Genomic DNA, 57,671 nt, shown 5'->3' on the forward strand with positions numbered 1-57,671 from the left:
CGTCGCAACACGCTATGATAAAACCGACACCTGCTTCCTCGCATTCGTCTATCTCGCCGCAGCGCTCACTAATGCAAAGTAATTGTCAACACGGCCTAAGTCCCCCCTCTGGGGGACAGGGGGAGCCGCTCCCACAAGAGAAAATTTCGAAAGCAGGAAGAAGCCTCCCCGCAACTGGCGCCCCTCCGGAAAGCTCTGGTTCCGGCATCAATAACCCACCAATTTAATACTCTGTTAAGAGCGCGTTCGGAGCCCCATTTGAAGCACGTTTTAACCGGTTTTCACCCCCCGATTTCGTACCTTTGAAACCTTATGCAATTCTCCTCGGCCTTACTGGAAAATGCGGTCAATGAGTTCGCCAAGCTGCCCGGCATCGGGCGAAAAACGGCGCTCCGCCTCGTGCTGCACCTGCTCAAGCAGGAGCCAGAGGAAGTAGAGCACTTCAGCGAGATCATGAGCCGCATGCGCAGCGAGATCAAGTTCTGCCAGCGCTGCCACAACGTGGCCGACGGCGACATCTGCTCCATCTGCGCCAACTCAATGCGCAAGCAGGACGTCATCTGCGTGGTGGAGAACCTCCGCGACGTCATCGCCCTCGAAAGCACCCAGCAGTTCAGCGGCACCTACCATGTGCTCGGCGGCGTCATCTCCCCGCTCGACGGCATCGGCCCCGCGCAACTGAACATCGACACGCTTGTGCACCGCATCCATAAGGAAGGCACGGCGGAGCTCATCTTCGCCCTCTCTCCCACCATCCAGGGTGATACCACCATCTACTATATCCAGAAGAAGCTGCCCGAAGGCACGCGCGTCACCACCATCGCCCGCGGCATTGCCTTCGGCGGCGAGCTCGAGTACGCCGACGAGATGACCCTCGCCCGCTCGCTCCAGAACCGCCTTCCGATCGAGAGCTACGTGTCGCAGGCGAAATAAGCCCCCTGTCCCCCGGAGGGGGAAATTAGGTGGATCATGCTCTACTTGGAATGAACTTTTCTCAAAGCAGTTTTATACGAAAGCCCCGACGGAGTCGGGGCTTTCTACTTTAGGAGGGTGGAACAGAATACTTGAGCATTAGAATACATGAGCAAATGAACAATCGAGGGGCAGCGCAACTCCCGTTCTACTTCATGTATTCCTATTCTGTCTTGCAATAGAAAGAAGGGTCAACAGTTTAAGAGGATTTCCAGCCTAAGTTCCCCCTTCGGGACCAACCGAGCGAAGGCGAAGGTTGCGCGCGCAGCGCCGGGGGCCGGGCCGGTGGACTTTATCCTCCGGTCTTCTGCGGCCGTTGCCCGCCCGGCGGAGGCGTGGATGGTGTCTGTGCCGGCCGGTTGCCTCCGGGCGCAGGATTGGCGGGTGCCGGGGCGCTGTTGGGGGCAGGGGAAGCGCTGCCCGCGGCGGGCGTGTCGGGGCCGGGAATGTCGATCTCCACTTCCGTGTCGATATCGGGCTTGACGTTGAGGCGGCGCTCCACCGGGCGCACGAGCTCGGGCTGGCGGCGGCCTTCGAAGAAGCGGCCGGGGTCCCAGGTGCCGTTGCCGTTGCGGTCGAAGAGCACGCGCAGCTCATAGTCGCCGGGCTCGAAAAAGTCGCGGTTGAGCGTGCCTGAAGAGATAGGCGCCGAGAACTGGACGGTGCCGTTGAGCACGAACTGCAGCACCGGGTTCAGCTTCGGGTCTATACCGCGGAAGCGGAGCACGAGGCGGCCGTAGTCGCTGGTGGATTTTGCCGCGAAGCGCACCGTATCGGTACGCAGCTGGCTGCGGCCCGTGCTGTCGGTGGCAAAGTCCTTGTCGAGCAGCAGCTGGTATTGGGCGCCGCTACGCCAGGCAGATCTCACCGAGAGCACACGGGCCGTGGAGTCGAGGCTGAGGCGGAAGGGTACCGGCGTGTAGGTCGTATCCACCGTCAGGCGTACCTTGGTGGAGTCGAGGCGGGTCACCTTGTTGGCGAAGTTGATCTGGAAGTCGCGCTGCAGGTCCTGGTCGCCCGAGATCACCGGCGTGTATTTGAGGCGGCGGTCGGTGGCAGGCTGCGGCGGCCCCTTGCTGCCGGGTGCGCCCGGGGCGCCGGACGTCGTGCCGGCGGTAGTGGCGGCCTTGGTTTCCTGGTAGGCGTGCAGCAGCACGTCGGGCGTGCCGGGGCGTACCACGATGGGCGAATCCGTAAAGGCGAAGAGCTGGCTTTTGTTCTGGTAGCGGCGCGCGTTCTGCGGGTCGCCGAGGGCGTAGAGGGCAAAGGTGCCCGAGGGCAGGTTGCGGAAGGTGAAGCGGCCTTCGCTGTTGAGGCGGGTGATGTAGCGGGGACGCTCCTTCACGACGGCGCTGTCGTCGAGGTTGCGGTAGAGCAGCATCGTGAGGGTGGTATCGATGGTGCCGGTCTCGGCGAGGTCCACGCTGCCGCTAAGGGTGAGCGAGTCGAGGTAAGGGCCGGTGGAGAAGGTATAGGTATAGCCGCGGAGGACATTGCCCTCGTTGAAGTCCTTGATGGCTTCCCCGAAGTTTAAATTGTAGGTGGTGTTGGGCTCAAGGGAATCGCGGAGCTTGATGGTGAGGGTGCGCAGCCGTGCGGTGATTTCGGCTGGCTTTTCGAAAAGCGGCGTGAACAGGACCGAGCCCGGGGTGTAATCGACATACTCATCGAATTGAACCACGATCTCGTTGCCGCGGAAGTTGAGGGATGAGTCTCCCGGCGTCACTTTCACCACGCGTGGGGGCAGCGAGTCGCGCGGGCCGCCGAGCGGCGGTACGATGTTGGCGCAGCCGGCACCGCCGAAGAGGGCAAACGCCAGCAGGAGCGCCGCCGGGAACAGGAACAGGACCTTTTTCATGGAGAAAGCAAACATAGCACGTTTCGGGGCAACGCTCGGGCGCCGCTTCTTAAGGAAGGGCTAAAAACGTGAATCGTGAATCGGCAATCGTGAATGAGGCAGCGGTACCGGAGGAGCTATGTTCTCCCGGATTGGTGTTCGTTGCCGTTGTGGATCCGTTTTACCGCTAAGGCGCAAAGTTCTTTTGCCCAAGTCGTTTGCGGCACAAGCCTCCTATAGGGTATTGACCTTTCCTTCGACTTCAACCGTTTTTCAAGAGCGCAAAGAGAAAGCCCGCAAGCGGGCTTCTATGATTCTGGACACCCTACCGGTCTAGGGGTTCCTTAGGACAATTGGGAAACCAAGCTCCCCTTCCCCTCGGGAAGGGGCTGGGGGATGGGTCACACCACCCGCAACAAAGTGCGCTTGCTCTCGGCCTCCTCCACCTTCAGCTCGTGCAGGGCGATCGCCATCTTGTTGGTCTTGACGAACCTGCACCAGTGGCAATCGGCATCGCCGCAGCCGGTATAGAACTCCTTGTTCTGGATCTTCTCGTAGGTTTCCCTGATCTGCGTCTTTACGTCCTGCAGGTCCATCTCGTTGATGACGACGTGCTCGCGGATGTATTCCTTCTTTTTATTGGGCTCCACGAAGTCGAAGGTCACGGCCTGCACGTTCCACTCGGGCTTGTAGGCGGCGAGCATGATCTTGTAAAACACGGCCTGGCGCCAGTAGTCGCCGCCGTTCGGGATCTTGGGGTTGGGCCGTGCGAACTTCTCCTTGCTCTTCTCCGGGTCGCCGGTCTTGTAGTCGACGATGGTGACGTCGCGGCCGCTGAACTCGAGCTTGTCGAGCTTACCGCGGAGGAGCTGCCCGTCCACGTTCACGCTGCGCACGTTGTGCTCGATGAGCACGAATTTGTTGAAGGAGGCGATGTGGCGCGTATAGTACTGCTTCAGGATCTCGAGGCCGTACTCCATGCGGCGCTCGAACTGCTCCTTCGTAAAGCACTCGCGGTTGCGCTTCATATACCAGCTGAAGTCGTTGAGGAAGTCGTCGAGCGTGGGGAAGTTCTCCTGGGCATCAGCCTTCATGCGTACGAAGAGCTGCTCGAGGGCATGGTGCACCGCGGAGCCGAACTCGGCCGCCTCGTTCTTGGGCGAGGGGATGCGCACGATGTTCTTGAAATAGAATTCGAGCGGGCAGCGGAGGTAGTTGTTGAGTGCCGACACGTTCATCTGGAAGCCGGCGAGCACGCGCGAGAGCACTTCCTCGTCGAGGTGGGCCACCTCGGGCGCGAAGATGCCGGTGAGCTGCAGCACGGCGAACTCGGCCACGAGGTCGTCGGAGAGCGCCTGCCGCTGTGCGGGGATCGGCGCCGGCTCGTAGATCTCGGCGAGGAACATGGAGGGCTCCAGCAGCTTGCCCTCGTCGGTGGCCTTGCTGTAGGAGATGTAGATATGCTGCTTCGCGCGGGTGAGCGCCACGTAGAAGAGGCGCCGTAGTTCCTCGGTGTCGTTGCCGCTCGCGTTGGAGGCGAACAGCGTGTCGGGGAAAGAGAAGCCGGAGTGGGGCTTTTTCTTCTTTTCCCAGCAACCCGAAGTGGCACCGGCGAGGAATACGTACTCGAACTCGAGGCCCTTGGATCCGTGGCAGGTAAGTAAGTTGACGCCTTTTTCATGGCCCGCCACCTGCACCAGCGGCAGCACGAGGCCTTCCTTGCGCATCAGGTTGATGCGCTCGAGGAACAGCTCGAGCGTGATATAGGGGTTGCGGCGCGTCTCGTCCTTCACGTGGCTGTAGAAGCCGGTCACCACCTGCAGCAGCCAGTTGCGCTCGGGCGCGTTCATGATCTGGCCAAGGAAGCCGCCCTCGCGGAGGGTGCGCTCGAGCAGGTTCTGGAGGGTTTCGTTGCGCACGGCGCCGATGAGGCGCTCCAGTATTTGTACGGCCTCGCAGAGGTGCGGGTGCAGGCCCTTGTCGAAGAGGTCCTTCGGGTTCTTGCGCTCGCACACGTAGCGGCGGAGCGACATCTTCTTGTTCTTGTTCTGGTAGTTCTCGTCGGCTACCTGCATGGCGGCCTTCGCAATCTCGAGCGGCGGGATGCCGAACCACTCGAAGTGGAGGATCTCGAAGAGGGTGCCGTCGCCGCCGTAAGGGGTGTCGTGCTCCGCTACGAGGTACTCGAGCACCAGCAGCAGTTGCTGGATGAGGGGCTGCTCGAGGATGTTGAGGTGGCGGCGGGTATAGAAGGGAATTTCCTTGAGGCGCAGGTACTGGGCGAGCTCCTCGCCGTACTTGTTCTCGCGATAGATGATGCCGATGCAGTTGGGCGCCACGCCTTCCTTAATGAGCTGCTCGATCCGGTGGGTAATGCCGATGAGCTCGCGGCCCTGTGTGTCGTACTCGTGCACCTGCGGATCCTTGGCGAGGGCGGCGATGGCCTCGTTGCGGGCCTGCAGGTCTTTGGAGAGGCCTTCGAGCTGCTTCACGAGGCGCTCGTTGTTGCGGTCGATGAGGGCCTTGGAGGCATCGAGGATGGATTGGCCGGAGCGGTAGTTGTCGGTGAGCACTACGGTGAGCAGGTCTTCGCCGAAGGAGGAGCCGAAGGCGAGCATGTTCTCCACGTTGGCGCCCTGGAAGCGGTAGATACTCTGGTCGTCGTCGCCCACCACGAATACGTTGGGCTTTTCCCAGTAGGCCATCAGTAATTCTACGATCCGGTTCTGCGCGCCGGAGGTGTCCTGGTACTCGTCTACGAGGATGTACTGGTACTGCTCCTGGTACTTGCGCAGCAGGTCCTCGTTCTCCTGGAAGGCCTGGATCACCCAGTTGATCATGTCGTCGAAGTCGTAGCGGTTGCGTTTCCGCATCAGCTCCTGGAACTTCGTGAACTCGCCGCAGGCGGCCACGAGCTTGTCCATCTTCTCTTTCTGTTCGGCGAGGGCGGCGAGCTTGAGGTCGCCCTTCTTGAAGCCCTTGCCGGCTTTCTTGTATACGTAGTCCTCGCGGTTGGGGAGGTCGTCGAGGTACTCTTTCACCTTGCCGCAGATGAAGTCGGGCGTCCAGCCTTCGCGTTTCATAAGGGAGAAGAGCGACTGGAGGCCGTGCATCTCGAAGTAGACGTCGCCGCGGTAGCGCTTGAGGGGGTGGTCCTTGCCGAAGGCGTCGATGAGCTCTTTCATCAGCTCGATGCGCTCCAGCTCGGAGAGCGGGTCGAGGGCGGTGCGCTCGAAGAGGCCGAGGTTGTCCTGGATCACCTCGTTGCAGAAGGCGTGGAAGGTATGCAGGGCCACGCGGTAGGCGTCGGGACCGATGAAGCCGGAGAGGCGGCGGCGCATGGCTACGACGCCCGCGTCGGTATAGGTGAGGCAAAGGATGTTCTCGGGCTCGATCTGCGCGTCGGAGAGGAGGATCTTGCCGATGCGGGCCGACAGGATCTGCGTCTTGCCCGTGCCCGGGCCGGCGATCACCATCACGGGGCCTTCGATCTGGTCCACGGCTTTGCGCTGCTGGGTGTTCAGTTTCTGGTATTCCTCGTTGAATTTATCGAGCAGCTGGGTGCGGTGCGACATGCAGGGTTGGTTTTCTTAATATGAAGGTACGGAGGTTTGCTAGGATTTTTAGTAGTGCTTATCCCCATTCGCCCCATACATATGCGCCCCGCCTTGCTATTCTCCGAGCCAAGGGCATCACTGAGCCAGATGACCCACCCTGGAGCCAGCTTAAAAAAGGCTTGTGTTGGGCGCACTCACTCCGGCTCCTCCACAACAACCTATCCTCATACTCCACCCCAAACTGATCCGGCAACCTCACGAACTCCTTCCGGAACATCTTCCGGCGATGATGTTCTACCTGCCGCGCGATGTAACGGCACACCACCGGCACCAGCTCCTTGGTATACGAAAACACCCCAACCCCTTCCTGCCAGCGGAAGGTGACGGCGCAGAAGCGGCGCTCGTTGATCCAGTGCGAGGAGTTGCCCTGTACGTCATGCCGCCCATCCCCAGCCCTTCCCGAAGGGGCGGGAGTTTGAGGTCCCGCTCGTTCAGGCCTATCGTGAAGATGATGGGCCTTTTCACCTGTCGCTTTTGCAGCAGTTGCGAAAGAAGTGGCCGGACCGTAGTCGGGATTACCGCCAATGGAACAGTCATCCAGGTCGCACAACAAAAAAACGCTACCTGGAAATGTACTGCTGCAGGAAAAATGGCTACCGGAAGAAATATCCGGCCAAAGTGCCCCCTTGGGGGGACAGGGAGCCTAACTTAGCTGCCATGCCCCGTCTCCTCACTGCACTCTTGCTCCTCTTCGCTACCGCCGCCGCCGCGCAGCGCGTAGAGACCGTGCAGCTGGAGGCCGACCTCATGCTGACGCCCGGCACCTTTCTCCTGCGCGACACGCCCGCCATCCAGGTATATATGGGCCTGAACGAGATCGGCGACACCCGCTCCTGGAACCGGCAGCTCTATCCCTCGCACGACAGCATCCTGCGCGCCTACCGCTCCTGGGGCCACGAGCCACTGCGCATCAGCGCCCTCTCGAAGGCGCCCGCGTCGAAGCTGCTACGCGGGCTCCGCCACGAAGAGCTCGAGGTGCCCGGCACCGGCTACAGCGCCTACCTCGCCGACAACGAGCACGCGCTGATCTCGGTATGGGGCGGGAGCGATAACGGCCGCGCCCGCAGCCACGCGTTCATGGTCCCCATCACGGTACTCTCGATCAACGGCGGGCACAAGCTGATCTCGATCCCGGGCTTCGGCTACCTCCTGCACACGGGCCGCTACCGCCTCTTCCACAACGGCCGCGAAACCGCCTTCGAGCGGCGTTGGCCCGACGATATCGCTACCCTGCGCCGGCACCTGCGGCAACAGTACCCCGACGGCGTTCCGTTCAGCACGCAGGGTCGAAGCGGCCTCCGCACGCAAGGCGGCCGCATCCTCGTGCCGGCCGGCTACGACAGCATCCGCTATGCCGGCGCCTTCATCGCCGCCCACAGCGGCGGTACCATCGACCTGTACTTCCGCAACGGCGAGCGCCTGCCGCACCGCGACGTCCGCGCGGTGCGGATCGACCGCGAAACCGGCGGTTTCAGCATCGCGCAGGGCACCGCCAGCACCCATTGGCTCGATGCCGACGGCAACCCTACTTCCCGTCCCATGAACGGCTATTGCGGCACCGGGGCCTATCACCGCGTGCAGCAGATCCTCCGGCGACGCGACTCGTTCTGGCTGCACGGCGGCACGGTGTCCGAAACCGATACGCTGCTCCGCCTCCACAACCTCCTGGCCGCCGATACGGCCATCGCCGACATCAGTTTTCTCAACGGCACCCACCTGCACGAAGACCGCGGCGTAGCCGCCGGCTTCAGGTGGCCCGCCCGTCCCCTGTTCGTTCGCTACCGCAACGGCCACACGGGCATCGCCGAGCCTTCGGACGGCGGCCTCCGCTTTCTCGTACCCGCCGGCCCCTACCGCTTCCAGGACCTCAGCACCCTGATGCGCTTCGACGGCCCCGCGGGCGTCGGCGTATACCCCTTGCACCCTGCCCCGCGCTTCCGCACGCTCGGCGCTTTCGACAAGGGCTTTGCCCGCTACACCCTCCCCGACGGAAGCACCGGCTGGGTGGACGACGAAGGCCGGGAATACCCCGATCAGTGATCGCAGATCTGGGATCGCGGATCTGGGATCTGCCTCTGTGTAGCGTTTGCTCAAGTAGCCGACCGCACTTTATTCCAACAGTTGCCCCACCCCCTGAACCTTTCTGAACCCTATTCTCCCACTCTCCCATTACCCCATTACCCCATTACCCCATTAGCACATTACCCCATTAGCACATTCGTTTTCTGGCAACCTTTTTGGCTTTAGTTAGGTGTTAACCTATAAACACCTAAAAGCTGATCTATGAAACTTCAACTCCTGTCCCTGGCGGCCGGCCTGATGCTGATGGCCTCCTGCGGCACCACACGCACCACCACGGTGTCGAGCTCCTCGGCCAACGCGGCCTACGGCACGGCTCCCGGCACTGTTACGACCATCTTTTACGATCAATACCCCGGCGCCTCCAACATTACCTGGCAGGCTTTCGACCCCACTACAGCCGCTGTGGACTGGGAGCTCGTGGGCTGGCCCACGCTGACGGCTTCCGATTATGCCGTGACCTTCGACCATGAGGGCAACCGCAGCACCGCCTGGTACGACGCCAACGGCAACTGGATCGGCACTACCTACGAGATCGCCAACATGGGCAACGTGCCCGGCCGCATCGGCAACACGCTCCGCACGCAATACAGCAACTACACCGTAGAATCCGTACAGCGCGATACCTGGAAGGGCAATTCGGCCTACGAGGTGAAGCTGCGCAACGGCGACCGCAAGGTGAAGCTGCTCATCGACGAGAACGGCAACATCATGAAGTCGAAAGAGAAGATCGACTAGGATCGTGAATCGGCAATCGTGAATGGCTTTCGAAAGCGGCACGCGCCTGAAGTCGATCATCATTCACCTGATTATAAATTGGCCGGGCATGACCCGGAAATGAGCAGGTTCCGGCAATGCGCCGGGACCTTCTTGTAGATATACGGTGGGCGTCAAAGCCGCGTGAGGGAGTCGATGCGGATGCTGCGCAGGAGCCGCTCGCCGGGACCGCGGTGGATCCGCAGCAGGCGGGGGCGCATCCCCTGCGGCGTTCCGATCCATTCGCCGGGGCGCAATACGAGGCGCTGCGCGGTGTCGGCGTCTTCGAAGTGAAGAGCCACCGGCAGCCCGCGCTTCCGGTCGATCTCGATCACAACGGGCGGCCAGGAACGCTGTACCACGCGGATCGATTCGGTGGAGAAGCTGATGTTGCGCTGCCGGTGCACCTGTGTTCCGGGTAGCTGCAAAGCCGGCCCGCAAAGGCTTAGCCAGTAGAGATAATAGATACGGCGCTCCAGCGCAAACGATGCGCTGTCGATGGGCCTACCGCTGCGGGGGCGCACGCCACCCGCCGGCGTCAGCTCCAGGCTCGGAAGCAGCGGCAGGTAAGCTTCAGTGTGGCGACTGCGTACCCGCACCGTATCGGGCAGGTGGAGGTACCACTGCTGCTCCCACCGCGACGTGGCCTTTCCAGCAGTGTCGTAAAATGTCAGCTCCCCCATCCAATGTTGCCGGAGCGTGGGGCCTGAGTTGCGCATCCCCAGTTTCGCTGCAGCCTGCTCCAGCAAGCGGCGCCCTTCGCGCGCAGCCTTTGCCGTCACCGTGTCTTGTACCAAGAGCCATGCGATACGGTCCTTTAAGGCACTGTCGCTCTTGAACAAATGATCAGTTGCGTACCACGATGTTCTTGCCGGCCCAATGGCCCGGATGTATTCTTCACTGTGCCGGCGCACGATGTATTGGTCGTTGGCAGCGGCCTGGTAATAAATGCGTGCGTTGGCAAGGCGCACCAGGTGCTCGGGCTCCATGAGGGAAAGACGGTACACGGCAGTGTCATAAATGCCCCGCTTTTTCTCCTTCGTGGTTTTCCAGGCCCCCAGCGGGTCTTCTTCCATGGAGCGCGAGAGCGATGGCAGCCCGGCCATGAATACGGCGGCGCGGATGCGTGGCTCGGCAGGCAGGAGCAGTCCGCCCAGGGTGGCGCCGTAGCTGTGTCCGATGTAGTAGATGCGGTCGGGGTCGATGAGGGCGCGCTGGCTGCGGGTCCAGTTGAGGAAGCGGGTTATGGCGCGCACGCTGCGCTGGATGTTGTCGGGGTATGCGCGGAGGGGGTCGGCGGTGCTGTCGGCCGAGGGCCAGTGCCAGGGTGCGTCGAGCGACAGGCACAGGAACCCGCGGGCGGCGAAGGCTTCCATCTCGGCGTCGAAGTAATGCCGGTTGCCGCCGCCCCAGTGCTGGAAGAGGATCAGCGGCTTACGGAGGGGCGCGCCGGCAGCCTGGACGAGCGTGGCGGAGGCGGTGTCGCCCGGACCTACTACGAAATGCACGTCGCGGAACGGGATCCGGTTCCGCACGGTGTCGGCCACCACGGTCAGGCGCACGGGCGCGTCGGGCACCTGCAGGCGCCGCAGGATCGAATCGCCGTAGGAACGTTGCGCGGCAGCGGTGAGGGTAAGTACCAGGAAAAAGCAGAGGGACAGGGCACGCATCGGCAGGGGCTTGTTGCCTAAAGATAACCCGCTGCTGCGGCTCCGGACATGCGTTGGGCGACTGCCTCCCGCTTTTTGATGGGGGGCTTAGGGTTAATCATACTCTTGAATCGTACCATGCGATCGCCATTGTGTGCTACCGGTGTCTATCGCGCATCCGCGCAGTTCGTATTTATCATACCTCCCGAAGCCTCGGGACTGCGTTCCTTCGCTACGCGACAAAGGAGGACCGGGGTCCTCCTTTGATGGTTTAGTGTGTGTTTGGGCGGTAACGGGACGCATCATGATGCGTTGGTACGATCTGCCATCAGGGGCATCTCGATGTTACACGGCGGGCTCGTTCTCTTTGAGAAGCTCCATGAGGGCGCCGAAGAGCTGGGCCTTGGTGAAGGGCTTTTCGAGGTAGATGTCGGCGCCGGCGGCGAGGGCAGCGTCTTTGGCGGCGCCGTCGTAGCCGGAGATCATGATGATCTTGACCGAGGGGTAGTTCTTTTTCAGGAAGGGCAGGAAGTCGAGGCCGAAGCCGTCGGTGAGCTTGTTGTCGAGGAGCACGAGGGCCGGGGTTTCTTTTTGTAGAAATTCCTCAGCAGCAGCGAGGCCTTTCACGTGTTCGAGTTCCATGCTGCGGCCGGCGAGCATGATGTTGAGAAGCAGGCACATATCGCCTTCGTCTTCGACAATGAGGACTTTCTTGGTAGGCAGGGAGGGCTGTGACATAAGTGGTTGTTTAGAACGGTTGGTCGTTTAGTGATTCGTTTTTTAAGCAGTAAAGCAGGTGTGGCTGTTTTACCTCAGGAGTATCTCTTTCCAAAATCGTTCCAAACCCCACCCCCGGCCCCTCCCCGGGAGGGAGGGGTGACTCCGTTGAACTGAACTACAATCGCCCGCATGCTCCTATTCGGCGATCTCTACAGAAGAAGACTTGCGCATATACCAGGACGTGACTGCCGACACTGTAAGTGAATGTATACGAATATGGCGGTTTGCATAGAAACAATTACTTGTGAGCGTATATGCTTCCACTCCCCTGCGCTGTGACAAATTCCTATCGGATAACGACGTAGGCTCCTTAATGAAGACAAAACCCACGTCCCCCGACAAGCTCGGGATGGCAGACGTGGGCTGGTTGTGTGCTGGTATAAATTCTATGCGCTTGCCTTGCGGGCAAGTTGTGCACGGTAAATGAGCCAGGCGCCGGCGGCGAGGAGGAGAAAGGGCCAGAGGTGCGCAAGGCCGATGAGGAGCACGAGAAAGCCATTCCAGCCGTCTGCAAGGCCGGAGCGAAGGCGCGCGCCAAAAGAGGGTCCATAGGCATCCATATCCGTGTTGGCGCGTACTTCGCGGCGCAGCACGGGGTCTTGCCAGAGCGAGAGGCGCACGGTGCTCCAGCGTACGTCGGTATTGATCTGGCGTTGCCGGATGGCCTGCGTAATGGCCTCATCGGCGACGGCCACCCGGCGCCCATCGCCACCGCCCTTCACGGTTGCCGGCGTCGCCTCCAGGTAGGCCTGGCGGTTCTGCTGCCGCAGGTAGGCCTCGAGGTAGGCCAGGCTGCGGTCGTCGATGTCGAGCACGCTTGAGTGCAGGAAGCGCGCGCGGTCCGACACGGCAAACACAAACTCCTCGAGCCGCTCGGAAGGCACGCGCACCACGAGCTCCGCGCCGGGATGGTACACCGTGACGGCCTGCACCGAGTCGGCACCGAGCGCCCACTCCTTGCCTGCACCTTCATTGGTGCGGATCTCCTGGTGACTCACCGTGCCGCTCAATCCGCGCACGAGCGCCGCGATGTCCTTGGTGCCGGCATATACGTCCGTCACCTTCATCCTGAGCCCGGCGGTCTTCACGATTTTGACCGGGTCCCCGGCGGTTGCAGCGGCCGTATCCACCGGGATGCCGAAGCCGGTGCCGGTACTGTCGGACATGATCTTTTCGGGAGCATAACCTTCGTTTGTGTTGCATGCGGAAAGGGTGGCGACGAGGGCGCCGGCGAGCAGGAGGATGCGCATAGAGGTATTTTCCCTTGATGCCGCGGACCGCGAAAAAGTCACCCACCAACAATACGCCTTAACAAATCCTGAACAGACCGGGCTAACGGCACGGCATAGCCGCAATGCCTTAGTTGCGCAGCGTCTCCAGCTTTGCCTGCAACAGGTGCCGCTCGGCGGGTGAGGGTGTCAGCGCGCAGGCCTGCTCCAGCAGGGCGCGGGCCTTCACCGTTTCGCTGAGGCGCTTGTAGAGATCGCCGAGGATGGCAGGGAAGAGGTATTGGGTACGCAGCAGGGTTTCGATGCCTTCGGTTGCCAGCACATAGCCGATGGCACCCGCAATGTCGCCGGTCTCGGCAAGCACCACGGCCCTGGCGAGGCGCACGGCCGGCGTCGGACACATCGCGGCCAGGTGATCATAAAGCACGAGGAGGCGCGGCCAGCAGGTATCATTGAAACGGGGCGCGGCGCAGTGCTCGGCGGCGATGGCCGCTTCGAGGTGATAACGCGAAAGCTCGGTACCGCGGCTGGCTTCGTTGAGGTACTGGCGGCCTACCGCGATGAGCTCCTGGTCCCACAAAGTACGGTCCTGGCCCGCCAGCAGGATGAGCTCGTTGTCACTGGTCAGGCGTGCATCGAAGCGGGCGGCATGAAAGCACATGAGGGCGAGCAGCGCAAAGGCCGCGGGCTGGCGAACGGCAGGGTGCTCCACGAGCAGTTTGCAGCAGCGCATCGCCTCACCGCACAGGTCGCGGCGAATAGGCTCGTCGGCCTTCGTGGAGTGATAACCTTCGTTGAAAAGCAGGTAGAGTACCGTATAAACACGGTCGAGGCGGGTGCGCAACGCAGGGCCCGCAGGGATCTCCAGGCGGATGCCTTCTTCGCGGAGGAAGCTGCGGGCACGGGCGAGCCGCTTCTGGAGGGCGGCCTCGGAGCTCATGAGGGCGCGGGCGATCTCGGCGGCCGAAAAGCCGGAAACCGTTTTCAGCGTGAGCGCGATGCCGTCTTCCGGCTTCAGCGCGGGGTGGCAGCAGGCGAAGATCATCTGCAGCTGCGCGTCGGCGAGCTCCTGCCCGTGGTAATGGGCCGGCGGCGCTTCGGTGTCGCTATCGGAAAGACCGGCCTGTATCCGTTGCCAGCGTCCTTCGCGGCGCAAGAGGTCGATGGCGCGGTTGGCGGCGGTGCGCATGAGCCAGGCGGCGGGATCGGCGGGCAGCTGCCCGAAGCGCCAGGTGGCGCCGGCCTGCACGAAGGCGTCCTGCACGGCATCTTCCGCCAGCTGCAGGTGTGCGAGGCCGAAGCGGGCGGCCAGCACGGCCACCATCTTCCCCGCCTCGTGGCGGAAAAGATGGTCGACCAGCTGGATGTGTCCTTCGCTGCTCATCCGAACACGACTACGTCCCGTACTTCCACGGTACCGCCAAGGGGCAGGTCGGGACAATCTTTGGCGATCTCGGTGGCGGCTTCGAGGGACTCGGCTTTTACGAGGAAGTAGCCGCCTACGAGCTCCTTGCTTTCGGCATAGGGGCCGTCGGTCACAAGGTGGTCTTTGTGCACGGTCTTACCCGTCGGCATCAGGGCCTCGCCGCCGGCATAGATGCCTTTGGCCTGCAGGGCGCCGACCCAGTCGAACCATTTCTGCATCTGCTGTTGCTGGTCTTCGGGAGAAAGGGTAACGGCATCGGATCCGCCGCGGAAAAGAAGCATGAAATTCTTCATGTGGATGGGTTTTGGTGGTTTAAAAAATTCGGGTCTCGTACTAACGACGAACGAGCGGCTGGCGGGTGGACAAAAAAATAAAAAAAAGTGCGCAACCGCGCTGCCGCCCGTCATTTGTCGTTGAAAAAGTCCCGGCGGCGCTCCTTCTGGCACAATCTTTCGGCCGGTAGCAGCGAACCTTAAAGCAATGACTATGAGCAACAGGAACGAGAATAAGGACGTGCGTCGCGCTGATGGCGCCAACCCGCTGCACAAGGGCGAAAGCCAGCCGGCACAGCATCAAGGCGGGCCGAGTGTCTCCAAAAAGAACAAGGAGCCTCATCGCAAGGACGAGTCGGAGGGCTCCGATCGCAACACGACCAAGAAGCAGTCGAACAGTATTTGAGGAAAACCGCCTGAGGGCGGTTTTTGGTTTATTGGTCTATTGGTTATTGGTAAGGGTGGTTTACAGGGGAGATATTCCTGAAGGTCAGGAAGGGTGGATGCTTGCGCGCGATCATGTTGGCGACGGCCGAGGCGAAACCCCGGATCGCAGCACACCGGATCCTGCCCGAGGCTGTCCACAGGTGCGGCGCGATCGCCAATCCGAAGGCCGATCGGGCTGTTCTTGAAAAGTTAACGGGCGCACTTGCTGCCGGGCGGTTATTTTGCTCCAAAATCGAAGTATGGCCCAGATCTTCACCCTTGACTTTTCCTACCAGGGCATCAATCATTCGGCGGTGGTTTCGGTACGGTCGGTCGGCCCCGACCAGAGCGTACACGTGCAGCTTGGCGACGACGCGTTGGGGCACCTGGTGCCGGAGGGAGAGCTTTCCTTCCGCCTGTCGAACGCCACGCGCCGGCCGATGGCCGCGCCGCGGCCCGGCTACAACGAGCTGGAGCACCTGCTGCGCACAGCCGTGTTACAGCGCCTCCGGCAGTGAGCCTGAACCGGCGTTGCAGAAGCATCAGATAGCGCTCCCGCCGCGATCCCGGATTGCCGATTCCCGATTCCCGATTCCCGATTGCCGATTGCCGATTGCCGATTGCCGCCTTCATGCCGCCTTCCGGGCGGGCAGCAAGGACACTTCCTTCGCAGGAACGCAGCCCTTCACGGTATGGTACAGCAGGTATCCGAGCCCGGAGGCGATCATCACGAAAAAGAGAAGCAGGAAGTAGTCGCCCAGCCACACGCTGAGCCCGATGCCGCACAGGAAATACGCAAACAACACGGCTTCCACGCTGTTGATCCACGTCCAGCGCGCGGCGGCTACGCGCACCAGGCCGCTCCCCTTCTTCGGCGTACGCACAAACGCAGAGCGATGCCCGGACAATCCCTGCAGCACCGCGATCGCATTTTGCACCGACAGTGCCATATAAACGACCAGGAACAGCGGGTAGTCGCGCCAGAAGCGGGGCTTCTCCGTAGTAACGCGGCTGTGCAAGCCCGCATGGTACACGATCGTCAGCGCCACGAGGTTGAGGCCGGTGAAGAGGGAATATTCGGTGAGCGATACGAACTCCGGGAACCAGTTGCGCAACAGCAGCAGCGGCACCGTAAGCACCGCATTGAGCAGCACGCATACGAAAAGAAAAGAGCCGAGCAGGTGCAGCGCCCCGTGCCACTTCTGTGCCCGCGGGAGCGCTGCGCGCCACAGGGGCCCGATGAGCTTCCGGAAGGCCTGTGCCATACCTTTCGTCCACCGGAACTGCTGCACGCGGAAGGCGTCGAGCTCGGCGGGCAGCTCGGCCGGCACCTCTACCTCGGGTGCGTACACGAGGCGCCACCCCTTCAGCTGGGCCCGGTATGAGAGGTCGAGGTCCTCGCTCAGCACGCCGCCGTCCCAGCCGCCCGCCTCCTCGATGCAGCGCCGCCGCCAGATGCCGGCCGTGCCGCAGAAGTTGATGAAGTAGCCCGCCTCCGAGCGGCCCGCCTGCTCCACCGAGAAGTGCGTGTCGAGCAGGAAGGTCTGGATGCGGGTGAGGTAGTTCTCGTCGCGGTTGAGGTGGCCCCAGCGCGCCTGCACGAGCCCTACTGCGGGATCGGCGAACTGCGGTACGAGGCGCCTCAGAAAATCGGCCGGCGGCAGAAAGTCGGCATCGAATAGGGCGATGAGTGTGCCGCGGGCCTCCCCTAGCCCCTCCTGCAGGGCGCCGGCCTTGAAGTGCGTGCGCACGGAGCGCCGCCGTACCTGGACGTGCAGGCCCTGCCGCCGGAGCGCCGCGGCGGCTTCATCGATGAGTGCCGAAGTGGCGTCGGTAGAGTCGTCGAGCACCTGCACCTCGAAGCGGTCGCGGGGATAATCGAGGTGGGCAAGCGACTGCAGGAGCCGCCCGATCACCGCGCGCTCGTTGTAGACGGGCACCTGGATGGTCACGAAGGGCAGCGCCCGCGGAACAGGCAGCAGGGGCCGAAGCGGCTGCGCCTTGCGCCGCCGGTAGTGCCAGAGCAGGTGCAGTTGCACGCCCGCACAGAGCAGCATCCATAGCCCGGTGGCCACATAAAGAGCATACACGAAATAACCGGTATAACGCAGGTACTCAGGCACTGTTTCACTTTTGAGACCTCAATCCTGAGCAAACGGGATGCCGCGCCGGTTGCGGTATTTGCGCCCGATCGCTTATTTTTGACGATACCGGCATCCAGGACCGCCGGCGACTTACCAAAATCCAATACCTTATGAGAAAGCTGATGCTTCTTCTCGCTGCCTGTTGTGCCCTCGGAACGGCTCAAGGCCAGCACATCTTCAACACCGGTAGCGGCGACTCGCTCTACCCCGTCACCAACCGCCTCATGGAATACCCGGGTGGCTTCAACCACCGCACCTACCAGGAAGGCACCTCGGTGTTCGGCATGACCAAGGCCCAGAGTACCTATTATCTCGTCGGCGACTTCACGCACCTGGCGCCCAACCATGGCTCCGCACTGGTGGTGGACACCAACAGCAGCACCGTGCTCAATGCCGGCAAGTGGCGCGTCGACGGCCTCGTGAAAACGGCCATCCCCGACGGGCAAGGCGGCTTCTACATCGGCGGCTCCTTCTCGCGTATCGGCGACTCGCTGCGCCGCAACCTGGCACAGGTGGATGCAGCCGGAAAGCCCACAGCCTGGCGCGCCGATGCCGACTCGGTGGTGAACACCCTGCTCCGGCGCAACGACACACTCTTCATCGGGGGTGCGTTCCGCAACATCAACAGCGCACCGCGGCATTGCTTCGCGATGTATGCGCTCGGCTCCAACGGCCTGCTCGCCAACGGAAGCGCTTTTTCGTTCACGCTGATGGGCGCCATCAACAGCCTCCTGCTGGTGCGCGACACCATCGTCTACGGCGGTGCCGACCATTCCAACGGCAACCGGAGCATCCGCAAATACAGCTTTAAGAACGACAGCCACCTGGCCTGGCAGCTTGCCTTCAACGACTTTGCCGAGGTGCGGCAGATGGCACTGAGTGCCGACTCGGCCACGCTGATCTACGGAGGCTACTATAACGGCGAATTCATCAAGGGCGTCAACTACGCTACCGGCACGCAGCGGTACTTCATCAACGTGTCGATGTACTGGCCCGAAAGTCCTACGAGCGGCAGCGTGCTGGGCCTGGGCGTGCTGGGCAACAAGGCCTATGCTGCAGGCAACTTCGAGCACGTGCTGCCCAGCCTCGGGGGCACGCTCAACCGCAAGGGCTTCTTTGCCTTCAACCCGCACACCGGGGCAGTGTTCAATGATAACCTCAACCTCGACTGGTACCCCTCCTTCCTCCTTACGCGGGGCAACAAGCTGTACCTGAGCGGGCTGTTCAACACCGTCAACGGTACGCCGCGCACGCACTTCGCTGCCGTAGACACCGGTACGCTGCAGCTCAACGCGCTGCAGTTCGCTCCTTCAGATGCCCTCACTGCGCTGGCCTTTTCGGGCAACAATGCCTACGTGGCCGGCACCTTCTCCGGCATCTACGCTGTGCGGCGGAACGGCTTTGCCGCCATCGACTCCGCCACCCGGGCGGTGCTTCCCTGGAGCCCGGTCAATACCGAGTTTCGCGAGAACCGCCGGATGATGGTGCGGGGCGATTCGCTCTTCGTGTTCGGCTGGAAGTCGCGCTGGAATACGAACTGCATCATCGAGCCCTTCACGCTCCTGAAGATCTACAACCGGCACACGGGCATCGAGTACAGCGTTCCCAATGCGCTGGCCAGCTTACGGATCGCCGACTGCGTCATCGACGGCAACTACCTCTACGTGACGCAGAACCGGCGCCTGCAGCGCTATGTGCTGCCATCGCTCACCCTCGACGCGGGATGGGGGTATACGTGGCTATCGCCGGCCAACGAGCACCAGCCGAACCACATCGTGGTCGACAGCCACAAGGTGTATACGGTGGGCGATACGCGCTACCGCTACATCTGCAACGGCTTCGGTCCCAAGCGCGCCATCCTGGGCGTATACAGTAAAACTACGGGCGTCATGGAGTCCTGGTATCCCTACGAGGGCACCAACCCCGATTACGACCAGCCGCGCTTCGAGCGCGCCGTGCTGAGCGGCGACCGCCTCTTCGTGCAGGGTATCTTCGACAAGCTTAACGGCCAGACCCGCCGCAACTTCGCGGCCCTCAACGTGACCACCGGTGCGCTCACGCCCTGGCAAACGACCTTCGGCCGCACCGAATACAACCAGGGCGGGCTCGTATTCAACGGCTTCGAGTTCACCTCCGAGCTGAAGATCTACAACGGGCGGCTCTGGGTAGGCGCCGACATCACGCGCCTTACCGACGGTTCCACCTTCCCCGGCTTCGGCGCCATCGACACGGTGAGCGGCGCGCTTACGACGCCTTTCTCCGTGCGCACGTCGGTGTACAGCGAGGCCCCGGTCTATTCGAACCGCGGCGCGCGCGCCTTTGTGCTGGGCGACGATGAGCTGACGCTGGCCGGCTCCTTCGACTCGGTGAACGCCCGCGCCTATACCAACTTCGCGCGCTTCAACTTCAACCCGGCCAACCCGGTAGCCGTTTCGGTATGCTCGGGCAGTAGCATCAGCATGGCGTCCCAGCTCGGCGGCAGCAGCTACCAGTGGCAGGTGAACAACGGCAGCGGCTTCGTCAACATCGCCAACGGCGGCACTTACAGCGGCGCTACCGGTCCCACGCTCACGATATCGGACATCCCTGAAAGCTTCGCCAACTACCAGTTCCGCGCGGTCGTGAACGGCACGCCGACGGTACCGTACTTCCTCGCCCTCAACATCGCGCCCCAGCCGGCAACGATCACGGCGGCCGGCACCACTACCTTCTGCCAGGGCGGCTCGGTGCTGCTTTCGTCGTCGGCGACGGGGCAGCGCAACCAATGGTACCGCAACGGCAATATGGTGCCGAACGCAGCCGCCGTCAGCTACGCCGCCACGCTTACCGGTAGTTATACGGTACGGGTGCTGCAGGACGGCTGCTACAGCCAGGCTTCCAACGTCATCGACGTAACGGCCCACCCGGCCCCGCTGGTCGGTGTGTTTGCCAATACCCCCGCGCTCTGCTCCGGCAATTCGACGCAGGTGTTTGCGAGCGGCGCCAGCACGTATAGCTGGAGCCCCGCCACGGGCCTCAATGCCACCACGGGCCCGAGCGTTACGGCAACCCCCGCCACCACTACGACCTATACCGTCACCGGCACGGCCAACGGCTGCAGCGCCAGCCAGAACGTAACCATCTCGGTAACGCCTTCGGTAACTCCCACGATCAACATCACCTATACGGGCTGCCCGTCGGGCACGATCGTCTTCAATGCCACCACTACGAACCTCGCCGGCGGCACGGTGCAGTGGTACCGCAACAACATCCCGATGAATACCGGCAACAGCTTTACGGTGACGGGGGCCACCAACGGCACGCAGGTGTATGCGCGGCTCACCTCGGGCGCCGTATGCGCCAACCCGCAAAGCGTGAACTCGCAGACGGTGACGCTGAGCTGCATCACGGTAACGGCGGTACCCAACATCGAGGGCGTGGAGGATTTCCGCCTGGCGCCCAATCCCACCCCGGGGCCGCTGCAGGTGCTGCTGCGCCTGAACACCGCGAAGAAGGTATCGTTTGAGATACTGGACGCCACCGGCAGCGTGCTCCGTACCGTGCCCCCTGCGCTGCTTTCCGGAAGCGCGTCGCGCCGCCTCGACCTCGGTGCTTTGCCGCAGGGACTGTATTACCTGCGCACCACCATCGGCGGCAGGAGCTTCCTGGAGAAAGTGATCGTGCAACGGTAGGGAATGTCGAATAATGAACAAGGAATGATGAATGAAGAAGGAGGGCCGGTGGCCCTCCTTTTTTGTGTTCGGGAGGGGAGAGAAAGAACGCAGATTCTTATGATCTGTACGATCAACGCGGATGCAGCAAGAATATGCTTGCCGACCTGGCTGGAAAGCCGGGGCGTACGATCACACGGTACGATAGGGACTGCCCGCCGCAACAACTCCATCATTCACCGCTTCGATATTCCTTGTTCCATATTCGATATTCTCTCTTTTCCTGTTCGTCAACATCGGCGGGAGCTCACATGCTTACACTGCTCAACCGATCTGACATCATCACATCAGAGATCTGACATCAAAAAGCCCCCGCCAGAGGCGGGGGCTTACTATAAAGGATGGTGACCAATTACTGCTGGATCTGGATGCGACCGTCGTTCTTGTCTTGCTTGCGGCCGATCACATAGCCACCGCCGGCTCCGATCACTGCGCCGATCACGGCACCGGCGCCACGGTTCTTTTTGTTCAGGATCGCACCACCGGCTGCACCGGCTACGCCACCGATGATGGCACCTTTAGCGGCCTTGCTCATGCCTTTTTTCTCTTCGGCCTTGGCGGTGTTCTCCGATTCGGAGCTTACCGAACCCTGGTCGGAGCCTGCCGAGGTACCGCTGCCCGAGGAGGCAGTAGAACTACCGGAAGAAGCCGGGGTGGAGCTGGGCTCCGGAGAAGAGGTACGGGTGGGCGTGCGGCGTGCGGTAGCGCGGGCCGGGGCCTGCACATAGCGGGTTACGGTGCGTACGCGGGGCGCAGCGGCAGCCACTTCGGTCTTCTGTGCTTCCAGTTCGTTATCGATGATGAGGGGCTTCTGCGCAGCGGCCATCTTGGCGGCGTTATAGTCGGCAAGACCGGCGGTATCCAGTGCATTCGTTACAGGAGCAGCGGCCGAAGTCGCAGGGAGTTCGGGCGTGTTGTTACAGGCAACGAGCAGGGCGGCAGAGGAGAGGATAAGTACAAATTTTTTCATAGATCGTTTTTTAAGGTTGTTTGACCCCTAATTGCCGAAATCATGCCGATGAACCCTTTCGCTTGTTAAAGAATTGCAGTAGCAGATGCCTTTAAGAAAGCGTTTTGTTAAGGGGGTCGCTTCGCTCCGTTTATTTGTCTATTGGTCTATTAGTTTATTAGTAAGGCCTCGTTTACAGGGGAAGATTCATTGCGATACTTGAAGGTCATTGCGAGGAGCGTCCCTGCCGCAGGCAAGGGACTGACGAATCAATCTCCAGCGCCACGCGGAGGGGTCGTTTGCCGCGACGCACATTGGCTGAAGACATGGGCTGACGCATATCGAAAACCCACGCCCCTCGACAAGTTCGGGATGGCCGCCGTAGGGTGGTTGCGCACCTATAGCACCGTAATATTCTCCAAAAATTATTTGTGATTTGAAAGCCGTGTCGTGCGTCAGCCCAAATCTGAAATCCGAAATCCGAGATCTGACATCCTCACTCCTGTTTCTTCCGCTTAAAGAGGTTCTTGATCTTCTTCTTCAGCCCGCCGTCTTCTTTCTTGTCTTGCCCCAGCAGGTAGCCGTAGGGCTGCAGCGGCTCCACGTGGTCGCATACGATCTTGAAGATGCCGACGAGCGGGATCGCGAGGATCATGCCGGGGATGCCCCAGAGCTGCTCGCCCGCCACGATGCCCACGATGGTGAACAGGGGATTGATATTGACCTCGGCGCCCACCACGAGGGGCTCGAGAATATAGGTCTGGATGAACTGCACCAGCGCGTAGGTGATGAGGATGCCGATCAGGATGCTGCTGTCGCCGCCCTGCGCGAGGGCCATGCCGGCCGTGAGCAGCGTACCGGTGATGTTACCGACAAACGGCACGATCTCGAGTACGCCGCAGAGCACCGCAAAGAAGATCGCGTTCTTGACGCCGGCCACCGAGAAACCAATGCCGTACATCACCCAGAGGCTTACGATCATCATGGCCATGCCCGTGAGGTATTTCTGCGTCACCTTCTGGATACCGCCCAGTGCATCCTCCGCGGTGTGCTTCTCGCTATACGGCACGAGGCGCAGCAGGGTTCGCCGCAAGCGGTCGCGGTAATAGAGCATGAGAAAGATATACACCAGCACCAGCACCGTACTGGCCAGGATGGAACCGGCGCCGGCAAGCAGCCCGGTGATGATCTTGCCGGTGCGGCCGGGTGAGCCTTTTTGCTGCTCCTTGATCATCTGGTCCTGCTTCTGCGGGGAGATCCCGCCCTTTTCGCTGATATAGGCCTGGATGTCCTGAAACTTCTTCGTGAGCTGCTGCTCGATCTTGGCGGCGTCGTCGGTAAACCCGGAGAACTGCCAGGAGATGAAGAAGATGAACAGCCCGATCACGGCCACCACGGTGAGCGTAGCCAGCAGGCAGGCCAGCCCGCGGCCGAGCCCCTTTCGCTGCAGCCCGCGCGCCATCGGCATCAGCAACATGGCCAGCAGGGCGGCGAAGGTGAGCGGCACCAGGAAGGGGCGCGCATACACCAGGATGAGGACGAGCAACACCAGTACCGCGAGTACGGCCATGGTGCGGTAGATCTTACGTTCGGGCATGTACGCAGTTGTTAAAATTCCGTACCAGCCGGGCCGTATCACACCCACGCAGGGGGCCCGTTCGACGAGGTCGATGGGGTCATCGATAGAATTTAGCATTGAGCCCCTTGCAGTTGCGTCAGACTGACGCACCTTTGCGCCTCGAAAAATACCATGAACAATATGAACAAGACCTTATCCCTGGGCGCACAATTCCCCGACTTCACCAAGAAAGCCGTTGTTTCGATCGAGAAAGGAAAAGAGTTCTATGACCTCAACTCCGAAGAGATCCGCAACTCCGGCAAGTGGATGGTGATGTTCTGGTGGCCGAAAGATTTCACCTTCGTTTGCCCCACCGAGATCGCCGAATTCAACAAAGCCTACACCGACTTCGAAGACCGCGACACCATCCTGATCGGCGCATCCACCGACTCCGAGTTCGTGCATGCCGCCTGGCGCCGCGACCATGAGGACCTGCGCGACCTCCGCTTCCCCATGCTGGCCGACACCTCCAAGTCGCTGGCCACCGAGCTCGGCATCCTCGAGCAGAACGAGAAGGTTGCCTACCGCGCCACCTTCATCGTAGACCCCCAGGGCACCATCCGCTGGGTATCGCTGTACGACCTCAACGTTGGCCGCAACGTGAAGGAAGTGCTGCGCGTACTCGACGCCCTGCAAACCGACGAGCTCTGCCCCTGCAACTGGACCAAAGGCGAAGCTACGCTCACCGCATAAGAAAAAGCGCCCCCGGGCGCTTTTTTGATGTCAGATCTCGGATGTGATGATCTCAGATCTGTCTAAAGCCCGGACATTTCCTCCCTTTCCTTCCATCCTCGAATGTCGTAGGAAATGCCCGAACGAAAAGAGATCTCAGATCCGCGATCACAGATCTGAGATCGGACCTGGAATCTGAAATCACAAATCAAAAATACTCTCTAGTATGTTATTTGGAAATACCGCCTCTGCTGCCCCGGCCGCGGAGCAATTACTGAAAGACCTTGGCCTGGAGCCCGTGCTCCCGCCCCGGCTGCAGGCGCTTGCCGATGCCGACAGCCGCTACCTGAAAGACCTCAAGATGAACGTGAGCACCGCCCTCGCCGCCGAGAGCCTCGGTGAGAAAGCCGCCCGCCTCATCGCCGTTGCCGTTGCGGTCAATGAAAAACACGAAGGGCTCCGCGAAGCCTTCGCTGCCTCCGCCCGCGCCGCCGGCGCCACCGATGCCGAGATCGCCGAAGCGGTGGCCTGCACCAGCCTGATGAACGCCAACAACGTGTACTACCGCTTCCGCCACTTCATGCACGAGGAGTTTTACGACAAAGCGCCCGCCGGCATCCGCATGAGCATCATGGCTTCACCGGCAATGGGTAAGGAGTTGTTCGAGCTCATCAGCCTTGCCGTGAGCGCCATCAACGGCTGCGAGCTCTGCGTTACCTCGCACGAGAAGGCCCTCATCGGGCACGGCACCGAGAAGCAGCGCATCCATGATGCCGTACGCTTGGCAGCCGTGCTGAAGAGCCTCGCTGTGCTCCTGTAAGCGTATGCAGGCCACAAAAAAACCGCAGCCTTCGCTGCGGTTTTTTTATGCACGCTTTTCGGGTGCCGTACCGTTGCCGCGGCGGATCACCCCCCAATTCGTATAGAGCCAGTACGCCACCACCGGCGCAGCGTTGGTCACCATTCCGTCGAAGGGGCTGCAGCTCATGTAATAGTCGATCATTTTCGGGTGGTCGAGCGACCATACAAACACCTTGCGCCCCTCGGCCTGCATGGCCGCCACGGCGTCGGGCTGGGGGCCGCCGGTGTATTGCGGGGCCCACACCCGGGCGCCAAGGGCCCGGGCGTCTTCCGGCTCGAGCTCACACAGCGCGGGCAGGTGCGGGTGGTCTTCCAGTGCTTCGAAGCGGCGGCGCACGGCGCTGTCGGGAATACCGATATAGATCTGCAGCGAGCGCCCGATGGCTGCCGCGCGCTGCAGGAATTCCGTTTGCAGGGCGCGTACGCTGCCCAGGTCATGGTCGTCCTTGATATCGAGCCACACCACCTCCAGCGGCGTTCGGTACAGGATGGTGTCGAGGGCCTCCCGGAGGGTGGGCACGCGGCCGCCCTTGCGCAGGCGGATGCGGCGCAGCTGCGCCATCGTATGGCGGTGAATGAAGCCTGCGAACAGGTTCACCCGTGCCGAGTCGAAGGCGATGAACGCGTCGTGCGCCAGCACCGGCACATCGTCTTTCGTCCAGCGGATATCGACCTCTACCCCGGTGGCGCCGAGGCGTGCCGCCATCAGGAGCATCTGGAGCGAGTTCTCGGCCGCCGGCAGAAAGTCTACGTTGCGGGCGCCGCCGCGGTGGGCGATGATGGCGAAGGGGGGCACATCGGGGAGGCCGCCGCCGCCCTCCAGCACGAGTGGCTGCTTCGGGTGCAGCAGGTCGCGGCCGTAGAACCCCTCGAACCGGAAGGGCCCTGGCGCGTCGGGCAGCCCGGTGGTATAGGCACGCAGGCGCACGGTGCCGGTGGAGAGCCCGTTGAGCTGACGCCAGTAGCCGTACAGGAGGATGGTATCGCCGAGGCGGCGCCCCTCGCAGACGAGGTAGGCGCCCTCCTTCTCGCAGAAAAGCGAAAGGTGGTAGCGCACCCGGTGGCGGCGGCGGCCTTCTACCGTGTAGGTCCAGCGGAGCACCGCGGTACCGCCGAAGTGCTCGGCGCCTGCCTGCAGGGTATAGATGCCTTGCAGCTGGTGGCAGGTGCGGGCATCGAGGGGGCGGGTGCCGGGAGCATGAAAACGGCCCCAGCGGCGGTGGGGTATGGGTACATGACGGGCGCGCCAGGCTACATAGGCGGCGGCGCCTGCCACCAGCATTAATACAGGAAGCACAGGAAGCATAGGCAAAGCGGGGCCGGAAGCCCCGGCGATACGCGTAGCAAGAAACAGACCGCGGCCGGCCGCACCGCGGAGGGTCCGCTGGCCGCGGTTTTGCGCCGGTCTACAAACTTCTTTACGGCTGAGTTCAGCAGCGCCTGTAAAGGAGCTATCTTACTTGCCAAATCCCCTAAACCCAAAGCAAATGGTGCAATTCTACAAACGACTCACCCTGGCCGTTTCTCTTCTTGGCTGCAGCCTGTTCGGACAGGCGCAGGTGAGCGTGACGGCCTCGGCGGGCACAGCCGGCCCGACCACGTACACAACCCTCAAAGGCGCCTTCGATGCAATCAATGCCGGCACCCACGGCGGCCTCGTAACCGTATCGATCACGGCCAACACTACCGAAACGGCCACGGCCACGCTCAACGCCCCGGGCGGCGCGCAGCCGTATTCCACGATCAACATCCAGCCCAGCGCCACGGTCACCGTCAGCGGCAACATCGCGGGCGCGCTGATCAACCTCAACGGCGCCACGGGTGTCAACATCCTCGGCAACAACCAGCTGACGCTGCAGAACACCAACACCGCCGGCTACGTCGTCCGCTTCGTCAACGACGCCATCAGCAACTCGGTGAAGCAAACGAAGCTGCGCGGCAACTACAACGGCCTCGACGCTTCCAACGCCATCAACGGCGGCATCGTGTTCTTCGACCTCGGTGCGGCCAACGGCGAAGGCAACTCGGGCAACCTGATCGAGAACTGCGACATCGACGGCGGCAACACCGCCATCTGCGGCATCTACTCGAAGGGCCTTAGCACCACGGCGGCGGTCGAAAACTTCGACAACACCGTCCGCGGCTGTACGATCCACGACGTGATGAACCCCGCGGTGGCAGCCACCACCGCGATCCTGCTCAACGGCGGCAACGACGGCTGGACGATCGAGAACAACAGCATCTACAACTCCGCGTTCAGCACCACCCTTCAGTTCGTGATCCGCAGCATCCTGATCATCCCGTCGTTCACCTCCGACAGCCACGAGGTGAAAGGCAACATGATCGGCGGCAACGCGGCCAACGCTACCGGCACCCTGACCATTACCGGCAGCGGCACCGGCGCCGCCGCCAACGCCGTGGGGTATATCGGCCTCGATATCGAAACGGGCGGCCCCGGCAACCTCGTGCAGAACAACACGGTGAAGAACATCACCCTCACCTACGGCTTCTCGGGCGGCTCCTTCGCCAACTCCGCCATCTTCGGCTTTATCGGCGGCTACAGCGGCACCACCACGTTCACGGGCAATACGGTAAGCAACCTGAGCTTCACCAACAGCGCCGGCTTCATGAACTTCCAGGCGATGCACTTCAACGCCCGCGTCACGACGGCCACCACCATCACGCCCACCTTCACCATCTCCAACAACACCATCACGGCACTCACCGTGAACTCGGGCGGCGCGGCCGGCGACGTCAACATGCACGGCATCCGCCTCGAGACCTCCTCGGCTGCGAGCCTCGGCGCCACGGCCACCTCGCGCCCGGCATATAACGTGACCGGCAACAACATCAACAACCTCACGGTTCCGTTCACCGGCGTGGCGTCCAGCTTCATCCGCTGCATCGGCACCGTAGCCACCCAGGGCGGTACCGGCGCCACGGCCTCCACCGCCAACCTGCATCCCAACGTGGACATCACCAACAACTCGATCCACACGAACTCCTGCGCCGCCTTCACGGGCGCCACCGCCGCCGGCCAGCAGTTTACGTCGGGCGTCGTTACGGGCATCCACTTCGGCGGCTCCAGCAATGCCACCAACGCCAGCATCGCGCGCATCCGCCAGAACACGATCTACAACCTGTCGGCTACCAACACCGGCGACGTGAACTCGGTGGTGATCGGCATCCTCGCCTCCACCGGCATCCACGACATCTCGCGCAACCGCATCTACGACCTCAGGAACGCATCGACGGGCGCCACGGCGGCCAACCTGCCCGGCATCGTGGGCATGACGGTACGCTCCATCACCGGCACCAGCAACGTCACCAACAACTTCATCTCCATCGGCACGGGCCAGGCAGGCAACATCGCCCTGTACGGCATCCTGCAGAACTTCAACTCCACGGGCACCGGCATCGGTGTGAACGTATACCACAACACCGTGGTCGTGACGGGCGCCGGCGGGGCCGGCAACACCCGCGCCACCGCGGCCTACCTGCGCGGCACCGAAACGCTGGGCAACACGATCACCACCACTACGACCCTGCGCAACAACATCTTCTACAACACGCGCAGCGGCGGCGGCAACCACTACGCCATCGCCAACACCTACACCACGGCGCCTACCGGCTGGACCTCCGACTCCAACAACCTGTACGCGACCACGGCCGCCAACATCGCGCTCTGGGGAACGACGCCGAGCACGCTGGCGGCCTACCAGACCAGCAGCGGTGGCGACGCCAACTCGAAATCCGTGACCGTTTCGTTTACCGATGTGGCCACCGCCGACCTGCATCTCAGTGGGGCTTCGGCTAACGACGCGAACCTCAATGGCACGCCCATCGCCTCGGTAACGACCGACTATGATGGCGACACCCGTAGTACTACGACCCCGAAGATGGGCGCCGACGAACCGCCGGTGACCTGCACCGCACCCGCGATCACGACCCAGCCCACCGCGCAGACCGTATGCGCCGGACAGAACTTCACGTTCACCGTGGTGGCCAGCGGCACTACGCCCACCTACCAGTGGCTGTTCAACGGCAACCCGATCAATGGCGCCACGGGCGCTACCTACACCTCCAATGGCTCAACGGCTGCCAGCGCGGGCAATTACAGCGTACAGGTAAGCAACGGCTGCGGCAACGTAACGTCTAACGCGGTTGCGCTTACCGTGAATGCGGGTGTAGCGATCACGACACAGCCGACTTCGAATACGGTTTGCACGGGCGAGAGCGCGACGTTTACCGTTGGAGCCACAGGCGCCAACCTGACCTACCAGTGGCTCCTCGGCGGCAACCAGATCACCGGCGCCAACTCGGCTTCGTACACGGTCACCAACGCCACCACAGGCGGCACCTACAGTGTACAGGTGATGAGCAGCTGCGGCAACGTCACTTCCAACGCCGTGACCCTTACCGTAAATGCCGCCACCGCCATTACGACCCAACCGGTTGCCACTACGGTTTGTGCCGGAGTAGATACGGCATTCAACGTATCTGCAACAGGCGCCAACCTGACCTACCAGTGGCGCCTTAACGGCAACCCGATCGCCGGCGCTACGAGCAGCCGCTATGCGCTCCCCGCAGTAACCACGGCGCAGGCCGGCAACTACTCCGTTCAGGTCGGCGGCTCCTGCGGCGCCCCGGTCACGTCCAACGTAGTAGCGCTCGTCGTAAACACCGGCGGCTCCTGCACCACGGCCGTTCCCAACATCAGCGAAGACGTAACGTCGTCGGTGCTGATGCCGAACGTAGTGCGCAACGGCGCCACCCTGCGCCTCAACGCCCGCCGCGCCATGAACATGACCTGGGTGGTGACCGACGGCAATGGTAAAGTGGTGCTGCGTACGAGCCAGGCTGTAACGGCCGGCCAGAACGACCTGCGCCTCCCGCTCCAGGGCCTCGCCCCGGGCTCCTACCAGATCACGGGCTATCCCACCAAAGGCAATTCGGTGCTGCTTCGCTTCGTGAAGCTGTAAGCAACGAACCACCCCAAAAAAGAACCCCTCCTGCATACGCGGGAGGGGTTCTTTCGTTTTTATAGGGAATGTGCCGTTGCCACCTGGCGTCCGGGGAGCGAGCGGAACGAAGGGTTCCGTGCCGGCCCGTATTTCTACAAGGCGCGCCGGGCACATGATCAGCCAAAAAATAAAGGGGAAGAAAGAGAAGGTCCCGGGGAGCGGAACGGGAAGCCCACGCGGCGCCCCGGCGACCGTATGAGTTAGGCCCGTGCCTTCCAGATCGGCGCACCGATACTGCGATTGGCGCGGTCGTAAATGTGGCAGGGGGTCTGACCGGTCTTAACGGAATAAACGAGAACCGGCTTGGTGAGGGGCTTGCGCTTTCTTTTTTCGCCGCCCGATTGATGCTGCATATCCATAACGCACTGTAGTTTGAAAGTATTTTTGAAAGGGTGTTCGGGTAGTATTTTGAAAACACCGTGCCAAAAAGAAACGCTTGCTCCTGGTGCGCCCGTAATAGATCCGGGAAAAGACCGGTTTGTGGAAACGCCGCACCGGTAAGGGTTAGCGGCTACACGATTCCGCGCAGCCAGGCGCCGCGGAGCCGAAAAATAAATTCCGGCGCCGGCCCTGCGCCGCACAAAAACGCGGAAGCACCGGGTCGTCTTTCCGCGTTTTGTGTATCGGACTTTGGATGATGTGCTGACGTGGTTGCTGAATGAAACCGGTTTGGCTTCCACGAACCCTACAGTCGTTCGGCAGAAGCCTATGGCATGAAGGCTGCACCCCGTCGGCCGGAGCTTAGCGAAGGCCGCAAGCGGCGTCGTTTTCACGCGGCGGCACAGCGGCGCGGCGCCGCGGAGAAAAACGAACAAAACGATCAACTTCCCCTGTCGCACCGGTGCGACGCCCCGAAACTTCGGGGGACGACGCAACGACACCGATGAGTGACAGAATTCATCTTGCATTTCTTCGTCGCGCCGCCGCGCCCCCGAAGCTTCGGGCATGCCGAGGCCGCGTGCGGCCGACTCCTTCACCGCTTACGAAAGCAAATCAACGAAACAGCTACTAAGAAGATGACGGCTTAGGCGCATCGGCGCCTTGTATCTGAAGCACCCGTCCCGTATAACTACGGACCGACTGCAGGAGCGCGGCGTCCTTGCCGAGGTCCTGGTTATAAGATGGGATCATGTCGCGGAGCTTTTGCTGCCATTCCGGTGACGCGAGGCGCCCGGGGAAGCAGCGCTTGAGCAGCTCCAGCATGATCGACACGGCCGTAGAAGCTCCCGGCGAGGCACCCAGCAGCGCAGCAATGGAGCCATCGGCGGCATTTACGACCTCAGTGCCGAACTCGAGCACGCCGCCCTCCTCCTCGTCTTTCTTGATCACCTGCACTCGGTAGCCTGCAATGGCCAGCTCCCAGTCTTCCATGCGGGCACCGGGGTAATACTCCTGTAGCGACTCGAGGCGTGCCTCGGGCGTGAGGCGCACCTGGTCGATGAGGTACTTGGTGAGCGGCATGTTGTGCAGCCCGGCGGAGATCATCGGGCGCAGGTTGCTGAGCTTGACCGAGCGGAACAGGTCCATCACGGAGCCATGCTTGAGGAAGCGCGTGGTAAAGCCCGCATAAGGACCGAAGAGGAGCTCGCGCTTGCCCTTGATCCAGCGGGTGTCGAGGTGGGGCACCGACATCGGCGGCGAGCCCACGGCAGCCGTGCCGTACACTTTGGCTGCATGCTGCCGGATCACCTCCTCGTTGGTGCAGCGCAGCCACTGTCCGCTCACCGGGAAGCCGCCATAGCCCTGCCCTTCGGGGATGCCCGACTTCAGCAGCAGGGGCAGCGAGCCGCCCCCCGCCCCGATGAAGACAAAGGGCGCCGACACGCTGCGCCGTCCGCCGTTCGCCTCGTCTTTCACCCATACCTCCCAGCGCCCGTCTACCTGCTCCAGGTCGAGCACGGAGTGGTTGAAGTGCAGCTCCACCCTATCGTCCTTACGGAGGCAGTCGAAGAGGCAGCGCGTCAGCGAGCCGAAGTTGACGTCGGTACCGATATCCACCCGCGTGGCGGCCACCGGCTCGGATGCATCGCGGCCTTCCATCACCAGCGGCACCCATTGGCGGATGAGCGCAGGGTCCTCGGTGTACTGCATTTCGCGGAAGAGGTGACAATCGTGCAGCGCCTTGTAGCGGCGGCTGAGGTAGTCGACGTTCTTCGCGCCCCACACAAAGCTCATGTGTGGTATCGGGCGGATGAAGGATTCGGGTGGACTGATGATGCGTTGCTCCACGAGGTAGGCCCAGAACTGCTTCGACTCCTCGAAATGTGCGGCGATCTTCACGGCCTTGGAGGTGTCGATGGAGCCGTCTTCGCGCTCGGGCGTGTAGTTGAGCTCGCAGAAGGCCGAGTGGCCGGTACCCGCGTTGTTCCAGGCATCGGAGCTTTCGGTGGCGGCGGCGTCGAGGCGCTCGAAGATCTGGATGCGGAGCGCCGGGTCGAGCTGCTTGAGGAGGGCGCCCAGGGTGGCGCTCATGATGCCGGCGCCGATGAGGATGATATCGGTGGATGCGGGTCGCGTCATAGGGCCGGATAACTGTAAATCACGTGCCATACAAAGGGCCCACCCGGCGGCCAGGGGCACGAAAAAAGCGCGGAAAACGCGCTTTCACATTCATAAAGCCGGACGGTTCAGAGGACAAAGGGAAGATACACGGTCCGGCAAGGCCGGCACAGGTTTTCAATTGACTTGGATCAAAAACGGACGGTTCAGCGGTACATAGGATTGGATAGAAAAGTCGGACGGTTGCGGTTCTTGCAAAGGACGGTTTGTCGGAACGGTTGCGGTTGAAAGGGACGTTCAGGCTCTTTCAGTAGGACGGACGCGGTCAAAAGGGATACTGGAATCTTTTTGTCGGGACGGATGAGGTCGAAAGGGAAGGTCAGGATCTTTTTGTCGGGACGGTTCGGATTAAAAGGGCTTCTACAGGTCGGATTCAAAAGGCGGTCGGACGGGTCGGTCAAAAGGGCTGTAAAAGGGGTCGGTTCGGATCAAAAAGGTCGGTCGGTTCAGGCTAAAAGGGCGTTCAGGGGTCGGTTCAGATCAAAAGGGCTAGAGGCGTTTTCCGTAGGACAATGTAAAAGTACGGCGCCCGGAGCCCGTTCCGGAGGCACATTAGTTCTACGGGGTGCGAAGCGGGGTAGAAGGGCCTTTTTACCCGGTGAGCCCGGAATCGCTTTTAACCGGCAAGGCGGCGCAGCGGGGCTGCGGCCCCGCCTGTCTTATCTTTAACGCACGCACTATGAGAAGGATCCTGCTCACACTCGCCGTATTGCCCGTTCTTTTTGCCAGCGCCCAGCTGCCCCGGCTCCAGAGCTATGCGCAACGGCTCAGTGTGAGTCCTGCCGGGTCCGTGGCCGTGGTGACACGCGCCGGCGAGGTGCTCCTGGCGGCTGCCCCCGGAGCCCCCTGGCGACCCGCGCCGCCTGTGCCCCAGGAAGGCCCTTCGGGAATCGGTGCTCCGCTGCTGGAATCGGCCTGCTTTTTCGGGCGCGACACCGGCTTCGTGTACGGCTTCATTCATAACGGCAACCAGCAAAACCTCATCTACCGCACGGTGGATGGCGGAAAGACCTGGTCGAAGCACGACTTCGGGCAAAGCGGCTGGGTAGACGATGCGGCGAGCCTTCCCAACGGCGAGGCCTGGCTCAGCGTGAGCGGCAGCGGCTTTGCCTATACCCGCGATCATGGGCGCACCTGGGAGCCCCTTGAATCGCCGGAACGCAAGCAGCGCTTCACCAGGCTCTTTTTCAATACCGCACGGGAGGGCCTGATCGGCTCGCTCTGGAACAGCCTCTGCTATACACCGGATGGCGGCCGCACCTGGACCTGGGTACCGACCCCGCTCGACCAGAAGAAATACCGGAAGACCAACCCTGAAGGCCGGCCCGACATCGGTTCGGTTGCCCTCTGGGGCCGGTACTACCTCGTACGCCAGGAAGGGCTCAGCTTCTATTCGCGCCGCGACAGCGTGGATTGGCAGCCGCTGCCGGGCTGTACCGGCTTTTATACCGATGCGCAGAACAGCGCCCTGTTTCTGCGGCAAGCGCATGGCTGGTCGGTAGCCGGACCCGACCTGGCTACGCTGCGCACGATCGAAGGGCCTTACGCAGTTACCGACGGCGCCTGCTACGATGGATCGTTGCTGCTGCTCGGCTCGGGAAAACTGACCCGTATGTGGGCGGACGGCCGGGTGGCCGACTATGTGCCCGAAGCGGTGGAGGTAAGGCCCGAGTACCTGGGCACGGCCAACGGACAGGCCATCGGCGTCAGCGGCAACCGGATCTATACCAGCACGAACGACGGCAGCGATTGGACCTACCGCTACACGCTTCCTTTCGAAGAAAAGCCGGGCGGAAGGCTCCAGGTATCGCCCGAAGGTCGCTTCACCTACCAGATGCCCGACGACAGCCTGTATTATTACAGTCCGGTTACCGGCTTCCTGCGCCGCACGCACTGGCAGGCGGAGCTGGCGGATTTCTTTACTGCGCCGATCACCCGCCTCACGCTGGAAGCCGGCAGCTCCGGATGCTTTCATTCCTACCGCGACGTCGTGATCTACGAGCCGGCTGCGGACGCCTTTGAACAGGTGGATGCCACCAGCTCGGGGAGCAAGCATGCACCGCTGCTCGCCCGCGCCCCAGGCAGCATCGACAGCGCCACCGTGGGCCGCTTGCTGCGCGCCCTCGAAAACCTGGGCGACACTACCTCCTGGCTGCGCTATTCGGATCTGGAGCTCACCCCGAAGCAGCTCGAGGCATTGCGTGCGGAAGTGCGGCTGTTCCGGAACACCGTCGGGCGTGGCGGCAAGATCTCCGCGCTGCCGTTCAGCCTGCCGGAGAACAACATCGACTTCGACCGCCTCGAGCGCCTGGTAGACAGCGTTCCGCACAGCGATCCGGCCTTCCTGCGCGCCTATTTTCAATCCGGACCGCGGATCATCAGCACCACCAGCAACTCGCGGGCGATCCGGCTCACCAACGACCGCGGCGAGGAGCTGCTCCTGCGCAACAGTGTCTATGAGCAGGATGCCTACCTCTTTCCGTGGGTGCTGCACCTCAACGGGGCAATACACGTGACGTCGCCGCCTGCCGTATACCGGTTTATCAAACAGGTGTACCCTGCCTTGCTGGATACGAAAAAGCGGCCGGAACTCTTGCGCCACCTGTTGCAGGCGCATTACTACAAAAACCGCTGACCCGGCAGCCGAGCGGCTTTTTGGGGATATCAGAGGTGCCTGATCAGACCATGCGAGCACGGTTTACGGGGCTGACGATTTCTTCTTCGTTGAGCCCCCACCGCCTCCGCGCCAAAGGTTACAGCCGACGGCGTGCGGGCCCCCGCGCTAATGCGTCGGGGCCGGTGCACCGACCCTTTCCGCCTTTCGGCAGGCCCACTTAAGTTAAACAGCTTTTTAAGAGCGCTTCCCCTGGAGCAGCTCCGCCACGAAGGCCGCCTCCCCCAGTGCCGAGGTGCTGAGCGAAAGATCGATGTCGAGCTGGCTGCGCAGCACGGCGGCCACCGAATCGTCGAACACGCGGAGCACGACGCGGACATCCCCTTTGAGGGAGCGGGCGTTGAGCCCGATCTCCAGGTTGGCGAGGTCGTTGTCGACCACGGAAATCACCGCCCTTGCATTGGCGGCGGCCACCGCTTTCAGTACCCGGGGCAGCCGGGCGTCGCCGATATACACGGGCACGCCGTACCGGCGCAGGTACTCGAGGTGCGGCGCCTTTTCGTCCTTCTCGATAATGATGAAGCGCTCCTTGCGGCGGTAGAGCTCCTCGGCGATATAATAACCGAACCGGCCGAGGCCGCAGAGGATCACATGGTTGCGGTAGCGGTAAGGGCGATGGCCGAGCGCCCGCTCCTGGCGGTTCTTGACGATGTTGTCGATGCTCAGGGAAAAGATGAGCCAGATAAAGACCGTAGCCGAGAGGATGAGTCCGACCCCGATCAGCTTGCTGGCGACGCTGGTGCCCAGCAGGTTGATATCGCCATAGCCCACGGTGGTGACGGTGACCATGACGAAGTAAAACGAGTTGATCCAGCTGAGCCCGTCGGCATAGCGGAAATACACGGTGCAGCCCAGCATGACGGCGAGGAAGGAAGCGGCGAGCCCTGGCATCAATTTGTCGCGCGGCGGGTTTCCCAGGCTTTCGGGCGGGCGCAGCACCACCGGTCGTACGGGGCGCTGCTGGGTTGCGTAGAGCGCCTCCACGAAAGCAGGTGCGGCGAGGCGGGCCGGGTTGAGGATACGCATCTTCGGGTGCGCCGCCTCCAGGTGCGGGATCAGGCTTTCGTTGAAGAGCGCAGCGGTGATGGGCATCGTTTCGTGGAGCCCGATCAGCGCGAGGATCATCTCGAGGTTTTGCTCGTCGCTTTCGTCGAGCACATAGGCCATGGCCAGGCGCGAAAGGTCGAGGTTGCCGAGCAGGATGGAAGCTTTCTGCACCGGCGAGCGCAGGTCGGCCCGCCACTCGGAAAGTCCCTGCGGCTTGTGCGTCACCGTAAAGCCCTCGGCCTCGAGGCGAAGACGCACCCGGTGGGCGAGGTGGCTGGCGCCGAGTATGAGTACGTCTCCGGGCATGTTGTTTATTGGTCTATTTGTTTATTTGTTTATTGGTTTATTGGTTTATTGGTCTATTGGTAAGGGATCGCTCAAGGTGGGAGGTGCCTACCGGATGCTCCTGTACTCAAAACCCCGCCTTCGCCGGCGTCGTCAGGACCTTATCCACACCCCACCATACTACTAATTCCATCATCCCATTAGCACATTACCCCATTAGCACATTAGCACATTACCCCATTAGCACATTACTCCCAAAGCCCTTCCTCCACCACTTCGGCGAGGTGGCCGTCGGGGTCGGAGAAGTAGAAGGAGCGGCGGCCATTGGGCCACTCGTGGTCGTGGGTGATGGGGATGCCGGCGGCCGACAGGGTGGAGCGGGTGCTGTCGTAGTCGGACCGCGCCACTTCGAAGGCGAAGTGCTGTACGCCGTGGGCGCCGTGGGGCGGCAGGTGTACCTCCCGCTCCGTTTGCTCCGCCACGAAGCAGAGGAGCACCGAGGCACCGGCGCGGAAGAAGACGTGGCGACCCGGCACCAGGGAGAGCAGCGGCAGGCCGAGCGCACCTTCGTAGAACGCGCGGCAGCGCTCCAGGTCGGTCACGTACAGACAGGTCTCTTTGATGGAACGGACGTTCATGCCTGCAGGGCTGAAAAGAATCATGCCGCCGGGAGATCTCAGATATGTGATTTCGGATCTGTGATCTCCCGTACCTGCAACCTTTCTAAACCCTCCTGAACCTATCCGAACCCTCCTGAACTTTTTATCGGTTGCGTAATTTGCGGGCATGAGCATTCCGATCAAAGGCATCCCGGTGGATGCCGAGACGCGCTGTGTGCACTATCGCTCCGCGCTTGACGTCATCGCGATCCGGTTCCGGTGCTGCGATGCTTACTATCCCTGCATCCACTGCCACGAGGAAGCGGCCGGGCACGCCGTGGAGCGCTGGCCCGAAGCGGAGTGGGAGGCAAAGGCGATCCTGTGCGGCGTTTGTAAGCACGAGCTCACGATCCGGGAGTATTTCGGTTGCGGATACACGTGCCCTTGCTGCGGCAGCGCTTTCAATCCGAAGTGCGCCAACCACGACCACTATTACTTCGAACCGCGAGTGAAGGAACACGGATCGGACGGATCGAACGGATGACTACGGATACAATCCGTTCTCTTCTGCAACATCCGTATTCCCCGAGGCTTCGGGGCGTGTTCTTTCGCTATTGTTGCATGGAAAGGATTACCCGACTCGAAAAGCATGAACAAAACCGGAACGGCACGGGTATTGGGGCGCTAGCGGGAAACAACCCATTATGGCTACAGCTACAAAAAAGTCGGCCCCGAAGAAGGCCGCATCGAAAAAGTCCGCTCCCAAGAAGACCGCCACGAAGCGCGGCGTCAAGAAGGCGGCGCCGAAGCGCGGGGTAAAGAAAGCGGCACCCAGGAAGGCGGCGAAGAAGGCTGCTCCGAAGAAAGCGGCCGCAAAAAAAGCTGCTCCCAAAAAGGCCGCTGCCAAAAAGAGCACGGCGAAGAAGAGTGGTACCAAAAAGAACAAGCTGGGCGTCAAGAACTCGCTCGTGAACAATATCAACGCGAAGAAGAAAAGCGGCACGGCAAAGAGCGCCAAAAAGAGCAGCGTGTCGAAGGAAAGCTACCAGGCGATGGAAGATAATTGGGGAAAGAAGAAGTAGCTCCCCGGCCCCCTGTCCCCGGCCCCCCGAAGGGGGAACTTAGGTCGGACATACTTTATTGGTTAAGGCCTTTTCTAAAAGTTGTATCGTAGAAAGCCCCGACGGTGTCGGGGCTTTCTACGTTAGCGTTTGAGTGGGCAATCGGATAAGCGGGTGTATGAGTCGATAGAAAGTGCGTAAGGCGTCAGGCCAATAGATGTATTCATGTGATCAGACAAGTACATACACATTTATTGCCGATCCATCCTGAGAAAGGCTTCGCTAATGTAAAGAAAGTAACAAGCTAAGTTCCCCCTTCGGGGGACAGGGGGCCGGAGACAGGGGGCCGGGGGGCCGCTACACGATTGATGCAGCCGTTTGCCGGGTTGATACATCGGGGCAAGGTGAGCCTGCCAGGAACCTTACTTTTGCCAAAACCACCTACATGCGATTTCTATCCGTAGTTCTACTATCCTTTGGCACCCTGGCCGCCGCGGCGCAGAAGCCCCGCGCCCGCGACCTCGGCGTTCCGTTTGAAGGGCGCCCGGGCCCGAACAATGCCATTACCGATGTGCCCGGCGTGCTTGTAGGCTACAAGACACTCGTGTCGGGCGCCGCCGGTAAAGGCGCCGTGCGCACCGGCGTCACCGTGATCCTGCCGCAGGGCCGCAGCAACCGGGCCTGGCCTGCCGGCTGGTTCTGCCTCAACGGCGACGGCGAGATGACCGGCACAACCGTGATCGACGAATACGGGTTCGGCTACGGCCCCATCGGCATCACCAACACAAATAGTGTGGGCGTAGTGCGCGACGCCATCGGCGCCTGGAGCACCCGCAACTTCCCCGGCCAGGGATCCTTCGACTTCTCCTTCGGACTGCCCGTAGCCGCTGAAACCTACGACGGCATGCTCAACGACATCAACGGGCTGCACGTAACGAAGGAGCACGTGTGGAGTGCGCTCGACTCGGCCCGGAGCGGCCCCGTCGCCGAAGGCAACGTGGGCGGCGGCACCGGCATGTCGCTCTTCCTCTTCAAAGGCGGCTCCGGCACGGCCTCGCGCACGGTGCGCATCGACAGTAGTACTACGTATACCGTGGGCGTGTTCGTACAGGGTAACTTCGGCGGCCGCCGCGACCTCCTGATCGCCGGCGTGCCCGTGGGCGCCGAGATCAAGGACCTCATGCCGGTGTTCAACGACGCGCCGAAGAAGAAGGACGGCTCCATCATCGTGGTGATCGTTACCGACGCACCGCTTCTGCCCGGGCAGCTGCAGCAGCTGGCGAAGCGCGCCTCCATCGGCGTGGCCCGCACCGGCGGCTATGGCTACAACTCCTCCGGCGACCTCTTCCTGGCCGCCTCCACCCGTGCCCCTGCGGATAATGCCAAAGGCACCCTCCAAACCTGGACCGCACTCCCGAAAGAGCGCGTCGACGGCCTCTACCGCGCCGTGGCCACCGCCACCGAGGAAGCCATCATCAACGCCCTCGTGGCCGCCGAAACCATGGAAGGCATCAACAACAACATCATCTACGCCCTCCCGCACGATCGGCTGCAGGAGCTTTTGAAGAAGTATAATCGCTCTTCGAAGTAATGTGCTAATGGGGTAATGTGCTAATGTGCTAATAAGAGGCCCGGATCGCCACGCGATCCGGGCCTTTCTTCATTATCCGATTCCCCTATTACCCCATTACCCCATTAGCACATTACCCCATTAGCACATTACCCCATTAGCACATTGTCTGGTATCACTTTTGCCTACTGCCGGTTGAAAAGATAACGACTATGGATAAGCGTACCTGGACCCCGGTCCTTCTCATTCTGGCACTGGCTTCGATCGGCTATGCCATCTACCGCTCTACCGCCCAGCGCATCGTGCTCACCGAAGGCAACCGCGTGACCACTTATGGCGAGCCCCAGGACGGGCTGATCCTCGGCCTCCTGCTGCTCGGCGCCCTCAGCCTGCTCGCCTCCGTGTTCCTGAGCACGCTGCCCAACCGCTACGAGCGGCGCGATACGGTGGTGCGGGAAGAAGGCCCGATCGCCAATTTTCGCCGCTAAAAACTGGTAATCAATCTATTAATGTGCAGGCGCCGGCCCGGAACCGCTTTTCAGAGCGGCTTTCCCGGCCGGCGCCTGCCTATCATTCCGGTCCCGGATAGCACCATTCCCGATCCTCCGTTTTACAACTCAACGCGGTTTGTTACCGTTCATCCATACTATTTGGCTGTTAATACTACTATGTATTGTATAGTACCTTAGGTTGGGGCATCTTTGTGTGGTCAATCAATCATAACCACTCAAAATAATCATCATGAAAACGATCCTCCTCGCCCTCAGCCTCCTCGCCGGCACCTTCTTCAACAATGCCCGCGCCACTGAAAATGAAATTGACCCCACGGTAACCGCTGCCTTCGAAAGCCGCTTCGCCAACGCCACCGAGGTGGCCTGGTCGGACGCCGGTGGCCTCTACAAGGTACGCTTCACCCTCGACGGGCAGACTGCCAACGCCTTCTACAACACCGACGGCGCCCTGGTAGCCCTCACCCGTCAGCTCGCCCCCTCGGAGCTGCCCGCCGCCCTCCGCGCCAGCCTGCGCCCCTCGCTGGAGAAGCGCTGGATCACCGACGTGTTCGAAGTGAAGAACGAGACCGGCATCACCTACTACGCCACCCTCGAGAACGCCGACAGCAAGGTGGTGCTCCAGTCGGTACGCGGCCGCAAGTGGATGACCTACAACGAGACCGTTCGCCTGTAAGCAATCCTCCCTTCTCCTACATCAAAAGGCCCGTGGAGCTTCCACGGGCCTTTTTCGGCGGCCGGCGCGCCGATTTTGACCGATCGCGCCAAAAAGGGCCGGCGCGGAGCAAAAGTTGCTTAGATTTGACTTTCTAATCCCACATCTCACAGTATGAAACTCTTTGTAGCAGGCCTGCCGTACGATATGGACGATGCGGAGCTGACGGAAATCTTTGAAAAATTCGGTCCCCTCGTTTCGGCCAAGGTGGCCATCGATAAAGAGACCGGCAAGAGCCGCGGTTTTGCGTTCGTGGAAATGCAGAATGAAGAAGACGGCAACGATGCCATCGAACACCTGAAAGACATCGCCTTTGGTAAGAAGCAACTGGTTGTGAAGAAGGCCGAAGACCGCCCGGGTGGCGGCGGAGGCGGCGGTGGCCAGCGTCCCTATCGCCCCGGTGGGGGTGGTGGTTACGGCGGCGGCGGCAACAGCGGTGGCGGCGGTTACGGTGGTGGCGGCAACCGCGGAGGCGGTGGCGGCTACGGCGGTGGCGGCGGCTATGGTGGTGGTGGCAACCGCGGAGGCGGTGGCTACGGCGGCGGTGGCAACCGCTACTGATTCCCCTGAATTAATCTGACTTCGTAACGAGGCGGGCAGGAGCTACATCAAGCACCTGCTCGCTTTCTTTTTTGATGGACAGGGAGCGACCGCTGCCGAAGGTGCTGAAGTCGCCTTCGAGCTGGTGCGAGAGCACCACGAGGTGGCCCTCCTCGCGCTTTACGGTGAGGTAGTGGAACATCGGCTTGTAGTCGTGCGCCTCGTCGTTCATCTCATCGGCGCCGGGACGCAGCGGCTGGTGCAGCCCGCCACCGCCGCCGATCACAAGGAAGTCCTTGCCGCCGCGGCGGAAGTGCTCGTAGTTGTGCGAGTGGCCGGAGAGGAACAGCTTCGCTTTCTTCGCCTTCAGGTAGGCCGGCACAAAACGCTCCTGCACGGTCTTGTTGGCAGGCACGATGCGGCTGTTGGTAAAAGGCGAATGGTGACAGCTCACGATCGTGAACTGCACGTTCGGGTCGGCATCGAGCTCCTTCATCGTTTGCTCGTACCAGGTCTGCTGCAGCTCGTTGTCTTCGCGGGTGAGGGTGTTGAAATTCGAATTGAGCAGCACCACGGCCACCGAGTCGACCACCTTTACATAGCCCGTCGGCACATGGTCGGGGAAGCGCTGCTGGAACTTGCGCTGGCCCTTGCGCGGGCGGCCCATCACCTCGTGGTTGCCGAGGATGCCGTGTACGGCGATGCCCGTGTCACGGAGGTGCTGCAGGTAGCGGTCCATGGGCTTCCACTGGAGGCTGCTGTAGCCGAGGTTCACCACGTCGCCGAGGATGAACAGGGCCTGCGGCTTGCGGCGCGCCACGTCGGAAAACAGCATGCGTGTGGCGGTGCGGTTGCGGTTGTATTTGAGCAGGATCGTTTCGACCCACATCGGGGCCTGCGTATCACTGGCAAAGGCGATCTCGGTACTATCGTGCGTGGGTACACTCATGGTTTGCGCATTGGCACGCGTCTTGGAAGCGGCGGCGATCAGGACGATGAAGGCGGTTTTCAGGAACATAGGTGCGGTTGGATTCCCCCGGCACGGGCAGGAGGTACACAATATTACCTTTTTCCGATGGGCGCCAAGCCCGGCCATATTTAATTTAACAGCCTGGTTCCTCCGCTTTAACAAGACACGTAGAGGGGAATAAGCAAATGGGATACCGGGAATGGGTGAGCGGGTGAACGGGTGAGCAAATGAGCGGGTGAGCAAGTGAGCGGGTGAGGAGCATTCGTTAATGCCGCATCATTTGTCGGGGTGGTCGATGTTGAATCGATGGCTTTTGCGATGTAGGCACCCCAGGCGTCTGCGCCAAAGGCTTCGCAACCGGCGCAAGACATGCACACAACTGTAAATCATACGTTATCCGAACAGGTTATTAGTGCAGCAGAAGATTCCAGCACCCCGTAGGGGTGCCCGCTCGGAGGCAGATCCGACCTGGAAATCCGCAGACCAAGCATCTGCGCCAAAGGCATCACCACCGGCGCAACACATGCACACAAGTGTCAATCATACGTCATCCCAACAGGTTATTAGTGAAGCAAAAAGATTCCAGCACCCCGTAGGGGTGCCCGCTCGGTAGAAATACGGTAAATCAAAGGAAACCGCACCCCGTAGGGGTGCCCGCTAAAAGCATCGCGGAGGGGTCAAGAAGACAAATGGCGTCTGGCGGCATCCGGCGCTCTAGGGAAAGGGATCACATCCTTCGTTGGATCATTGCTCCGGGGCTGCCAAGCGCACATCCCTTGCGCACATGGCGCAGACGCCCGGGATGCCTTCGTCGTGGCGAACATCCGGTACGCCCTGGATCAAGGAGGATTGCCCATTCTCCGGGAACGACCACCTCATGCCTCAACGCTCCCCCGCTCACCCCCTCCCCGCTCCCCCATTCCCGATTCCCGCCCCCGAAACGCGGGTTCATACAGCCTTCCCTACGCACCGCAGCAGCACCAGGCTACCTTAGTTCCGGCGTTCGATCTTTTCCTTATTGAAAAAGAAGCCCTGTGGCTTCGCCCGCATTATGAAACACCTCGTCATCGTCGGCGCCGGCTTCGGCGGCCTCCGCCTCGCCCGCCGGCTGCAAAACGATCCCCGCTTCCGCGTCACCCTAGTCGACCGGTTCAACCACCACCAGTTCCAGCCCCTCTTCTACCAGGTTGCCACCGCCGGCCTCGACCCCAGCAATATCTCCTTCCCCCTCCGCAAGGTGTTCCGCCGCGCGCGCAACGTGCAGGTGCTCCTCGCCCACGTGCAGGAGGTGCAGCCGGCGCAGAACCGCCTCCTCACCGATGCCGGCGCGCTTACCTACGACTACCTCGTGCTCGCCACCGGCTGCAGCACCTCCTTCTACGGCCGCCCCGACCTCGAGCAGTATGCCTACCCCATGAAGAGCACCGTGGAAGCCCTCAACATCCGCCACGCCCTCATCGAAAACCTCGAGCTCGCCACGCAAACAACGGATCCTGAAGAGCGGCAGCGCCTCCTCAACATCGTGATCGCCGGCGCCGGGCCCACCGGCGTGGAGCTGAGCGGCACCCTCGCCGAGATGAAGGAGCGCATTCTGCCCCGGGATTTCCCGGAGCTCGACTTCTCGCTGATGAACATCCACCTCCTCGAAGGCTCGGCCCATACGCTCAACGCCATGAGCCCCAAAAGCCGCGCGCAAAGCCGCCGCTACCTCGAGGGCCTCGGCGTGCAGGTAGCCACTGAAACCTTCGTGACCGGATACGACGGCAACGAGGTGCAGCTCGACGACGGCCGCCGGGTTCCGGCAGCACTGCTGGTGTGGGCTGCCGGCATCCAGGGCAACGTGCCGGCCGGCATCCCCGACCTCGTGCTCACGCGCGGCCGCCGCATCCGGGTAGACCGCCACAACCGGGTGCCGGGCTTCGACAACCTCTTCGCCATCGGCGACCTCGCCTATATGGAAACGCCGGCCTATCCCAATGGCCAGCCGCAGGTGTGCAACGTAGCATTGAAGCATGCCGACAACCTCGTGCACAACCTCGGGCAGTGGAGCCGCCCCGATGGCCGGCCGCGCGCTTTCGAATACAAGGATCCCGGCACGATGGCGACCGTGGGCCGCAACAAGGCCGTGGTGGACGACTTCCCGCTGAAGGGCGCGCATTTCGGTGGCTTCGCCGCCTGGTTAGCCTGGATGGGCTTTCACCTGCTTCAGCTGGTGGGTGTCAAGAACAAGCTGCAGGTATTCGTGAACTGGGTATTCCACTACTTCGCGCACGACCAGAGCCTGCGCCTGCTGTTCAAGGGCACCTATCGCCCGCGAAGAAAGCCAGCGAGGGATCTCAGATCGGTGATCGCGGAAGTGTGATCTGGAGTCAGATGTGTGATCTCCGATTTCAGATTTATTGCGGACGCACGACAAGCGAGATCTCAGATCTGAGATCATCACATCCTAGATCTGCGATCAATCGTGTTACCTTTGCCGCCCTCTTGTAAAAACGCAACCGCATGACCGCCTACCTTGGCTACCTCGCTACGCTTTTCCTGGCCCTGTCGCTGCTGGTGAGCAACGACCTGCAGTTCCGCTGGTTCAACACCCTGGGCTGCCTGTCGTTTATCGTATACGGCGCGGCCATCGGCGCTTTCCCGGTGATCCTCACCAACACCATCCTGCTGGTCATCAACGCATGGCACCTCTTTAAGGTATACCGCTACCGCACCGAGGAAGACTTCGAGCTCGTGCCCTTCGCCACCGGCGACCCGCTGGTGCAGAAATTCCGCAGCTTTTACAAAAAGGACCTCGACGCCTATTTCCCCGGCTTCGAAGAAAGCGCCGGGCACAACCTGCGCTTCCTGGTGCTGCGCGATATGGGCATCGCCAACCTGTTCGTCGCCACTGTGGAAGAAGACGGCACCGCGCTCGTGCGCGTCAACTACACCGTTCCGAAGTACCGCGACTACAAGGTGGGCCGCTTCCTCTTCGACAAGGGCCGCAACTTCCTCCTCCGCCAGAACGTGCGCCGCGTGGTGTACGACAGCGTGACGCATGCCAACCACGCCGACTTCCTCCGGAAGATGGGCTTTACGAGCCCGGACGGGAAGCGGTATGTGAAAGAGCTGGGTTAATGTGCTAATGGGTTAATATGCTAATGTGCTAATGGGAAAGAGGCCGAACTGCGATACTCCCCGGCCGTTTTGAATACCTGTATTTATACTGCTTCCGTTATCTTTTTGAAAAAGGCAATCGTGCGTTCTACGACGGCCTGCATGGGTTCGGGAAGCTGGTCGTCGGTCCAGGGATGGCGGCGCCCGAACACGTGATCGGACTCCACCAGGAAGAGCTCCGCGTCGCGCGCGGCATCGCGCAGGGCGTAAGCCGCGCTAACCGGAACCGCTTCATCCCGGGTGCCATGACACAGTAGTAAGGGGATGCGCAGCCGGCTCACCGCGGCCGGGATGTCAAAGCGCTCGCGGTTTCGCTCGAAATCCTCATACAGGCTATAGTAGAGCGGCAGCCGCTGCCCCGTGCGGCTGTTGTTGTAGTAGTCGACGCCGGCCTCCCGCCACTGCTGCATCCGTCCGGGCGGCCAGCTTCCCCAGGGCGTTTTGGCATTGGCCACCGAGGCCCAGGTGGCAACTGCCGCTACGCGCGGCTCGTCGGCCGCCTTCAGCAGCACCACGCCCCCGCCACGGCTATGCCCCAATAGGAAGAGCCGGCGCATGCGGCCACCCAGGAACTCGTTGCGCTCATCCAGGCACCAGTCGACGACGGCCTGCAGGTCTTCCAGCTCGAAGCTGTAGCAGTTGCGGCCGTAGGCTTCGGTGTCGGCAAAGTCTTCGGGCGCCTCCGGCGTGGTGCCGTTGTGCGCCGTATTGAACTTGACGAACCCAAACCCGGAATCGGCAAACTGCTGCGCCACCAGGTCGAAGCGGCCCCAATCCTTGAAACCGTTGAAGCCATGCGTGTAGATCACCAGCGTGTCGGCGGTATCAGGCACAAAAAGATCGGTGGTCATGGGCCGCCCTTCGGAGCCGGTCAACAGGATATTCTTCCGGATGAGCATAACGTGCTTTTGCAGGTGAAGCTAGCACAGCGCCGCGCGCCTTCATCTGTGGCACAGCATTTTCGGTATCATCAGCAAAAAATCATGGCAGACAAGCAATACGAAACCGCGCGCAACAACGAGCAGTCGCCCGCCCCGGGCTTCGCCTCGGTGAATACGTTCAACCCGGACGAGGAAACGCCGCTGGCCCCGCAGACCGACCAGCAGGTGGCCGCCCCGCAAAACCCGGAGGACGCAAGCCCGAAGCCGCGCCCCGATACGAGCCGGGAAGGCTGAGGAATAACGGATATCGAATGACGGATATCGGAAAGAGGGCTGCAGCCGACCGCTACCGCCCTCTTTCCGATTTGGCGCACCCCGGGGGTAATGCTCCTGCCTGCGGATATCCGTATGAACATCAACGCGAGGTGCCATTCAGGTATGTATTCAGGTGTTTGTCGCCAGCATCAGTAATCGCAAGACCCCATTACCATCAGCACTCGCGGCATTACCCCATTAGCACATTACCCCATTAGCACATTACTTCTTCTTCCGCTTCAGGGCTTTGGCCTTCTTCTTCATCTTCCGGAGCTTCTTGCCATCGAGCTTCTGCACGGCGGTTCCGGCAAGCACGCCACCGGCGGTATAGAGGCCTACGGTGAGCAGGCGCTGGAGCAGCTGCCGACGCTTATCCTGTGGCAGCACCACGTCGCCCGCCTTGTCTTCATCGTTCTGAAGGAAAGCAGCCGCCACGCCTGCACCCGCACCCAGCAGGGCGCCCCGGAGCACCGCGTTCTTCCTCCGGCCGATACCGGCAAGCCCGAAGAAAGCGGCACCGGCCAGCAACTCGCCCGCGAGCTGAACGAACAGCTCCGAGGAGGGCGATCCCCCCTTCTTGCTTTGCTTCTTCCACTTCTTCACCAGGGGCAGTGCCCGCGGCATATGACCATCGATGCCGTGCAGGGTTTCCTGCAGCAGGGCCAGGGTCGACACACCGGCCAGGCCTCCTTCAATCACTTTATCCAGCTTCATACGTACAATAGATTAGGGCGTATATCCCTCCAAAGGCGGTGCCACGTCGGTTATTTCTCTATTAAGTTTTGAACCGCGCAGCTTCAGGGAGCTCAGCCCTGACAGGCGCAGGAACGGATGACGGATGCAGGCAAACCCGGCGCATCTCGAGCTAAAAAATGGAAAGCAACCAATTGCGACCCGTGCAGGATGCGTTTGCCAACCATCATTCTTCTTTACCGTGGCGAAATAAGCCAGGAACAAATTCGTTTCCCGGTGAAAGCAGCCCCTGCTTGCAGCGAAGCACCCGCTTTTGCTGCCTGTATCAATGCGGCTTGTGCAAATACACCCTGCGCTTCATCTCTTTTAAAACACCTGCTATGAAACGACTGCCCTCGCTCGATCCCCGCTGGTTCCAGGCCGGCTTCCAGTTGCTGTTTCTCCTGTACGGCCTCTTCTGGCTCGGCTGGCGCATCCCGGCGTTCCACCTGGCGATCTCGATCGGCGGCTGCGGGCTGCTCCAATGGGCCTTCGAAAGCATCCGCCAGCGGCGCCCGATCCCCCTGCGGGGCGCGCAGGGCTTCGGCAGCTGGGGCTTCAGCGTGCTCATCAGCGCCCTCAGCCTCTGCCTGCTCCTGCGCTGCAACAGCCCGCTCACCAGCGCGCTCGCGGCGTTTTGCACCGTCGGCTCCAAGTACGTGTTCCGCGTCCGGGGCCGGCACTTCTTCAACCCCTCGGCCTTCGGCATCGTAGCGGTGCTGCTCTTCAGCGGCGACGCCTGGCTTTCGCCGGCCCAATGGGGCAGCAACGCGGTGCTGTTCTTCTTCCTCCTCACGCTCGGCACCATCGTGGTAACGCGCGTGCAAAAGCTCGACGTGAGCCTTGCCTTTCTCCTCGCCTTCGCGGGCCTCACCGCCTGGCGGCAGCTCGGCGTGCTGGGCTGGCCCGCCGATCACTTCGCCCACACGCTGGCCACCGGCAGCCTGCTGCTCTTTACCTTCTTCATGATCTCCGACCCGCGCAGCACCCCGGCGCACCCGCTGGCCCGCATCGCCTTCGGCATCATCGTGGGCGCGGGCGCCTTCTACCTCTCGGCCTACCGCTGGTGGTACAACACGCCGCTCCTCGTGCTCGTGGCCGCGGCGCCCCTCGTGCCCCTGTTCGACCGGCTATATCCCGCCGCCGGCTTTGAATGGCGGGCAACGGCGCTGCGCTTTCCGGCGGTGGCCTGGCTGCTGCGCCTCCGTATTCCTACGGGGCTGCGCAAAGGCGCCATCGTGCTCATCGGGCTCGGACTCGGGCTGCAGGCGCTCGCTTTCTGCGGCTTTTACGTAAGCAAGGCCGACGGCACCCTCAAGAACAAGACGTCTCAAGTGATCATGGTGCGCGACGGCGAGCGCAACTCCATCACGATGTACAACGACTTCAAGGGCGACTTCAAGGACTTTGCGATGGTGGTACCCGTACCCGTAGTACTACAGAAGAGCGACATCCGCGTGGTGGATCCCGGCATCTTCACGCGGCTCAACGACTACAGCAAGCCGCGGCTCGTGGAGTACTTCGACCAGGATCCCTGCCGGCGGTACGACCTCGAAGAAACGGTGGTCACTTCCATGGGCGTAAGGCGCCGTTCAGCGGACGCAACGAAAAGCACCGGCAGGGTCAAAATTGAAGCGCAGTACGTGGTGGGCGAATACGACATCCTGATCCTGAGCGCGCAGGAATCGGCAGGCCTCCGCACCTGGCTCGACGAGAACGGCTACCACATTCCCGAAGGCGCCGAAGAGGTGCTCGAACCCTATATCAAATCCAACCTGAAGTTCTTCGTGGTGAAGGTGAACGAAAAGGAGCTGAAGAAAATTCAAAACAACTTCCTGCGGCCGATCCAGATCGAGTTCAGCTCCCCGAAGTTCATGCTCCCGATCCGCCTCGGCATGGCCAACGCCGACGGCGACCAGGACCTCCTCGTGTATGCCCTGAGCCGCAAGGGGCGCGTGGAGTGCACCAACTACCGCACCGTGCCGATGCCAACGGGACAAACGATCCCCGAGTTTGTGCAGCAGGATTTCGGACGCTTCTATGCAAAAGCCTTCGAGCGCCGCTGGGAGCGCGAAGGACGCGCGCTGGGCCTGCTCGAATATGCCTGGGACGTGAGCCCGAGCAACTACGTGAAGTGCGACCCCTGCGTGTCGGAGGCGCCCGCAGCGCACGACCTCGTGCAGGCCGGCGTGTGGTGGATCAGCCCGCGGCGCGGCGCCCCGCCGGAAGGCAACGACAACGTGCATTTTACGCGCCTGCACTTCCGCTACAACCGCCGCAGCTTCCCGCAGGACCTCATCTTCCAGGTAACGCCGAACAAGGAACCCTTCCAGGCGCGCTACGTGCTCACGCATCCCGCTAAAGGCCCGTTTCAATGCGCCGATTCCACGAACTACCTGGAGACCGTGCGCAAGCGCCGGGCCGAGGAGCTGAAGCACCTGGGCGAGCTCACCGGCACCTCTTACCGCGACTGGAGCGCCCTCGACAAAACGGATCCGCGCCCGGCACCCGACGCCTCCTATGCCGCGGTCAGTAAGTCTGCCCAACGCCGCAACGGCGGCCTCCTGCGCTGGCTCGGGTGGTGACCCATCCCCCGCCCCAACCTCACCCCCCGGCCCCTCTCCGGGGCAGAGGGGTGACTCAAGTTGAAATGAACTCATTTGACGCTGGCTTTCATTTAGGTTGAATGGTCGTAACAAGCAGGCGCCAAGGCGGCATGCCGTCACGCTACAAAAAAGAGAAACCCCGACATCTCGGATGTCGGGGTTTTATATTGTTGAATCTTCAGCTTTAGTAACGATATCTACTGTAGTTCCGTCCCACAGAGTCACCCCTTCCCTTTGGACAAACGAGCGAAGTGAAGGTTGCGCGCGTAGCGCTGGTCGGGGGGATGGGTCATCCCGCCTTCATCGCATAGGACACGAGGTGACGCACGGTATGGCGCAGCGAGTTGAAATCATAGGGCTTTACCACGAGGTCGGTCTTGTAGGCCGATACGAACACGATCTCGCTCGCGTGGCTGCCGGTGGAGAACATGACCACGGGGATCCCGGAATAGACCGGGTGCTGCTTCAGGAGCTTCAGCGTTTCGCGGCCGTTGAGCACCGGCATGTTGATGTCGAGGATGATGAGGCTCGGGAGGTGAATGGCGTCATCGAGGTAGCGCAGGAGCTCGGCCCCGTTCTCGAGGCTAAGCAGGTCGTAGTCGTCGATGCCGGTGAACGCTTCGCGCAGCAGCAGCACGTCGTCCGGGTCGTCCTCCACGTAAATGATGTATTTACTCGCAGTCATAAGCAGGGGGGCGTTTTTGGTTATCCAAACGCAAGCAGTCGGTTCTGAAAGGGAAAAGGGAGGGGAAAGCAGTAAAGCCGATCGGTGGTAGCAGTTGTTCTCTTGATCTAAGGTACATAAACAATGGCATCCGGCGGCCTGCACGGCGCGGTTAATTATGCCTTTTATGGGTATACGCTTACCGGCGGCGGCGGCCCGAAAAGCCGCGCCCACAAAGTGTTTCCCGTACGCAAAGACTAAAGCTCGCCCTCTTTTCTGCCGGCGCCGTCGTCCTTAGCCTGCCGTTTTTCATCCACCTGCTTAGGGTCGGTGGGCTCGATGTCGTTCTGGCGCTTCAGCGCATCCTGCACCTTCCGGCTCTTCTGGCGCAGGATGGGCAGGCGCATCGGGCTCTGGCGGGGCCGCTCGTCGCCCAGCAGCACGCCCCACTGCCGCAGGCTCTCGCTGCGGTCGAACACGATCTTGAGTACGGCGATGATGGGTAACGAGAGGAACATGCCCGAGATGCCCGCCAGCGCGCCCGCGAGGATCACGCCCACGATGGTAGCCAGCGCGTTGATACGCACCTTGGAGCCCACGATGCGCGGCATCAGGATGTTGTTGTCGAGGAACTGCACGAAGGCGATGGTGCCGAGCACCGCAAGGATCGGCCAGAGCTCCTGGGACGAGGAAAGCGTGATGAGCACACCGATCAGGTTGCCGATGAGCGCGCCCACATAGGGAATGAGGTTGAGCAGCGCGAAGATGGCACCGATGAGGATGGCGTGCTTGATGCCGATCACGAGCAGGATGCCCCCGAGCAGCACCGTGATGTAGGCGATCTGGATGAGCAGCCCGCCGAGGTAACTCTTGATGATGATCTCCGATTCGCGCACGGCCTCTTCCACCTTGGCGTGATCGGGCTTCGGGAACCAGAGGAAAATAAAGCGGATGAGCAGATTCTTGTAATACAGCAGCAGGAAGATATAGATCGGCAGCAGGCCCACGAATACCAGGATGCCGGTGATCGACGAAGCGGCTCCCTGGGCCCATCCGGTGGCGACGTTCATCAGCTTCTCGTTCTGGTCGGTGATCAGCGCCGTTTGCTTGGCGGTGGAGTACCCGAAGCGCTCGCTGATCCACTGGCTGAACGTATTGAGGTGGAGCCGCACGTTCTGCTTGATCACCGGGAAGTCGGACATCAGGTTGGTGAGCTGTGCCGAGAAGAACCAGACGAGGAGGCCGACGGCGATGATGAGCGCCAACAGGCTGAGGCCGATGGCCAGCATGTCGGGGAGCTTGCGGCGGCGCAGCCAGCGGTAGAGCGGCAGCAGCATGATGGCCAGGAAAAACGCCAGGATGAGGGGCGCCAGGATATCCTGCCCGGCAATGATGATCATTCCCAGGAAATAAAGCCCAATGAGCTCGATGGCCCGGCGGACGGTTAACGGCATAGCTTCCACGATTTTGTTCTGCATAAAGATAAAAAGCAGGCCACGGAGAGATGGAGTTTGTAGTTTGAAGTTTAAAGTTTGAAGTTAGGTCGCTTAAAGCAGCGTGTGCTTTTCAGGTTTGTACCTCCGGTCTTTTAGCGTTGCCGGACCTACCAATCTTCTTCTGAAAGCAAAAGCTGCTTCGCTTTACCTATAGCAACAACCTGGAAGGAAAGCTCCGCCTGAAGAACTTCAAACATCGAACGCCAAACTTCAAACTGTTCCGCTGCGCGGAACCGCGGCACACGGATTGAATAGATGCCGCAAATTGATTTCCCATGAAGAAGATCCTCCTGGGCGCACTCGTTTGTGCTGCCGTGGCCGGCGTGGTGGCCTATGCCATCAACCCCGAGAAAATGAACGAAACCCTCGGCGACCTGAAGAAAAAGGCCGAAGACCTGCTGGGCAAGGCCTCCGAAACACTCGACGACCTCCGCACCGAGGCCGGCAGCCAGATGGGCTAAGGGCCCCGCAACCGCCGTTACCGGATCGCCTGCAGCCCGCGCTGTCAGGCTTTCCGGCCGGCCGTGCGCCTGTACTAACGGCTACGCCTCCACGCACCCGCCGGTGCGGACAGGTATTGATTTTAACAAACCGACAGAAAACCCGGGGGCCTTTTTCCCGTCTTTTGATCGACCGTACCCGGTCGCTTAAAACCTCAAACACATGAAAAAACTTTTCCTTCCGCTCCTTGCCCTCCTGATGCTGCCCTTCGCCTGGTCGTGCAGCTCCTCGCGCCTGGCCAACTATACCCTTACCGAGCAGGATGCCGCCGACGCCATCCGCCAGCTCCTGCAGTTCGGCACCGAGGGCGGCGTCCGGGGTAATGCCTTCGCCAAGCAGAACATCATCAATACCGTGTTTCCCGAGCAGGTGGCCAAGGTCCTCAACACCGCCAACGACCTCGGCCTTTCGAAAGACCTCGATAAGTTCACCACAACGCTCAGCACTGCTGCTACCGCCTCGGTGGAGCGCTCCGTGCCTGTATTTGCTGGTGCCATCACGGGTATGCGCCTCAGCGATGCCATGTCCCTCGTAAAAGGCGGCGGCTCCTCGGCTACCGAGTACCTCAAGAGCCAGACCTCCAGCCAGCTCCTGACGGCGCTGCGCCCGGTGATGGAGACCGCACTCGCCGAGTATAAGCTCAACACCATGTGGGACGACCTCACGAAGCCGATCAAGAACACCGGCCTCGGCAGCCGCCTTAACCTCGACCTCTCCAACCTGATGGCCATTGCCGTACGCGACGCCATGTTCCGGAAGATGGCCGAGAAAGAAGCAGAGATCCGCAACAACGCTTCCGCCCGTACCACGCCGCTGCTGCAGCGTGTCTTCGGCCGCAGCTGGTAAGGAGAGCGTCTATTTGTCTACTTGTGATTAGTAATGGGTCGTTTTGGGACGGGCCTTACTTCCGGAAAAGGGTGGCTGCGAAGCGACCCTTTTCTCTTTTGGTAATGAGGACGCACTGCCGGGAGCCAGGCAAAACCTCGTGAACTCCGTGGGTTAAGGACGGAAAAGATCAGGATATTGCCAGGCGGGTAAATGAGTCGCCACGGCCGGGTTTGCAAACGTGCGACTGTAGAGCAACCGGGGAGCCGGATTGGGGAACGAGCGTTAAAAAACTGTTTATCTAAAGCGTTGAAAATCATAATGTCCAATAGCAAGCTCAACATTTTCTATGCATTTGCGCGACTCTGGCATGCTTTTGTATTATGGAGGGGTAACAGAGCAACCTTCGTGTTTCACCTGATAAAACGTAATGCTATGAAAAAGCTACTTTCCGCAATCGCACTCGTATCGGTGATGGCCGCCTGTAACACGACGCCGGCCCCGACTACGACCACGACCACAACGACAACGACCCTGCCGGATACGGCCGGTCTTGCCCAATACCAGGCCTGGAAGGCTCAGAATGAGCTGATGGCCACCCAGAACATGATGAATGGCAACCAGGCCATGATGAACCCCGGCGTCGCCGCTCCGCAGGCCTATGCGCCTACTACGAGCACCAGCACCCGCCGCTCCACGAGCAGCGCCCGCCGTTCGAGCAGCCGCTCTTATTCCGGTGGCTCCTCCTCGGGTGGCACGATGAACTCGAGCTCCTCGAACACCGCTTCCGCTCCTGCTAAGCGGGGCTGGAGCAAGGCTGCTAAAGGCGCCGTGATCGGTGGTGTAGCCGGTGCTGCCGGTGGTGCCATCATCAACAAGAAGAACCGTGCTGCCGGTGCCGTGATCGGTGGTATTCTGGGTGCCGGTGCCGGTTACGGTATCGGACGCGCAGGCGATAAACGAGATGGCCGCTATTAAGCGTCTAATATATTGAAGAACACCCTGGACGGGCCCTGGTTTTTACCGGGGCCCTTTTTTGACCTCACCCCCGGCCCCTCTCCGGGGGTGAGGGGTGACTCTGCGGGACGGCACTACGGTAGCTGTCATTCCTAAAGCGGAAGATTCATCATTATAAAGCCCCGACATCGAAGATATCGGGGCTTCTCCTTTTAATCGCGCGACAGCATGCTGCCCAGGTGCCTGGTTTACTGCGACTCTTCGAGCAAATTGAAAGCGACATAGATAAGTTCACTTCAACTTGAGTCACCCCTCTCCCCCGGAGAGGGGCCGGGGGAGAGGTCTCGGCACCAAGGTTGCGGGAAGAAACGGAAACGACATGCCTATGGAATCTCCACTGCCGGTGGTGCAACCCCAGCAAAAGCTAGCGCACCACTACGATGTAGCGACCATTATGGGCGGGCTCTACGGCGAGGGCATGATCGCGCTCAAAGGCGCCTTCTCCCGCGCATGGGCGGCCCGGCTGCACGAGGATGTGCTCGCGGCTTATGAAAACGCCCTGAAACGCCCCGGCGGTACGGTGGGCCGCGGACCCAAACGCCATTACGTAGAAATACACCCCGAGGACATCCGCGGCTTCCTTGACCTCGTATCGCATCCCTGGGTAGTGGCCGTTTGTGAAGCCGTGCTTGGCCCGGAATACAAGGTAGTGGAGATCGGCTTCGACGTGCCCAACCCCGGCGCCGTGCACCAACCCTGGCACCGCGACTTCCCCGCGCCACCCGACACCATCGAGGGACGCCGCCTCAACTCGCTTGCCTTCAACCTCACGACCGTGGACGTAACCGACGAGATGGGCCCTTTCGAGATCGCGCCGGGCACGCAGTGGGACCTACCCGATGGCTTCGAGCACGGCATGTTCCCGCCAAAGGAGCTGTACCCGCGCTACGAGCAGCGCGCGTCGCGCCGGATGCCGCAAATGGGCGACATCTCCGCCCGCTCGGCCCTCACCATTCACCGCGGCACGGCCAACAACTCCAACAAGGCCCGCCCCGCCCTCGTACTCGGAGTGGACGCGCCCGGGGCCATCAACGCGGAGCGCCACGACCTGCAGGTTACCCGCCCCTATTACGACAGCCTCCCCGAGGCCGTGCGCCGGCACCTCACCTGCCGCATCGTGGAAACGCTGGAGCCCATCGTACAAGCCCATACCATCGAAGGACTGATGATGGGGGAAGCATGAAGAATGTGCTGATGTGCTAATGGGGTAATGTGCTAATGGTTATCCCAATGTTGAGATGCTCCGCCTGAAAGGGCGGCCACTGGGTTTGCACACTACGATGTACCCTGAATGTGTATTGTTTAATAGGCCGCCCGATGTTGGAAGGACTGTTCAAAGGGAAGCGACCCCAATCAGCACATCAGCACATTAACCCATTAGCACATTACTTCAGCGTGCGCAGCGTGATCGAATACCGCGTTTGCTTCACCGCGGCGATGCTGTGCTGCCATTCGGAGCGGGCGGAACCATCCATGACGTAGAGCGAGCGCCGGCGCACGGTGAGGCTGCGGGTGGCGGCGCGCACCTGCAGGGCTTTCTCGTAGGGCCGGAGGCGGAAGGTGCAGTCGGTGCCGAGCGAGATGCCCGCAATGAGCCCGAAAGGCGGCGCGTCGCGGTGCCAATTGATGACGGCGCCCGGCGGATACTCGGTCACCAGTAGTTCTACGAGGGCCTCCGGAGCCTTGCCAATCCGCCGGGCCACCTGGGCCACGAGTGGATGAAACGGCTCAGGGATGTCGGCACCCCGCTTCAGGCGTCCCTCCTCGAAGCTGTAGTCGTAGCCATAGGAGGCGATCCGCCGCTTCGCCTCGTATCCCTGGAAGGTGAAGGTCTGCAGGGGAAGGGCACGCACAACCTCAAGCAGCTTGGCCTCTTCGGCAGCGCTGATAAAGCCTTCTTCATACACGAAGCCCTCGGGATATTCCGGATCAACAGGAAATAGCGTGAGCATACCGGTGGAGGAAGCAAAAGCATGCCATCCCGGCCAGGCCGGTTCATCGGTCCCTTCGTACGCGATCGTGTAATCGGCCGAATAGCGGTCGATGGCGGCAGCGATGCCTGCGTAGCCACGGTCGAGGTGAGAGATAGGGAGCCTGCGGCGCTCGCCCCATCCGGTTTCCAGCAGCAGATAAAAAGAGGCGATCGTGCCGTTCCGCGCTTCGAATAAGCAAATGCGCCGCAGTGCAGACGGAGCAACTGTGCAGGAATAATGTCGGACACATGACGATGGATTGGCAATTCATCTGCTTTGGCAAAGTGCAGCTGCCAGTGCGGAATAGTTTTGCTTCCGTTAAACGACAATCTATGATGAACCGCATCTTCCGCTTTACCTACCTGCCCTTTCTCATCGTAATGGGCCTCGTGGTCGGTGGCGCCCTCTACCAGACGATCTCGATCGTGCCCTTCTGGGAAAAAGACATTACGATGTTCAGGAACTACGGCCACTGGGGCATCAACTACTTCCCGATCCTGAGCCCGCTGATGAGCGTGCTGTGGCTGGTGCTCGTGGTCACCGGCATCAAGGCCGACGTGCCCAACAAGAAGCTGTTCTACACCGCGAACCTGTTCTTTCTCCTGATCATGGGCAGCACCTTCCTGTACTTCGCGCCCTTCCTCCTCACCCACATGGGCCATCCGCAAACGCAACTCTCCGACGGGGAGCTCGCCTCCATGCTCCACACCTGGGCGCGCTGGGACCTCGTGCGCCAGCTCACCGGCCTCATCCCCTTCGGCATCTTCATCTACACCTATCACCGGATCGGAGCCGTTGCTGCGCGGCCGCAGATCCAATGGGCAAGACCGTAATTCTACGGACCCGCGCCTATTCCACCACGAACGTTACCGACCGGCTCAACACCTGCTCAGAGGCACCGGTGGCCGTCATCCGGCACAGGAAGTGCAGCACGTGTTCCCCCTTGGCAAGC

General features: G+C 61.4%; 47 protein-coding genes (1 of these 47 running past the window's edge). 25 read left to right on the forward strand and 22 right to left on the reverse strand.

What is annotated here, in order from left to right; genetic code table 11:
- The first annotated feature begins 312 nt into the window (after positions 1–312).
- Entirely contained in the window at positions 313–933 is a 621-nt protein-coding gene (recR, locus tag ABD937_RS19650; RefSeq protein WP_345257606.1) for a recombination mediator RecR, read from the forward strand.
- Between the two features lie 331 nt (positions 934–1,264).
- Here the strand turns inward: recR and ABD937_RS19655 are convergent, their stop codons facing one another.
- Positions 1,265–2,830 carry an Ig-like domain-containing domain gene (locus ABD937_RS19655; RefSeq protein WP_345257608.1) on the reverse strand — a complete coding sequence of 522 codons (1,566 nt, stop codon included), beginning with the start codon at positions 2,828–2,830 and terminating at the stop codon, positions 1,265–1,267.
- A 380-nt stretch (positions 2,831–3,210) separates the two neighbouring features.
- Positions 3,211–6,384 (reverse strand): ATP-dependent helicase, encoded by a 3,174-nt coding sequence (locus ABD937_RS19660; RefSeq protein WP_345257609.1) that lies wholly within the window; start codon positions 6,382–6,384, stop codon positions 3,211–3,213.
- 699 nt (positions 6,385–7,083) lie between these two features.
- Here ABD937_RS19660 and ABD937_RS19665 point away from each other — a divergent pair.
- Entirely contained in the window at positions 7,084–8,466 is a 1,383-nt protein-coding gene (locus tag ABD937_RS19665) for a hypothetical protein (protein WP_345257611.1), read from the forward strand.
- A 243-nt stretch (positions 8,467–8,709) separates the two neighbouring features.
- Positions 8,710–9,243 (forward strand): PepSY-like domain-containing protein, encoded by a 534-nt coding sequence (locus ABD937_RS19670; protein ID WP_345257612.1) that lies wholly within the window; start codon positions 8,710–8,712, stop codon positions 9,241–9,243.
- A 152-nt stretch (positions 9,244–9,395) separates the two neighbouring features.
- Here ABD937_RS19670 and ABD937_RS19675 read toward each other — a convergent pair whose 3' ends face one another.
- The 5 genes from ABD937_RS19675 to ABD937_RS19695 form a co-directional block, all read right to left on the reverse strand.
- A complete protein-coding gene (locus ABD937_RS19675) occupies positions 9,396–10,931 on the reverse strand; it encodes an alpha/beta hydrolase family protein (RefSeq protein ID WP_345257613.1) in 1,536 nt (511 codons plus the stop codon).
- Positions 10,932–11,255: 324 nt separating this feature from the next.
- Entirely contained in the window at positions 11,256–11,648 is a 393-nt protein-coding gene (locus tag ABD937_RS19680) for a response regulator (RefSeq protein WP_345257615.1), read from the reverse strand.
- Between the two features lie 428 nt (positions 11,649–12,076).
- The gene (locus ABD937_RS19685; RefSeq protein WP_345257616.1) at positions 12,077–12,940 is read right to left on the reverse strand and encodes a DUF4349 domain-containing protein; all 864 of its coding nucleotides are present in this window, start codon (positions 12,938–12,940) and stop codon (positions 12,077–12,079) included.
- 109 nt (positions 12,941–13,049) lie between these two features.
- The gene (locus ABD937_RS19690; protein ID WP_345257617.1) at positions 13,050–14,303 is read right to left on the reverse strand and encodes an RNA polymerase sigma factor; all 1,254 of its coding nucleotides are present in this window, start codon (positions 14,301–14,303) and stop codon (positions 13,050–13,052) included.
- Positions 14,300–14,638 (reverse strand): YciI family protein, encoded by a 339-nt coding sequence (locus ABD937_RS19695; protein WP_345257618.1) that lies wholly within the window; start codon positions 14,636–14,638, stop codon positions 14,300–14,302. The genes ABD937_RS19690 and ABD937_RS19695 overlap by 4 nt, the downstream gene beginning before the upstream one ends.
- A 193-nt stretch (positions 14,639–14,831) precedes the next feature.
- Between ABD937_RS19695 and ABD937_RS19700 the strand changes: the two genes are divergently transcribed.
- Positions 14,832–15,023, forward strand: a complete 192-nt coding sequence (locus ABD937_RS19700) for a hypothetical protein (protein ID WP_345257619.1) — start codon at positions 14,832–14,834, stop codon at positions 15,021–15,023.
- Positions 15,024–15,303: 280 nt separating this feature from the next.
- Entirely contained in the window at positions 15,304–15,561 is a 258-nt protein-coding gene (locus tag ABD937_RS19705) for a hypothetical protein (RefSeq protein ID WP_345257621.1), read from the forward strand.
- A gap of 111 nt (positions 15,562–15,672) precedes the next feature.
- Here ABD937_RS19705 and ABD937_RS19710 read toward each other — a convergent pair whose 3' ends face one another.
- Entirely contained in the window at positions 15,673–17,166 is a 1,494-nt protein-coding gene (locus tag ABD937_RS19710; protein WP_345257622.1) for a glycosyltransferase, read from the reverse strand.
- A gap of 131 nt (positions 17,167–17,297) precedes the next feature.
- Here ABD937_RS19710 and ABD937_RS19715 point away from each other — a divergent pair, with 131 nt between their 5' ends.
- The gene (locus ABD937_RS19715; protein WP_345257623.1) at positions 17,298–20,858 is read left to right on the forward strand and encodes a T9SS type A sorting domain-containing protein; all 3,561 of its coding nucleotides are present in this window, start codon (positions 17,298–17,300) and stop codon (positions 20,856–20,858) included.
- A 391-nt stretch (positions 20,859–21,249) separates the two neighbouring features.
- On the opposite strand, the gene ABD937_RS19720 is transcribed toward ABD937_RS19715, so the two are convergent.
- Positions 21,250–21,867, reverse strand: coding sequence for a YMGG-like glycine zipper-containing protein (locus ABD937_RS19720; RefSeq protein ID WP_345257624.1), 618 nt, complete (start codon positions 21,865–21,867; stop codon positions 21,250–21,252).
- A 475-nt stretch (positions 21,868–22,342) separates the two neighbouring features.
- The gene (locus tag ABD937_RS19725) at positions 22,343–23,443 is read right to left on the reverse strand and encodes an AI-2E family transporter (protein ID WP_345257625.1); all 1,101 of its coding nucleotides are present in this window, start codon (positions 23,441–23,443) and stop codon (positions 22,343–22,345) included.
- A gap of 162 nt (positions 23,444–23,605) precedes the next feature.
- On the opposite strand from ABD937_RS19725, the gene ABD937_RS19730 reads away from it, so the two are divergent.
- Together ABD937_RS19730 and ABD937_RS19735 are read left to right on the forward strand one after the other, a co-directional pair.
- Positions 23,606–24,157, forward strand: coding sequence for a peroxiredoxin (locus ABD937_RS19730; RefSeq protein ID WP_345257626.1), 552 nt, complete (start codon positions 23,606–23,608; stop codon positions 24,155–24,157).
- A gap of 205 nt (positions 24,158–24,362) precedes the next feature.
- Entirely contained in the window at positions 24,363–24,956 is a 594-nt protein-coding gene (locus tag ABD937_RS19735; protein WP_345257627.1) for a carboxymuconolactone decarboxylase family protein, read from the forward strand.
- Between the two features lie 45 nt (positions 24,957–25,001).
- On the opposite strand, the gene ABD937_RS19740 is transcribed toward ABD937_RS19735, so the two are convergent.
- Positions 25,002–26,294, reverse strand: a complete 1,293-nt coding sequence (locus ABD937_RS19740) for a glycerophosphodiester phosphodiesterase (RefSeq protein ID WP_345257628.1) — start codon at positions 26,292–26,294, stop codon at positions 25,002–25,004.
- A gap of 190 nt (positions 26,295–26,484) precedes the next feature.
- Here ABD937_RS19740 and ABD937_RS19745 point away from each other — a divergent pair, with 190 nt between their 5' ends.
- Positions 26,485–29,979, forward strand: a complete 3,495-nt coding sequence (locus tag ABD937_RS19745; protein ID WP_345257629.1) for a beta strand repeat-containing protein — start codon at positions 26,485–26,487, stop codon at positions 29,977–29,979.
- 242 nt (positions 29,980–30,221) lie between these two features.
- On the opposite strand, the gene ABD937_RS19750 is transcribed toward ABD937_RS19745, so the two are convergent.
- A complete protein-coding gene (locus ABD937_RS19750; protein ID WP_345257630.1) occupies positions 30,222–30,380 on the reverse strand; it encodes a hypothetical protein in 159 nt (52 codons plus the stop codon).
- Between the two features lie 649 nt (positions 30,381–31,029).
- A complete protein-coding gene (gene mqo / locus ABD937_RS19755; protein ID WP_345257632.1) occupies positions 31,030–32,541 on the reverse strand; it encodes a malate dehydrogenase (quinone) in 1,512 nt (503 codons plus the stop codon).
- A gap of 718 nt (positions 32,542–33,259) precedes the next feature.
- On the opposite strand from mqo, the gene ABD937_RS19760 reads away from it, so the two are divergent.
- Positions 33,260–35,215 (forward strand): WD40/YVTN/BNR-like repeat-containing protein, encoded by a 1,956-nt coding sequence (locus tag ABD937_RS19760; RefSeq protein ID WP_345257633.1) that lies wholly within the window; start codon positions 33,260–33,262, stop codon positions 35,213–35,215.
- 216 nt (positions 35,216–35,431) lie between these two features.
- Here ABD937_RS19760 and ABD937_RS19765 read toward each other — a convergent pair whose 3' ends face one another.
- Positions 35,432–36,607: a potassium channel family protein gene (locus ABD937_RS19765; RefSeq protein ID WP_345257634.1), complete on the reverse strand. Its 1,176-nt coding sequence runs from the start codon at positions 36,605–36,607 to the stop codon at positions 35,432–35,434.
- A 227-nt stretch (positions 36,608–36,834) separates the two neighbouring features.
- Positions 36,835–37,224 (reverse strand): VOC family protein, encoded by a 390-nt coding sequence (locus ABD937_RS19770; protein WP_345257635.1) that lies wholly within the window; start codon positions 37,222–37,224, stop codon positions 36,835–36,837.
- A gap of 148 nt (positions 37,225–37,372) precedes the next feature.
- On the opposite strand from ABD937_RS19770, the gene ABD937_RS19775 reads away from it, so the two are divergent.
- From ABD937_RS19775 to ABD937_RS19800, 6 genes are all read left to right on the forward strand, one after another.
- Positions 37,373–37,729, forward strand: coding sequence for a CHY zinc finger protein (locus ABD937_RS19775; protein WP_345257637.1), 357 nt, complete (start codon positions 37,373–37,375; stop codon positions 37,727–37,729).
- A gap of 160 nt (positions 37,730–37,889) precedes the next feature.
- Positions 37,890–38,267 carry a histone gene (locus tag ABD937_RS19780; protein ID WP_345257638.1) on the forward strand — a complete coding sequence of 126 codons (378 nt, stop codon included), beginning with the start codon at positions 37,890–37,892 and terminating at the stop codon, positions 38,265–38,267.
- Positions 38,268–38,691: 424 nt separating this feature from the next.
- The gene (locus ABD937_RS19785; protein WP_345257639.1) at positions 38,692–39,837 is read left to right on the forward strand and encodes a DmpA family aminopeptidase; all 1,146 of its coding nucleotides are present in this window, start codon (positions 38,692–38,694) and stop codon (positions 39,835–39,837) included.
- 191 nt (positions 39,838–40,028) lie between these two features.
- A complete protein-coding gene (locus ABD937_RS19790; protein ID WP_345257640.1) occupies positions 40,029–40,304 on the forward strand; it encodes a hypothetical protein in 276 nt (91 codons plus the stop codon).
- Positions 40,305–40,557: 253 nt separating this feature from the next.
- Positions 40,558–41,001, forward strand: a complete 444-nt coding sequence (locus tag ABD937_RS19795) for a hypothetical protein (RefSeq protein ID WP_345257641.1) — start codon at positions 40,558–40,560, stop codon at positions 40,999–41,001.
- A gap of 153 nt (positions 41,002–41,154) precedes the next feature.
- Positions 41,155–41,601 (forward strand): RNA recognition motif domain-containing protein, encoded by a 447-nt coding sequence (locus tag ABD937_RS19800; RefSeq protein ID WP_345257643.1) that lies wholly within the window; start codon positions 41,155–41,157, stop codon positions 41,599–41,601.
- Between the two features lie 10 nt (positions 41,602–41,611).
- Here the strand turns inward: ABD937_RS19800 and ABD937_RS19805 are convergent, their stop codons facing one another.
- Positions 41,612–42,598, reverse strand: coding sequence for a metallophosphoesterase family protein (locus ABD937_RS19805; protein WP_345257644.1), 987 nt, complete (start codon positions 42,596–42,598; stop codon positions 41,612–41,614).
- Between the two features lie 1,003 nt (positions 42,599–43,601).
- Here ABD937_RS19805 and ABD937_RS19810 point away from each other — a divergent pair.
- Both ABD937_RS19810 and ABD937_RS19815 read left to right on the forward strand, forming a co-directional pair.
- Complete coding sequence (locus ABD937_RS19810) at positions 43,602–44,912, forward strand: NAD(P)/FAD-dependent oxidoreductase (protein ID WP_345257645.1); 1,311 nt, start codon at positions 43,602–43,604, stop codon at positions 44,910–44,912.
- A 140-nt stretch (positions 44,913–45,052) separates the two neighbouring features.
- A complete protein-coding gene (locus tag ABD937_RS19815; RefSeq protein WP_345257646.1) occupies positions 45,053–45,670 on the forward strand; it encodes a hypothetical protein in 618 nt (205 codons plus the stop codon).
- 83 nt (positions 45,671–45,753) lie between these two features.
- On the opposite strand, the gene ABD937_RS19820 is transcribed toward ABD937_RS19815, so the two are convergent.
- Positions 45,754–46,608, reverse strand: a complete 855-nt coding sequence (locus tag ABD937_RS19820; RefSeq protein WP_345257647.1) for an alpha/beta hydrolase family protein — start codon at positions 46,606–46,608, stop codon at positions 45,754–45,756.
- An 84-nt stretch (positions 46,609–46,692) separates the two neighbouring features.
- On the opposite strand from ABD937_RS19820, the gene ABD937_RS19825 reads away from it, so the two are divergent.
- Entirely contained in the window at positions 46,693–46,884 is a 192-nt protein-coding gene (locus tag ABD937_RS19825; RefSeq protein WP_345257648.1) for a hypothetical protein, read from the forward strand.
- A 243-nt stretch (positions 46,885–47,127) separates the two neighbouring features.
- Here the strand turns inward: ABD937_RS19825 and ABD937_RS19830 are convergent, their stop codons facing one another.
- Positions 47,128–47,619, reverse strand: coding sequence for a hypothetical protein (locus ABD937_RS19830; protein WP_345257650.1), 492 nt, complete (start codon positions 47,617–47,619; stop codon positions 47,128–47,130).
- A 359-nt stretch (positions 47,620–47,978) separates the two neighbouring features.
- On the opposite strand from ABD937_RS19830, the gene ABD937_RS19835 reads away from it, so the two are divergent.
- Positions 47,979–50,222 (forward strand): DUF2330 domain-containing protein, encoded by a 2,244-nt coding sequence (locus ABD937_RS19835; RefSeq protein WP_345257651.1) that lies wholly within the window; start codon positions 47,979–47,981, stop codon positions 50,220–50,222.
- A 310-nt stretch (positions 50,223–50,532) separates the two neighbouring features.
- Here ABD937_RS19835 and ABD937_RS19840 read toward each other — a convergent pair whose 3' ends face one another.
- The gene (locus ABD937_RS19840; RefSeq protein ID WP_345257652.1) at positions 50,533–50,928 is read right to left on the reverse strand and encodes a response regulator; all 396 of its coding nucleotides are present in this window, start codon (positions 50,926–50,928) and stop codon (positions 50,533–50,535) included.
- Positions 50,929–51,164: 236 nt separating this feature from the next.
- Positions 51,165–52,361, reverse strand: coding sequence for an AI-2E family transporter (locus tag ABD937_RS19845; RefSeq protein WP_345257654.1), 1,197 nt, complete (start codon positions 52,359–52,361; stop codon positions 51,165–51,167).
- A gap of 317 nt (positions 52,362–52,678) precedes the next feature.
- Between ABD937_RS19845 and ABD937_RS19850 the strand changes: the two genes are divergently transcribed.
- The 4 genes from ABD937_RS19850 (at position 52,679) to ABD937_RS19865 (ending at position 55,929) form a co-directional block, all read left to right on the forward strand.
- Positions 52,679–52,864 (forward strand): hypothetical protein, encoded by a 186-nt coding sequence (locus ABD937_RS19850; protein WP_345257655.1) that lies wholly within the window; start codon positions 52,679–52,681, stop codon positions 52,862–52,864.
- Positions 52,865–53,066: 202 nt separating this feature from the next.
- On the forward strand, positions 53,067–53,750 hold the full coding sequence (locus tag ABD937_RS19855) for a DUF4197 domain-containing protein (RefSeq protein WP_345257656.1): 684 nt from the start codon (positions 53,067–53,069) through the stop codon (positions 53,748–53,750).
- A 414-nt stretch (positions 53,751–54,164) separates the two neighbouring features.
- Positions 54,165–54,707 carry a glycine zipper domain-containing protein gene (locus tag ABD937_RS19860; protein ID WP_345257658.1) on the forward strand — a complete coding sequence of 181 codons (543 nt, stop codon included), beginning with the start codon at positions 54,165–54,167 and terminating at the stop codon, positions 54,705–54,707.
- A 364-nt stretch (positions 54,708–55,071) separates the two neighbouring features.
- Positions 55,072–55,929: a phytanoyl-CoA dioxygenase family protein gene (locus tag ABD937_RS19865; RefSeq protein ID WP_345257659.1), complete on the forward strand. Its 858-nt coding sequence runs from the start codon at positions 55,072–55,074 to the stop codon at positions 55,927–55,929.
- Positions 55,930–56,131: 202 nt separating this feature from the next.
- Here ABD937_RS19865 and ABD937_RS19870 read toward each other — a convergent pair whose 3' ends face one another.
- Complete coding sequence (locus ABD937_RS19870; RefSeq protein ID WP_345257660.1) at positions 56,132–56,698, reverse strand: alpha-ketoglutarate-dependent dioxygenase AlkB; 567 nt, start codon at positions 56,696–56,698, stop codon at positions 56,132–56,134.
- A 353-nt stretch (positions 56,699–57,051) separates the two neighbouring features.
- Between ABD937_RS19870 and ABD937_RS19875 the strand changes: the two genes are divergently transcribed.
- A complete protein-coding gene (locus tag ABD937_RS19875; protein WP_345257661.1) occupies positions 57,052–57,552 on the forward strand; it encodes a hypothetical protein in 501 nt (166 codons plus the stop codon).
- Between the two features lie 16 nt (positions 57,553–57,568).
- Here the strand turns inward: ABD937_RS19875 and ABD937_RS19880 are convergent, their stop codons facing one another.
- Positions 57,569–57,671: the 3' end of a hypothetical protein gene (locus ABD937_RS19880; protein WP_345257662.1), read on the reverse strand. The gene runs 647 nt beyond the window's last position; only the last 103 of its 750 coding nucleotides appear in the window; its start codon lies off the right edge, out of view — the gene reads right to left on this strand; the stop codon is at positions 57,569–57,571.

The organism is Flaviaestuariibacter amylovorans, assembly GCF_039541815.1.
Lineage (GTDB): Bacteria > Bacteroidota > Bacteroidia > Chitinophagales > Chitinophagaceae > Flavisolibacter > Flavisolibacter amylovorans.

Excerpts from the sequence above, each read along its gene's own strand:
- ABD937_RS19785 (WP_345257639.1), top strand. The coding sequence starts at position 38,692 with ATGCGATTTCTATCCGTAGTTCTACTATCCTTTGGCACCCTGGCCGCC.
- ABD937_RS19760 (WP_345257633.1), top strand. The coding sequence starts at position 33,260 with ATGAGAAGGATCCTGCTCACACTCGCCGTATTGCCCGTTCTTTTTGCC.
- ABD937_RS19690 (WP_345257617.1), bottom strand. The coding sequence starts at position 14,303 with ATGAGCAGCGAAGGACACATCCAGCTGGTCGACCATCTTTTCCGCCAC.
- ABD937_RS19810 (WP_345257645.1), top strand. The coding sequence starts at position 43,602 with ATGAAACACCTCGTCATCGTCGGCGCCGGCTTCGGCGGCCTCCGCCTC.
- ABD937_RS19825 (WP_345257648.1), top strand. The coding sequence starts at position 46,693 with ATGGCAGACAAGCAATACGAAACCGCGCGCAACAACGAGCAGTCGCCC.
- ABD937_RS19865 (WP_345257659.1), top strand. The coding sequence starts at position 55,072 with ATGGAATCTCCACTGCCGGTGGTGCAACCCCAGCAAAAGCTAGCGCAC.
- ABD937_RS19870 (WP_345257660.1), bottom strand. The coding sequence starts at position 56,698 with ATGCTCACGCTATTTCCTGTTGATCCGGAATATCCCGAGGGCTTCGTG.
- ABD937_RS19745 (WP_345257629.1), top strand. The coding sequence starts at position 26,485 with ATGGTGCAATTCTACAAACGACTCACCCTGGCCGTTTCTCTTCTTGGC.
- ABD937_RS19840 (WP_345257652.1), bottom strand. The coding sequence starts at position 50,928 with ATGACTGCGAGTAAATACATCATTTACGTGGAGGACGACCCGGACGAC.
- ABD937_RS19830 (WP_345257650.1), bottom strand. The coding sequence starts at position 47,619 with ATGAAGCTGGATAAAGTGATTGAAGGAGGCCTGGCCGGTGTGTCGACC.
- ABD937_RS19815 (WP_345257646.1), top strand. The coding sequence starts at position 45,053 with ATGACCGCCTACCTTGGCTACCTCGCTACGCTTTTCCTGGCCCTGTCG.
- ABD937_RS19845 (WP_345257654.1), bottom strand. The coding sequence starts at position 52,361 with ATGCCGTTAACCGTCCGCCGGGCCATCGAGCTCATTGGGCTTTATTTC.
- ABD937_RS19780 (WP_345257638.1), top strand. The coding sequence starts at position 37,890 with ATGGCTACAGCTACAAAAAAGTCGGCCCCGAAGAAGGCCGCATCGAAA.
- ABD937_RS19820 (WP_345257647.1), bottom strand. The coding sequence starts at position 46,608 with ATGCTCATCCGGAAGAATATCCTGTTGACCGGCTCCGAAGGGCGGCCC.
- ABD937_RS19720 (WP_345257624.1), bottom strand. The coding sequence starts at position 21,867 with ATGAAAAAATTTGTACTTATCCTCTCCTCTGCCGCCCTGCTCGTTGCC.
- ABD937_RS19875 (WP_345257661.1), top strand. The coding sequence starts at position 57,052 with ATGATGAACCGCATCTTCCGCTTTACCTACCTGCCCTTTCTCATCGTA.
- ABD937_RS19705 (WP_345257621.1), top strand. The coding sequence starts at position 15,304 with ATGGCCCAGATCTTCACCCTTGACTTTTCCTACCAGGGCATCAATCAT.
- ABD937_RS19660 (WP_345257609.1), bottom strand. The coding sequence starts at position 6,384 with ATGTCGCACCGCACCCAGCTGCTCGATAAATTCAACGAGGAATACCAG.
- ABD937_RS19700 (WP_345257619.1), top strand. The coding sequence starts at position 14,832 with ATGAGCAACAGGAACGAGAATAAGGACGTGCGTCGCGCTGATGGCGCC.
- ABD937_RS19685 (WP_345257616.1), bottom strand. The coding sequence starts at position 12,940 with ATGCGCATCCTCCTGCTCGCCGGCGCCCTCGTCGCCACCCTTTCCGCA.
- ABD937_RS19680 (WP_345257615.1), bottom strand. The coding sequence starts at position 11,648 with ATGTCACAGCCCTCCCTGCCTACCAAGAAAGTCCTCATTGTCGAAGAC.
- mqo (WP_345257632.1), bottom strand. The coding sequence starts at position 32,541 with ATGACGCGACCCGCATCCACCGATATCATCCTCATCGGCGCCGGCATC.
- ABD937_RS19855 (WP_345257656.1), top strand. The coding sequence starts at position 53,067 with ATGAAAAAACTTTTCCTTCCGCTCCTTGCCCTCCTGATGCTGCCCTTC.
- recR (WP_345257606.1), top strand. The coding sequence starts at position 313 with ATGCAATTCTCCTCGGCCTTACTGGAAAATGCGGTCAATGAGTTCGCC.
- ABD937_RS19775 (WP_345257637.1), top strand. The coding sequence starts at position 37,373 with ATGAGCATTCCGATCAAAGGCATCCCGGTGGATGCCGAGACGCGCTGT.
- ABD937_RS19805 (WP_345257644.1), bottom strand. The coding sequence starts at position 42,598 with ATGTTCCTGAAAACCGCCTTCATCGTCCTGATCGCCGCCGCTTCCAAG.
- ABD937_RS19730 (WP_345257626.1), top strand. The coding sequence starts at position 23,606 with ATGAACAAGACCTTATCCCTGGGCGCACAATTCCCCGACTTCACCAAG.
- ABD937_RS19715 (WP_345257623.1), top strand. The coding sequence starts at position 17,298 with ATGAGAAAGCTGATGCTTCTTCTCGCTGCCTGTTGTGCCCTCGGAACG.
- ABD937_RS19765 (WP_345257634.1), bottom strand. The coding sequence starts at position 36,607 with ATGCCCGGAGACGTACTCATACTCGGCGCCAGCCACCTCGCCCACCGG.
- ABD937_RS19670 (WP_345257612.1), top strand. The coding sequence starts at position 8,710 with ATGAAACTTCAACTCCTGTCCCTGGCGGCCGGCCTGATGCTGATGGCC.
- ABD937_RS19850 (WP_345257655.1), top strand. The coding sequence starts at position 52,679 with ATGAAGAAGATCCTCCTGGGCGCACTCGTTTGTGCTGCCGTGGCCGGC.
- ABD937_RS19665 (WP_345257611.1), top strand. The coding sequence starts at position 7,084 with ATGCCCCGTCTCCTCACTGCACTCTTGCTCCTCTTCGCTACCGCCGCC.
- ABD937_RS19770 (WP_345257635.1), bottom strand. The coding sequence starts at position 37,224 with ATGAACGTCCGTTCCATCAAAGAGACCTGTCTGTACGTGACCGACCTG.
- ABD937_RS19675 (WP_345257613.1), bottom strand. The coding sequence starts at position 10,931 with ATGCGTGCCCTGTCCCTCTGCTTTTTCCTGGTACTTACCCTCACCGCT.
- ABD937_RS19695 (WP_345257618.1), bottom strand. The coding sequence starts at position 14,638 with ATGAAGAATTTCATGCTTCTTTTCCGCGGCGGATCCGATGCCGTTACC.
- ABD937_RS19795 (WP_345257641.1), top strand. The coding sequence starts at position 40,558 with ATGAAAACGATCCTCCTCGCCCTCAGCCTCCTCGCCGGCACCTTCTTC.
- ABD937_RS19750 (WP_345257630.1), bottom strand. The coding sequence starts at position 30,380 with ATGGATATGCAGCATCAATCGGGCGGCGAAAAAAGAAAGCGCAAGCCC.
- ABD937_RS19790 (WP_345257640.1), top strand. The coding sequence starts at position 40,029 with ATGGATAAGCGTACCTGGACCCCGGTCCTTCTCATTCTGGCACTGGCT.
- ABD937_RS19835 (WP_345257651.1), top strand. The coding sequence starts at position 47,979 with ATGAAACGACTGCCCTCGCTCGATCCCCGCTGGTTCCAGGCCGGCTTC.
- ABD937_RS19860 (WP_345257658.1), top strand. The coding sequence starts at position 54,165 with ATGAAAAAGCTACTTTCCGCAATCGCACTCGTATCGGTGATGGCCGCC.
- ABD937_RS19725 (WP_345257625.1), bottom strand. The coding sequence starts at position 23,443 with ATGCCCGAACGTAAGATCTACCGCACCATGGCCGTACTCGCGGTACTG.
- ABD937_RS19655 (WP_345257608.1), bottom strand. The coding sequence starts at position 2,830 with ATGAAAAAGGTCCTGTTCCTGTTCCCGGCGGCGCTCCTGCTGGCGTTT.
- ABD937_RS19800 (WP_345257643.1), top strand. The coding sequence starts at position 41,155 with ATGAAACTCTTTGTAGCAGGCCTGCCGTACGATATGGACGATGCGGAG.
- ABD937_RS19735 (WP_345257627.1), top strand. The coding sequence starts at position 24,363 with ATGTTATTTGGAAATACCGCCTCTGCTGCCCCGGCCGCGGAGCAATTA.